The sequence below is a fragment of the Limosilactobacillus gastricus DSM 16045 genome (assembly GCF_001434365.1).
Lineage (GTDB): Bacteria > Bacillota > Bacilli > Lactobacillales > Lactobacillaceae > Limosilactobacillus > Limosilactobacillus gastricus.
The window spans coordinates 57,672-115,342 of record NZ_AZFN01000001.1 but is presented as its reverse complement, the minus strand read 5'-3'; the positions used below and the strand labels follow the sequence as shown (position 1 = coordinate 115,342).

The window sequence follows — 57,671 nt, the reverse complement described above, 5'->3', positions numbered from 1 at the left end:
TGATATGGCTAACTCAATCGTTGCCCAACTACTCTTCTTAGATGCCCAAGATTCTACCAAGGATATTTATTTATACATTAATTCACCTGGTGGGGTTGTGACTTCAGGAATGGCCATTTACGATACGATGAATTTCATCAAATCGGATGTTCAAACGATCGTAATCGGAATGGCTGCCTCAATGGCTAGCGTCTTGGTATCATCGGGTGCCAAGGGCAAACGATTTGGATTACCACACTCTCAAGTCATGATTCACCAACCTTCTGGTGGAGCACAAGGACAACAAACGGAAATCCAAATTGCTGCAGAAGAAATCTTGAAGACTCGGAAGATGATTAACGAGATTTTAGCTAAGAATTCTGGACAACCATTCGATAAAGTGGAACAAGATACTGAACGTGACCACTACTTAACGGCCCAAGAAGCTGTGGAATATGGCTTACTTGATGGTATTATGGACAGTAACGAATTAAAATAATTGGATCCAAAAAACTGAGGCTGGTGAAGAAATTCTTCACCAGCCTCAGTTTTTTTATGCTTCCGCCCGCAATTGATCAGCATAGTCATTAATTTTTCGCAAGCGATGGTTAACGCCTGATTTTGAGATTGGCCCGCCTGGCACCAATTCACCAAGTTCTTTTAAGCTCACTTCTTGATGCTGTAATCGCGTTTCAGCAATTGCCCGTAACTTCTCAGGTAGGTTCCCCAGACCCACTCGAGCATCAATATATTTAATGTTTTCAATTTGCTTATTGGACGCATTGGCAATTTTATCCAGATTTGCATTTTCACAATTAACCAAGCGATTCACCGAATTGCGCATATCCCTTACAATTCGGATATTTTCAAATTTCAACATGCTGGTTGTGGCCCCAATTAATTGTAGAAAATCAGCAATCTTTTCAGCCTCTTTCAAATATACAATGTAACCACTCCGACGATTCGTCATCCGAGCATTTAAGCCATATTGATTAATCATTTCAGCAATCATTTCATTATGCTCTTCATATAATGAATAGATTTCTAGATGATAACGCGAAGTTTCGGGATTATTAACTGACCCCCCGGCTAGAAATGCGCCACGCAGATATGAGCGAATCATTAAATCATCCGCTAATAATTCAACGGGCACCCGTTCCTTAATCTGAAAATCTTCCAAGATCCCTAGATCGCCTAAGATGTCTTGGGCATGGTAATTTAAGCGGACCACATAGGTATTATTCTTTTTCAATTTCATCTTGCGTCGCACTGAAATATCGCACTCCACCTGATAAAGCTGGCGAATTAAAGAATAAATACGGCGGGCGATCGCCGGACTTTCCGTTTGGATATTAAGCGTCATTTCATGATTAGCAATCCCCAGGGTGCCATTCATCCGAATTAATGCCATTAACTCGGCCCGCGCGTTTTGATCCCGTACCTCAATTCCGGTTAATTCTTTTTTTACTTCACTGGCGTATGACATTTGTCCACCGTCCTTTGACTGCCTATTTGTTATTAATGAACATCATGAAGTCGATTAATCAATTCGTCCACAATTAAATTCTGGTTATGAAAAGCCCCATTGTCACGTAACCGTAAGAAATTCGATGAAATAACCCGGCAGTCTTGATCTCGCAATCCTTGGAAATCGTGACCAACTGGGGAAGAAATCTCATTCCATTCTTGGAAATTAATGTAATCCTCGGGAACTCGTTCACTATTGACTAAGATGGTATCAATAAAATGATATCCTAAATGATAATTTAAAACTCGAACGTGATCGGCATCCGTAAAGCCGTCAGTTTCCCCTTTTTGCGTCATAATATTACAGATGTAGATAATTTCCGCCTTCGTAGCTTTCAAAGCAGCTTGAACGTTTTTTATCATGAGGTTGGGTAAAATGCTGGTGAACAGGCTTCCTGGCCCGATTACCACTTGTTCAGCTTCTAAGATCGCATCAATCACCGCTGGTACGGCCTGCGGTTCATGGTCGTCTCCATCCGTCGTCACCCAAACTCGCTTAATGTTCTTATGGGCGCGAGTAATTTCAGATTCTCCTGCCATTTGCGTGCCATCAGTAAATTCAGCATTTAATACTAAAGGCTCATTAGCAACTGGATAAATCCGTCCATTAACCTTCATCAGATCAGTCAATTCTTGAACCGCTTCAAAAATCCCGCCCTTCATTTCCGAAAGGGCCGAAATAATTAAATTTCCAATCGCATGTCCGGCAAAAAAACGGTCCGAACTCTTAAAACGGTATTGAAAAATATCTAATTCTAAATTTGATAACTCAGACAGGGCGGCCATTGCGTTTCGGATATCACCAGGTGGGACCACGTTGATATAATCACGAATAATTCCTGACGAACCCCCATCATCGGCGACGGTCACCACAGCCGTAATATCCACATTATGATCACGCAGGCCACTTAAAACTACTGGCAATCCAGTCCCCCCGCCAATCACCACAACTTTTGGTTTATGAAACATGACAAATCCTTCCTACTGTGCTTTTTCTACATCACGGTGATGGACGCTAGCTTGATAGCCGGCTTCACTTAAGGCCGTTGATAAACGATTCGCCATGGTAACTGAACGGTGTTGTCCACCAGTACAGCCAATAGCGATGGTCAAACTACTTTTACCTTCTTTAATATAACCTGGAAGAGTAGTCATCAACAGCGCTAGAAAATGACGATAAAAAGCTTGGGCTTCGCTAGTTTGCATAACGTAATCTTGAACTGCTTGATCATTACCGGTCAAGTGTTTTAATTCTGGTAAATAAAAGGGGTTGGGCAAAAAACGAACATCCATCACGATATCTGCGTCTAAAGGAAGCCCATATTTAAAGCCAAAGGACATCACATTGATATAAAATTGGTCAGTTTCCCCATCGCCAAAATAATCCTGGAGCCGCAGTCTTAGTTGACGCGGAGTAAGGGTGGTCGTATCTACCACTAGGTCAGCTTCACTTTTCATGGTAGCCAATAATTGCCGTTCCCGTTGAATTCCTGACATCACCCCATCATTTTCGCTAAGCGGGTGCTCACGCCGGGTTTCTTTATAGCGAGCCACTAACTTGACGTCATCAGCATCCAAAAAGAGTAAGTGCATGGTAATGTCTTCGCGAGCACGGAGTCGATGAATCAAAGGCAAAATACTATCATAAAAAGATTGTGAACGAGCATCCATCACCATAGCAATTTTTGAAAATTGATGAGATTCTTCAATCACATCAATAAAGCGTGGTGCCAGACTAGGTACCATATTATCAATCACAAAATAACCGCTATCTTCAAAGCTCTGTACCGCGACGGTTTTGCCGGCACCACTCATCCCAGTGATAACTACCACTTCTAATTGCTGGTCCATCTTTCTTCCCCCTCACAATTCTTTTATTAGTTTAACATACCGGGTGTGTCATTAATAGTTAGGCATCCTTGCTTTCTAAAAATGAGGCTGGGAAGAACCAACCTCATTAATTTTTTATCGATTAAAGAACCGATATCCACTTAGCAGCAGTTCGTCCAAGGGATTTCGTTGTAACTTAACTTGTGACGACAAGGTCGCTTTCACAACTTCTTTCGTAAAATCAGGTACCTGCATCGTATCCATCTCAGCTAGAGAATAAAAACCATAGGCATCATTTTCTGAATTCAGTCTAATTTTCCCACTTAGATATTCAACTTGAAAAGTTACATAAACATTATGAGCATTTTCGCGCGGTTGATCACCGACCATCACAACCTGGTTAGCTCTAACCTGAATTCCCAATTCTTCAGCAAATTCGCGAGTCACCGCTTCGTCTAAGTGATCAGTTTGCTCCACAAAACCGCCGGGATTAATCCAATTCCCTTTGCCAGGATTTTGGGTCCGCCGGACTAACAAAGCTCGATCGTCCTTAAGCAAAACACCTCCGGCGCTAATGGTACAGTCATTCCAATGGGTATAATCTCCTTGTGGACACACATCTCGTTGAACGTTATCAATTGTCACTTGTTCTAATGGATGACCACATTTCGGGCAAAAATTATATTGCATTTATTTCCCCTTCTCTATGCGTGCTTGATCGCGATCAAGCATTTCTTTGAGATATTGACCAGTGTAACTATTGGTAACTTGGGCAACTGCTTCCGGCGTCCCAGTGGCCACCACTTGACCACCGCCAGCGCCACCTTCTGGGCCAAGATCAATTAACCAATCTGCGGATTTAATCACATCCAAATCATGTTCAATCACGAGGACGGTATTACCAGCATCAACTAGCCTTTGTAAGACCGCTAACAGACGTTTAACATCATCCATGTGCAACCCAGTGGTTGGTTCGTCTAAAATATAGAAACTCTTACCATTTGATTGACGATGTAATTCAGAGGCTAATTTCATCCGTTGGGCTTCCCCTCCTGACAAAGTCGTTGCCGGTTGACCTAACGAAACATATCCTAAGCCAACATCTTCAATCGTTTGTAACTTCCGTTTAATTTTTGGAATGGCACTAAAGAATTCTAAAGCTTCCGAAACCGTCATATCGAGAATCTGGGCAATATTCTTATCCTTATATTGAACCTCGAGGGTTTCTGAATTATAACGGGTCCCATGACAAACTTCACACGGCACATAGACATCGGGCAAGAAATTCATTTCAATCTTAATAATCCCGTCACCCTTGCAGGCTTCGCACCGTCCTCCTTTAACGTTAAAACTAAAGCGTCCTTTATTATAGCCTCGTAATTTAGCTTCATTCGTCTGTGCAAATAGTCCCCGGATGTCATCAAAGACCCCGGTATAAGTAGCGGGGTTACTCCGGGGAGTGCGTCCAATTGGTGATTGATCAATATCAATCACCTTTTCGACATTTTTTACTCCGGCTACGGATCGGTAAGCTCCTGGTTTATCAGATGACCGATTTAATTGTTGGGATAAGATCCGCTTTAAAATCGTGTTGACTAAGGTGGATTTCCCGGAACCAGAAACACCAGTCACTACTACAAATTTACCCAATGGAAAATCAACGGTAATATCTTTGAGGTTGTTTTCATGGGCCCCCTTAATGGTGATCTTTTTCCCATTGCCGGACCGACGAGTCGTTGGAACCGGAATGGTCAGCTTCCCAGCTAAATATTTCCCCGTTAGCGATTTACTAGAACGCATTAATTGCTTAGGCGTTCCCGTTGCCATCACTTGACCGCCCTTTTCTCCGGCTCCTGGACCAATATCTACAATATAATCTGCCGCCAACATGGTATCTTCGTCATGTTCTACCACAATTAGGGTATTGCCGAGATCGCGCATCTTCTTTAATGAAGCAATTAAACGATCGTTATCACGTTGATGGAGCCCAATCGAAGGTTCATCAAGTACATACATCACTCCTGATAAGTTAGAGCCAATTTGAGTTGCTAACCGAATCCGTTGAGCTTCCCCACCTGAAAGAGTCCGTGCCGCCCGACTTAAGGTCAGGTATTCAACACCAACATTTTGCATGAAAGTAAGCCGATCAACGATCTCTTTTAAAATTGGTCTAGCAATTGCCATTTTCTGTTCACTTAATTCCATATCAGCAAAAAATGGTAATTCTTCACTAATTGGCAATTCCGAGATCTCACCGATATTATGATCAGCCACTTGGACACATAAGGCTTTCTCGTTTAAACGATAGCCATGGCAGTCAGGGCAAGGTAATTCGGCCATATACTTACGCATCACTTCACGGGTAAAGTCCGAATTTGTTTCCCGATAACGTCGGTCAACATTGTTCATCACCCCTTCGAATTCGACATCAACATCCCGTACCCCACCAAAATCATTTTCGAAATAGAAATGAAATTGCTTATCGCCGTTACCATATAATAATTGCTGTTGTTGATGTTTGGAAAGTTGTTTAAAAGGCGTATCTAAATCGATTCCTTCACTCTCACAAAATTGTTCTAACAAACTAGGATAGTATTTTGACGAAATCGGGTTCCATGGTTCAAGTGCCCCTTCTCGCAAGGTTTTTGTCCGATCTGGAATCACTAAATCAATATCAACTACTAATTTAGAACCCAGGCCTTCACAAGTTGGGCAGGCTCCTAACGGCGCATTAAAAGAAAATAAACGTGGTTCTAGCTCGCCCACGGTAAAACCACAAATTGGACAAGCATATTGTTCGGAGAAGGGAATGGCTTCGCCTCCGATCACATCAGCAACTGCAAAGCCATCACTCAAACGTAGCGCAGCTTCAAAAGAATCAAAAAGGCGGGATCGAACTCCTTCTTTGACCACGATCCGATCAACCACTACGTTAATATCGTGTTGCTTGTTTTTGTCGAGTTCAGGAACTTCTTCCAAATCATAGGTTTGACCATCAACTTGCACTCGTACAAAACCATCTTTTTTGATTTTTTCAAAGATCTTTTGCTGGGTTCCTCGTTTCCCACGGACTACTGGTGCCAAGATTTGCAATCGAGTTCTTTCTGGCAACGCAAGCACCCGATCAACCATTTGTTCAGGGGATTGACTAGTAATTGGAATGTGATCATTGGGACAAATCGGGGTCCCCACCCGAGCCCATAATAAGCGCAGGAAGTCATTAATTTCCGTCACCGTTCCGACCGTTGAACGCGGGTTATGCGAGGTCGTCTTTTGGTCAATGGAAATTGCTGGTGAAAGACCTTCAATAGAATCTACATCCGGCTTATCCATTTGACCTAAAAACTGACGAGCATAAGCTGATAAACTTTCCACATAGCGTCGTTGGCCTTCGGCATATAAGGTATCAAAAGCGAGTGAACTTTTCCCCGAGCCTGATAATCCGGTAACCACAACTAATTTATTTTTAGGAATATCAACATCAATATTCTTCAAATTATGAGAACGTGCTCCCCGAATCTTGATTTTATCGTTTGTCGCCATTTTGTCTCCTACTTTTTCATCTTCGCGGTTAATTCCATCACGGTATCCCGTAAAATCGCCGCCTGTTCAAAGTCTAATCGTTTAGCTGCTGAACGCATTTGCTCATTTAAATCATCCAGCATCTTTTGCTGATCAGCCTTACTTAGTTGCATAAAGTCTTTTTCCGTAAATTCTGCCGATTGATCTTCTTTTGTATCTTCAACCGGTTTAACCGCACTAATCGCTTCTCGGATTGGTTTAATGATCGTTTGTGGCGTAATCCCATGTGTTTGGTTATAGGCCTCTTGAATCGTTCGCCGCCGTTTGGTTTCAGTAATGGCAGCTTGCATCGAATCAGTAACTGTATCAGCATACATAATTACTGCTCCGTTAGCATTTCGTGCTGCCCGACCAATGGTTTGAATTAATGATCGCTCATTCCGTAAAAAGCCTTCCTTATCAGCATCTAAAATTGCCACTAAAGAAACTTCTGGAATATCTAGCCCTTCCCGCAACAAGTTAATCCCGACTAAAACATCAAATTTACCTAGTCGTAAATCCCGAATAATTTCAGTCCGTTCCAAGGTTTTAATATCACTATGTAAATACTTGACCTTTAAACCAGCATCTTTCAAATAATCGGTTAAATCTTCTGACATTTTCTTAGTTAAGGTCGTTACCAAAACTCGCTCATTTTTCTCCACGCGAGTATTAATCTCACCAATTAAATCATCAATTTGCCCCATTACCGGTCGAACTTCGATAGTTGGATCCAGCAACCCCGTTGGCCGAATGATTTGTTGCACCACGTCTTGGGTTTGTTCTTCTTCATAAGGGCCGGGTGTGGCTGACATGTAAATGACTTGATGAACATGTTGTTCAAATTCGGCCAGTTTTAAGGGCCGATTATCCAAAGCACTTGGTAAACGGAAACCATAATCAATTAACATTTCCTTTCGCGCTTTATCACCATTGTACATCCCGCGAACTTGAGGCATTGTTTGATGAGATTCATCGACAATTAACAGAAAATCCTTTGGGAAGAAGTCTAACAATGTGTAAGGTGGTTCGCCGGGCTTTCGCCGATCCATATAGCGCGAATAGTTTTCGATCCCATTGGTATAGCCCATTTCGCGCATCATCTCAATATCATAAGTGGTTCGTTGCTGAATCCGCTGGGCTTCAAGCAATTTACCTTCTTTGGTGAATTTGGCAACCTGTTTTTGCATATCGGCTTCGATTTCTGGCAGGGCAACCTCCATCGTTTCTTCACTGGTCATAAAGTGGGTAGCCGGGAAAATTGAAGCATGTTCCCGGTCACCTAAAACTTCACCAGTTAAAGCATCCACCTCGCGAATCCGGTCAATTTCATCACCAAAAAACTCAATCCGTAGGGCCCGCTCTTCTCGTGAAGCAGGAAAGATTTCAACCACATCGCCCCGGACCCGAAACCGTCCCCGTTGAAAATCAATATCATTGCGGTCGTATTGAATTAAGACTAGTTCTCGTAGTAAGCGATTGCGGGAAATTTCTTGACCAACCCGTAAGGAAACTACGTGATTTTGGTATTCTGCTGGCGATCCTAAACCAAAGATACTAGATACCGAAGCCACCACAATGACATCATTACGTTCAATCAGAGAACTCGTCGCCGAGTGCCGCAATTGATCAATTTCATCATTTACTGAGGCATCTTTTTCAATATAAGTATCACTCGATGGGACATAGGCTTCTGGTTGGTAGTAATCATAGTAACTAACAAAATATTCTACCGCATTGTTCGGAAAGAATTCTTTCATTTCCCCATATAATTGGCCAGCTAAAGTCTTATTGTGTGACAAAATTAAAGTTGGCTTATTAACATTGGCGATCACATTAGAGATGGTAAAGGTTTTTCCAGTCCCTGTAGCTCCCAACAAGATCTGAGCTTTCTCACCAGCTTGAATACCATCTGTTAGCTGTTGAATGGCTTCCGGTTGATCACCGGTCGGCTGAAACTTCGAAACTAGTTCAAATGGTCGGTCGGCTTGTCGATAAATCATGTCCATCCTCCGTACTATAAAAGGCTAGGATCATCCTAGCCTTTTATTCAATAATTATTCTAATTTTAACACACGAACATGCATTCCCCTAATCAGGTAAACCTATTTATTTTCTGATTGTTCCTCTTGGCGCATTTGCATCCGTGTTATCCATGCAAATTGATAGCTAGCCGCTACTACATAAAGTAGCAAACAAATAATCATCGGAATAAATAAGCGCATCACTAAGAGCATCCCCGCCACAAACATGGCTAAATTACTCAAAATTGGAATTAAGGTTGGTAAAGATCGTTTCATTGATTTAGGCTTCCGCAAATTCAGTTAAATCCTGGACAAATTGGTCTAGCTTTGCCACTGCTGCAGCTTGTGATTTATCACTGGTCCCAACATAATATTTTAATTTCGGTTCGGTTCCAGATGGTCGAATCGCAATCCAAGTCTCATCATCAAAGACATAACGTAAGACATTGGAATTTGGCATTTGTAATTCTTCGACCGTTCCATTAGCTAACCGCTTCGTGTTATTAGAAAAATCATCGGCTTCCACAATTTGGTGGCCAGCTAATGAAGTTGGAGCCCCCTCACGGAACTTCGTCATGATCGCAGCAATCTTCTTAGGTCCCTCGATTCCCGCATAGGTCTTAGAAATGGTCTTTTCTTCAAAGTAACCATATTCTTCAAAGAGTTCCTGTAACCCATCGTACAGGTTCATCTCACGACTCCGATAGTAAGCAGCAATTTCGGCTAAGAGCACTAAGACTTGAATAGCATCCTTATCCCGGACAAAGGGCTTAATTAGGTAACCAAAACTTTCCTCAAAGCCAAACATAAAGGTATGGTTATGTTGTGTTTCGTATTGGTGAATTTGATCGGCAATCCACTTGAAACCAGTTAAGACATTGACCATGCCAACCCCGTATGATTCAGCCACCTTCGTTGCGAAATTGGTGGAAACAATTGACTTAACGGCCGTTGCATTAGCAGGTAAATCACCGGCTTGCTTATGGGCTTCCAAAATGTAATGAAACAAAATTGTTCCGATTTGGTTACCTGTCAAAAGTTGATATTCACCATTTGGTTGACGAACGGCACAACCTAAACGGTCGGCATCAGGATCGGTTGCAATTAACAAATCGGCATCGATTTGTTTACCTAAAGCCGTCGCTCTCACAAAAGCTTCTGGAAATTCGGGATTAGGATGTTCCAAACCTGGGAAATCACCGTTAGGGCTGGCTTCTTCTGCCACTAATTCATAATTCGTAAAACCGGCTTGTTGTAAGGCTCGTTCACCAAGCATTCGCCCTGTCCCACAGAGGGGAGTGAAAACAAACTTCAGATCCTTACCATATTCTTTAGCCAAATCTTGATTAACAGTCACGGTTTTCGCATTGTCTAAGTAGGCTTGGTCAACAGCTTCGCCAATAACTTCTTCAATCCCATCAGCTAGTAATTGACTTTCGTCAGCTAACTTCACGGCAAAAAGATCTTCAATTTGACGAATATAAGTCGTCATCTGATCAGACTCTTTTGGTGGCATTTGTCCCCCATCTTCACCGTAAATTTTGTAACCGTTGTATTCTTTAGGATTATGGCTGGCGGTAATCATAATTCCAGCATAGGTATGTAAATGACGAACGGCAAATGATAATTCTGGAGTTGGTCGTAAATCATCAAAGATGTATGACTTAATCTGATGAGCTCCTAACACCCGAGCTGCCTCATGGGCAAACTCCCGGGAATTATTCCGTGAATCATATGAAATAGCAACCCCCCGTTGCTTCACTTCATCACCTAAGCTGTCCATCAACGTAGCTAACCCTTCTGTCGCTTGACGAACCGTATAAATGTTCATGCGGTTAATCCCAGGGCCCATCAACCCCCGCATCCCGGCTGTTCCAAATGACATTGGTTGATAAAAAGCATCTTCAAGTTCTTCATCATCGGTTACTGCAGTTAATTGATTCTTTAAGTTTTCATCTAAATCTGCATAATTTAACCATTCTTGATAAGTGTCTCTCCAAGTCATGCTTGATCGTCTCCTTTGCATAATCTGTGGATATTATAACTTATTTTCAATCAAATGAATACTTGTTCTAACCGAAAGTCACTTTATTAGAGTAAGCGCTCCATTATCCTAGCTACCCCATCGTTATCATTCGTGTCGCCTACGATATCTGCCTGCATTCTAACCGATGGGGCAGCATTAGCAACGGCCACAGATATCCCCGCTCGTTTAAACATTGGAAGGTCATTTTCGTCATCACCAAAGGCTACAATTTCTTTGGGTGCAGCCAAATGATGCTCTAATAAGTATTGGGGAGCGAGTCCTTTATTAACACCTTGTCCAGTAATAGTTAGATAGCCATCTCCTGAATTAACCACCTGAATTTCAGGAATAGCTGTTTGTTGTAGGCATGTAAAGACCGCTTTAAATTGGTCCGCATCTGGAATAACTATCAATAGTAATAACGGGTCATTTAGTGGCTGATTCATCCCGATTATATAGTCATCTGCTTGGCAATATTGTAATTCCGGAGTCAAATCGACCGTTAAGCGTGGGAGATACCATTTCTCTTCATCCATCCAAGTTACCGGATAGTCTGGAAACTTTTTCCTCATCAGCTCCTTAATTTGCTGATAAATGGATAGCGAAATGGCATGTTTAGCTTGAATCCGACGATCTCCCCCGATCCCTTCAAAAACCAATGCTCCATTTAAGGCGACTTGGGGACCTGTTAAGCCTAATTGCTGAATAAAGGGATCCATTTGTCTTGGCAATCGTGCCGAGCATAGCATTAATGGTAATTGATTGGACTTGATTACTCTAATCGTCTCTAGACTTAACTTGGCCTGCTCATTTAATAAGGTGTGATCTAAATCACTAATGAAATATTTCATCCGGATGCCTACTTTCCCTTGGGGATCGAGATGAAATAAACTATCCCGATACTAATGGATAAGATCATTAACACAATTAAAGCATGTTGGGTCCCGATCGCCGTAGTCCGTGCCATTTGACTAGCGGTATCGATCTGACTAGCAGCCACAATCATCGAAACTAAATTGGTCCCTAAGGCCCCCGCAAACTGTTGTAAGGTGGTCATAATGGCGTTGCCTTGCGTTTGTTCGCCATGGCCTAGCTGACCTAAAGCACTAGTCATCACGCAGCCCATTCCAGCACCCATCCCGGCCATGTAGCCGATATAGATAAATAAGATTAGTCCATTGGATAAGGACTGGCCAAACCAACTAAAGGCGATCAAAGATAAGATACTAAAGCTAATCCCCGTTAAAATTGGGGTTCGTGGTCCAACATGATCTAACCAAGAGCCAGCTAATGGAGCGCAGATCGCCCCCGCAAAGCCTGCTGGTAATACGATCAAGCCGGCCAACATAGCGGAATTCCCGTTGACTAACTGGATATAGTTAGGGAGTAAAAAGGCGAGCCCTAACGAAAGTATTTGCATCATAAAGAAGCCATACAGGTGCCCACTAAAGCGTTTGTTTTTCAATAAACCGAGCCGTAAAATTGGATCAGCAATACGTAACGACCGCACCACGAGGATGACTAAAGCAATTAGGCCGATGGTTAAACTACCGGCTACTGGCATCGACCAAAAAGCCGTTGCACTCATCTGATTAATTCCAATCATTAAGGCCGTGAAGAAAACAATAATTAAAGCAAAAGACGCTCCATCGAAGCGATGAGCTTGCAAGCTTGATCCTTGGCGAATCCCCCAAACGCCAAGGACTAAGGAGACTAGCAATAATGGTAATAATAAATAAAAGACCCATCGCCAGCCCAATTGGTCGACCACCACGCCCCCAAAGGTCGGTCCAAGTGCTGGAGCAATCCCCGTAATTAAATTGCCTAGGCCCATCATCATCCCAATCTTACTTTGTGGAACTTGCTCTAAAATAATGTTAAACATTAACGGCAAGGAAATCCCGGTCCCAATCCCTTGAATTGCCCGACCGATCAATAACCAGACAAAATTACCAGCTAAGGCATCAATGATAATCCCTCCGATAAAAAGGCTAATCGCCGTCAAAAAGAGGGTCTTCGTCTTAATGGTGGCCTTAAAGTATGCTGAAAGGGGCACAATAATCGCCACTAAAAGCAGGTAAATTGAGGTCATCCATTGGACTGTTCCAGTATCAACCTTAAAATCATTCATCAAGGTCGGAAAAGTAATATTCATCGCAGTTTCGACGATCACCCCACAAAAGGACAGGAGACCCGTCGCGATGACTGCTGCAATCACATGTCGATCAATTTTTTGTTGCATAACACACTCCTAAATTTCAGAATATACGAGTATAAAATGAAAAAAGAAGCCCTGTCAAGGACCTCTTCATTGAGAATTAAGACTGTTCTAAATAATGATATACTTGTTGCCCAGCAATCGCCCCATCTCCAACGGCGGTGGCAATTTGGCGTAGGACTGTTTCACGAACATCCCCAATAGCAAAAATCCCCTCAACCGGAGTTGCCATCTTTTCATCAGTCTTGACCCAACCTTGTTCATCTATGATTCCTAGATCTGCAAATGGTTGTGTCATCGGCGTATTACCAACATAGATAAAGACCCCATCCACGGCAAGGTCACGATCAGTATTGGTCAGGTTGTCGTGGAGCTTAATGCCAGTCACTTTATTATCATCCCCGATAATTTCTGTGGGACTAGTATTAAAAACAAACTCCATCTTGTCATTTGCCTTCGCCCGGTCTTGTAACATTGGTTGTGCCCGTAATTTATCCCGCCGAACAATTACCGTCACTTGATCTGCGAATTGAGTCAGGTACATTCCCTCCTCAACTGCTGAATCGCCACCACCAATCACGGCTAAATGCTTCCCCTTAAAAAAAGCACCGTCACAAACCGCGCAATAGGAAACTCCCCGGCCTCCATATTCTTCTTCGCCAGGAATTCCTAAATGTTTTTGTTGCGTCCCTGTCGCAATTACTAAGGCACGGGCCGTAAAGGTTTCATCCATATCAGTCGTCACGTGTTTTAAGCCATTCTCATCCACCGTGACTTTGGTTACTGAACCATAGGCATAATTAGCCCCAAATTGGGTGGCCCCTTGATACATTTGTTCAGCTAATTCCGGTCCCTGAACAGTTTTGAAACCAGTATAATTCTCAATCGTCCCTGTATTGTTAAGGTTTCCCCCGTAAATCCCCCGATCCAACATTAAGACATCTAAATCTGCTCGGGAGGCATACATTGCCGTCGTCATTCCACCAGGGCCAGCCCCGATCACGATGACATCATAATTGGTTTTTGTTGCTTCTACCATCTTTTTGCTCCTCGTTTTTTGATAATGATATCTTAATGTTTTTTACTGAACTTGTCGAGCAAACCGACTTATCCCACCCTAAAACAAATCCCGAAGGCTGATTTTAACCTTCGGGATAGTTTTTAGGTTTATTTTTTGCTGGCTTTGCTGTCTTCTTTAACAAACTTAGCCCCTAATTCTTTAATGTATTCGCGTAATTCAGTTTTCGTTTCTGGGTGATTCAAACCATATTCAATGTTCGTTTCAATCCAGCCAAACTTATTACCCACGTCATAACGCTTTCCCTTGTATTCATGGGCAAAGACACGTTGGGTCTTATTTAAAGTATTAATGGCATCCGTTAATTGAATTTCGTCCCCTTTGCCCGGCTTCGTGTTTGCTAACACGTCAAAAATTTCGGGGGTAAAGACATAGCGTCCAATGATTGCTAAATCACTAGGAGCATCTTTAGGAGCCGGTTTTTCAACAAAGCTCGTGACATTGAACAAGCCTGGTTTAACTTCAGCACTTGGATTGATAACCCCGTATTTGGCTGTGTCTTCATGTGGCACCCGCATTACTGCTAAGGTGGAAGCGCCCGTTTCTTCGTAAGAATCAATTAATTCTTGCGTTAATGGCTTACCATCGTTATTAATGTTGTTTAAATCGTCCCCTAACATTACAACAAATGGTTCATCCCCGATAAAAGCTCGCGCCGTCAAAACCGCATCACCTAAGCCCCGTGGATGCGATTGACGAATAAAGTAAATGTTAATATCAGTCGTTTCTTCTACCAATTTAAGCATTTCATCTTTATGCTTTTCGCGTAGATTGTCTTCCAATTCAGGGTTGGAATCAAAGTGATCTTCAATGGAGCGCTTGTTCTTCCCATCAACAACGACAATGTCTTCAATCCCTGACTTCCGCGCTTCTTCAACAATAAATTGAATGGTTGGCTTGTCGACAATTGGTAACATTTCCTTGGCTAAGGCTTTCGTCGCAGGTAAGAATCGCGTCCCCAACCCTGCAGCTGGAATAATCGCTTTGCGTACTTTTTTCATATTAGTCCTCCGTACGGTACGTACTTTGTTATTGCATTTTGAATGCGTTATCATTTTAACACATTTTATTCAACTTCTGAAGTTCCTTCTCGCGTCATTAAATCAGCTAAGACTTGTTGAATGTCTTGCCCATTATAAACGACCTCATAAATCGCTTCGGTAATTGGCATCTTCACCTGCCGTTTTTGGGCCAGCTCATGGGCCACCTTAACTGTCGAGAGTCCTTCAATCACCATTCCCATCTCGGCAACAACTCGGTCTAAAGGCTTACCTTGACCTAACTGATAGCCAGCTCGCCAGTTTCGCGAATTTTTGCTGGTAGCCGTAACTACTAAATCACCGACCCCCGATAGGCCAATAAAAGTCATTGGATTAGCACCAAATGATACCCCTAACCGACGAATTTCCGCTAGTCCGCGGGTAATCAAAGCTGCCCGGGCATTATCATGATAACCAAGCCCGGTCAAGGCGCCCGAACCGATCGCGATCACATTTTTAAGTGCCGCACCAAATTCGGCGCCAATCACGTCATCATTAGTATAAACTCGGAAATAATGATTCATGAATAGGCCTTGCACAAATTTTGCCGCTTGTTCATCGCTGGAAGCTGCCGTCACAGCGGTCATATCGTGGATTGAAACATCTTCAGCATGACTCGGTCCTGAAAGAACCACGATCCCTTGACGATTTGTGGGAGCGATTTCTTCTTGAATCATTTCCGATGGTCGCTTATATGAGCCCTGTTCCAATCCCTTGGTCGCATGAGCAATCACTGGACCAGCTCCACTGGCGCTTAGCACCTGGGCTAAATGATGGGCCACTTCCCGTAAGCCCTTCGTTGGAATCACGATTAAAACTAAACTAGCATCTTTAACTGCTGCGGCCATATCAGTAGTTGCTTCCAGCCCTGCTTGGTAAGTCAAATTGGGTAAATAGCGATGATTTGTATGATCTTGATTCATCTCTTGAACCTGATCAGCATTCCGCGACCATAGTTTAACCTGGTGGCCATTCTCGACTAAAACATTTGCTAAAATGCTCCCCCACGAACCAGCACCTAAAACTGCTACTTTTTCTGTCATAATTTTTTCTCCTTGATTATTAAATCCGAATACCATGGCAGGTTAAAATGACGCCGCCGATAGATAACAATTATCACTACCGCAATCAATATCACGACTGACAGCCACTGAGAAACCCTTAACTGCCCCAACATCAAGCTGTCCGTCCGCATCCCTTCAACTATCATCCGCACCACTGCATACCAACCTAAATAACCACAAAGAATCTCTCCTTGTTTAAGCCAATGATGGTGATGCCGAATAATAATAAGAATAACAAAACCAAGTAAATCACCAACCGATTCGTATAGATAAGTCGGCACCCGGTAGGCCCCGCCGATATACATTTGATTAATGATCCAGGTTGGCAAATGTAGAGCCATCAGATGGGCTTTCGTCGTCACCAGCCCATAAGCTTCCTGGTTCATAAAGTTCCCCCAGCGTCCGATTGCCTGCGCCAAAATAACACTCGGAGCTAACACATCTAAAAAGCGCCAGGCATCCAAATGACGATAGTGGCAAAAGCAAAGAATGGTGATTAAGCCACCAATCAAGGCCCCATAAATTGCAATTCCGCCATCCCAAATGGCGATAATCTCGCTAAGATTATGCGAATAATATGACCATTGAAAAGCCACATAATAAGTGCGGGCACAAATCACCGCAATCGGTAGTGACCACAATAAGACATCATAGAAATCATCTTCGGGGATTCCTAAACGGCGCCCCTCTCGAATTGATAACCACAAGGCTAGGATAACCGCACTCGCAATAATAATCCCATACCAGTGGACCTTAAAAGGCCCCCATTGCAGGGCAATCGGATTAATAGCCCCATTAATTAATTCAATTTTCATGCGATCTAGTTACCTTTTGAGTTTTGCTTAATTAATTGGTGAAGGTTATTATCAAAGGTCGTCGTCGCATCATAACCCATATTTTGAGCCCGGAAATTCATCGCTGCCGATTCAATAATGATCGCCAGGTTTCGTCCACTTTTCACGGGAAGGGAAATTTGTGGCACCGCGATGTCTTGAATCGTTCGGGTATCTCCACGATGCCCTAAGCGATCAAACTTTTTATCAGGCGACCACGATTCTAGATGAATGATCAAATCAACTTCGTCTTCATCCAATACAGCGCCAGTCCCGAAGAGAGTCATCACATCAATGATCCCAATTCCTCGAATTTCCATCATGTGTTTTAGGATAGCTGGGGCTGATCCAACTAAATCCCGTTCATCACGTGCGTACACTTCTACTCGATCATCGGCTACCAACCGATGCCCCCGGCGAATTAATTCCAAAGCGGTTTCACTCTTTCCAACTCCCGAATCACCTGTCAACATGACCCCAGTGCCGTTAATATCAACCAATACCCCATGCACTGATTCCCGTGGTGTTAATTGACTCCAGAGATAAGCTGACATATTGCCAATGGCCCGCGATGAGGTCAAATGCGTCCCTAAAATTGGAATATTAGCCTTGGCCGCGGCAACCTTTAGTTCTGGTAAGATCGGCAAATCGGAAGTAATCACAAAGCAAGGGGTCTCCTCACAGCACATCCGCTCGCAATACTCAGCCAATTTCTCGTGGTCGACCTCATCGGCAAAGGCATTTTCGGTAATCCCTAATAATTGAATCCGTTCGGCCGGATAATGGGTGAAATAACCAGCAAATGGTAATGCCGGCCGACAAATATTTCCCGTTACAATAGGACGATCAATATATTCAGCCCCCTGTAAAATTTTCAACCGAGCATTATTAATGAGCTCTTCGACGGTCACAGAAGTCTTACTATCAGTCATGATTTACTCCTTTTTATCTTCATCATTGGCATCTTTGACGTCTTTTTCCTCCACGTCATGCAATTCTTTCCGCTTAAAATTTAAGCTATTGAAATCAAATTCACGGATCTTTGGAATTTGATCGCGTAAATAGGACCACATATCTTGTTGCTGGGGATCAGCTGGCATGGTGACGTATAAGACAATATAGATCACAATTCCCGGTAGGAAAGAAGTCAGTGCCGTCACGATTAAATATAAAACCCGTAAAACATTGGCGTTCCAACCTAGATAATTAGCAAAACCTCCTAGGACGCCCCCCAAGACTCGATTATCAGCCGAACGCGTTAATTGTTTTTGCTTTCGTCGCTTTTTCATAGTGTCCTCCTTTAACCAAGTTTATTGGGGATTTTTCTGACTTAATTGCCATTTCAAAAAAGCATTAATAAAAGGATCCAAATCACCATCTAAAACCCCTTGGGTATCATGAGTTTCATAACCGGTCCGGGTATCCTTAACTAAAGAATATGGGTGCAAAACGTAAGAGCGAATCTGGGACCCCCAACCATTCTCCAGTTGTTCTCCTGCAATTTTAGCCCGCTCCTCAGCCTGCTTTTCTTGCTCTAATTCATATAATTTAGACTTTAACATCCGCATTGCCGTTTCCCGGTTCTGGAGTTGCGACCGCTCCGCTTGTGATGAAGTCACAATCCCTGTTGGCAAGTGGGTGATCCGGATTGCTGAATCAGTCTTGTTGATATGCTGTCCCCCAGCCCCGCTAGACCGGAAAGTATCCACCCGTAAATCAGCCGGGTTAATATCAATCTCGATGCTATCATCCATCTCGGGCATGACATCAATCGAAGCAAAAGAGGTATGCCGTCGATTGGCTGAATCAAACGGAGAAATCCGCACTAGCCGATGAACCCCTTTTTCTGGATGTAAGAATCCATATGCATTATGGCCCTTAATAATTAACGTGACACTCTTGATACCCGCTTCTTCACCGGCTTCATAATTCGCGATTTCAACTTGATATTGATGTTGTTCCGCCCATCGAGTGTACATTCGCAACAGCATTTCACCCCAATCTTGGGCTTCCGTCCCCCCAGCGCCTGGATGAATTTCTAAGATCGCATTATTCGCATCATAAGGACCATCTAAAAGTTGATTTAATTGGTACTTTTCCACCTCAGACGTGGTTCGCCTCAAATTGTTTTCCAACTCGTTTTCTAGGTCCGCATCCGCTTCTAGGCTTAATAAATCTCTCAAATCAATCAGGTCATTCACTGCAGTTTGCAAGGATAAAAAGGTATCCCGACGACCTTTCAATTGGTTAGTCTCATCAATCAATTTCTGGGCCTGCTGATTGTCATCCCAAAAACCTGGTACCGTCATCTGATTTTCGTGTTCTGCAATCGTTTCGTTTAAGGCATCTAAGTCAAAGAGACCTCCCGAAGCTAGCTACCTCGTTTTGGAGCGCTTCTATTTGTTTATTAATATCACTGATTTCCATAAAGACCTCATTTAAAGAATAAAAGGGGAGCTGAATCCCTCCAGCCCCCACAAAGTGTGTTTATCTTGTTACGTTTTGCCGAATTTCCGACTTCATGAATAAGCGCGTTGCTTCATATTCAATATCCGTGATCATTTGTTCAAACATTTGGTAACCCGCCATTTGATATTCAACCAAAGGATTACGTTGTCCATATCCCCGTAATCCAACGGATTGGCGGAATTGATCCATCATATCAATATGATCAGTCCAATGGGAGTCGACTACCCGTAAGATGACGACTTTCTCAAATTCAAGCATTTGAGCAGCATCATAAAGTTGGTCCTTCTTTTCGTCGTATACTTCATTAGCTAAGGTCATAAGTTTTTCCACAATCTCCGTCGTGGATAGTCCTTCGAGATCAGCTACCTGAAGTTTCTCTGGCTTGGTGATCACTTCGCTAGCAAAATCAACAATCCGATTCAGATCCCAATCCTTTTGATCACCCAAGGTATGTTGGTCCACTGCTCGTTGGACGGTCCGTTCAACCATTGGCATTAAGACATTATCAAGGGATTCGCTTTCGGTAATCACTTTTTGACGTTCTTTGTAGATAATTTCCCGTTGTTCCCGCATGACGTCATCGTATTGTAAGACGTTCTTCCGAGAATCATAGTTATTACCTTCAACCCGTTTTTGGGCCGATTCAACTTGCCGCGTCAAGAACCGACTCTTAATTACAACATCTTCATCATCATCATCAACTTGAAGCCGTTGTAAAAAGGCTTTGATCCGGTCGCCACCGAACCGCTTCATAAGGTCATCTTCCAATGATAAGTAAAATTGTGATAAGCCCGGATCACCTTGCCGACCCGACCGGCCTCGTAATTGATTATCAATTCGCCGTGATTCATGTCGTTCGGTCCCAATCACCGCTAAACCACCAAGTTCACGGACGCCAGGTCCTAATTTAATATCAGTTCCCCGACCGGCCATATTGGTGGCGATGGTCACAGCCCCAACTTGACCTGCGTTCTTAACGATTTCCGCTTCCTTAGCATGGTTTTTTGCATTCAAGACCACGTGCGGAATTTTCTTTTCATCCAACAGATGTGAAAGATATTCAGAGGTTTCCACCGCAACCGTCCCAACCAGAATTGGTTGACCCTTGGTATGTAATTCATCAATTTTACGGACGACCGCATGGAATTTACTGGTTAAGGTTGGATAAAGTAAGTCCGGTTCATCAACCCGGGCAACAGGCATGTTCGTCGGAATCGAGATCGTATCCATATTATAAATTTCACGGAACTCTTCCATTTCTGTCCGCGCCGTCCCCGTCATTCCGGAAAGCTTACTGTACATCCGAAATAGGTTCTGGTAAGTGATGTTAGCCATCGTCTTGTTTTCTTCTTGAATTTCGACATGTTCCTTGGCTTCAATCGCTTGGTGCAACCCATCGGAGAATCGGCGACCTTCCATCACCCGTCCGGTAAAGGAATCAACGATCAAGACTTCACCGTCACGGACCACATAATCCTTATCTAACATCATGATGTAATTGGCCCGTAAAGCTTGGTCCAAGTGATGCGTTAAGGCTGTATTATCGGTGTCGTATAGGTTGTCCAGATTAAAATATTGTTCTGCCTTTTTAATTCCATCATCAGTTAAGGAAACGGTTTTGGACTCCAGATCAATTTTGTAGTCATCTTCTTCCGTCAACTTTTTCACAAATCGATCGGCTTGTTGATACAGCTTGGAAGTGCCCGTTCCTGGTCCAGAAATAATTAATGGGGTCCGTGCCTCATCAATAAGGATCGAATCCACCTCATCGACAATCGCAAAATTCAGCCCGCGTTGTACTTGATCTTCTTGGTAAACAGCCATGTTGTCCCGCAAATAATCAAACCCGATTTCGCTATTAGTTGAATAGAGAATATCAGCCGCATAGGCAGCCCGCTTTTCATCTGCCGTTCGTTCAGCCCCATTGACCCCAACAGATAGGCCTAGCCAATGATAGAGTTGCCCCATTTCTTCAGCATCCCGTTCCGAAAGATACTCATTAACGGTAATAACGTGCACACCCTTGCCGGCAAGAGCATTTAAATAAACTGGCATGGTGGCGGTTAAGGTCTTCCCTTCCCCCGTCTTCATTTCGGCGATATTCCCACCATGCAAGACAATTCCTCCCATGATTTGAACGTGGAATGGATATAAACCTAAAACCCGTTTTGCTCCTTCCCGAGCAACCGCAAAAGCTTCCGGTAAAATATCATCTAAAGTTTCCCCATTGGCCAAGCGTTCTTTAAATTCTGGAGTTTTGGCTTGTAATTCTTCGTCTTTTAGTGATGCCATTTGATCAGCATACTCTTCAACCTTCCGAGCTTGCCGAGCAATTCGCCGGAGTTCCCGTCGATCACTTTCGACCCATTTTCTTAAAATGTTAGCCATCTAAATCTTTTCCTCCAATTTAAATTGACCACCTATTGGGATTTTTACTAATAGCTGGTCTAATTGTTAAACATAATCTTTGTTATTCTACCATGATAGCGCCGTTAATGCGAATTATGACAACCTTTCACCTAAAATTTATTGACTTACCAACAATTAGAAAAACCCCGGAGCAGATTACTACTCACGAGGTTCAATTCTGAATTTACTTTTGCGTACTTTCAATAAAGTAAATCAAAGTTTGTAATTCGTTAGTTAAATCAATATTTTGGACTTGTACTTCCTTAGGGACTGACAGCCGAACTGGCGTAAAGTTCAGAATCCCTCGCACTCCGGTTTCTACTAGTTCATCCGTCACCTTTTGAGCCTGATCTCCCGGCACCGTCAAAATCACAGCGTCAATTTGTTGCTCGCGCAATTGCTTTTGCATTTCAGTGACTGGATAAACCGGAATCCCACTTTGAATGGTATTAGCTAATTCTGGTTTGGGATCAAAAGCACACGAGATCCGCAGATTAGTATTTTGATGGAAATTATAGTTCATCAAAGCCCGTCCAATATTCCCAACCCCCACTAAGGCGATACTGGTCAATTGGTCTTGATTTAGGACCCGCTTAAAAAAATTAAGTAATTTTTCAACATCATATCCGTAACCACGTTTCCCTAGTTCCCCAAAATAAGAAAAATCACGCCGGATCGTAGCTGAATCGACTTGCACCGCTTCAGATAATTCGGTCGATGATACCCGCTTTTTGTTGGCATTTAATAAGATGTTTAAGTAGCGGTAGTATACTGGCAAGCGCTTGGCCGTAGCCCGAGGTATCTTACGATTTGGCATCTTTCTGTATTACTCCTAATTAATCATTTTTCTTTACCTGCTAATCATAACAAGTTTTCCAATGTTTGTGAAATGTTTTTCATTATTTTGCCAATATTTTACTAAATTTTGCGAGATATGCTACAATCAAATAGCTTATAAACCTTTCTATATCACAAAGGAACAATTATGTTATTATTACAAACCAATAATGTTGAGCGACGCTTTGGAGCCGACACATTATTTCACAAGATCAATCTACAAATCAATGACCATGCCCGAATTGCCTTGGTTGGGCGAAACGGTGCCGGCAAAACCACCCTACTTCGAATAATTGCCGGAATTACGACGCCCGATGAAGGTGAAGTTACTACCGTGCGGGACTTAACCATTGGTTATCTTGCCCAAGATCAAGGCCTAGATAGCCAAAATAGCATCTGGGCTGAAATGGATAGTGTTTTTGCCCCTCTCCATCAAATGGAAGCAACCATTCATGATTTGGAAAGCCAATTAGCCACGATTGATCCTACCAGTGACGATTTTGCTAGCATTACGGGCCAATATGATCAATTACAAACTAAATTTCAGAGTCAAGGTGGTTATGAAATTAATTCTAAAATCCGGGGAGTCTTGACCGGTTTTGGTTTTCCTGAACAAATGTATGATCAACCGGTAACTGATCTTTCAGGTGGGAAAAAAACCAAATTGGCTTTAGCAAAAATTCTGTTAGAACGCCCTCAATTATTAATCTTGGATGAACCAACCAATCATCTTGATATGAATGTACTAACCTGGTTAGAGAGTTATTTGAAGACTTATCATGGGGCCCTTCTCATTGTGTCTCATGACCGCTATTTCTTAGACCAGGTAGTTAATGAGGTTTACGATCTCGATCAAAAAACGCTTCGCCACTACACCGGAAACTATAGTCAATTTGTTGATCATAAAGCCGACTGGTTGCAAAGTGAAATGAAACATTATGACCAGCAACAAAAAGAAATTGCCAAATTAGAGGACTTTGTTAATCGTAATCTGGTACGGGCATCAACCACCAAGCGAGCGCAATCACGACGGAAACAATTGGAAAAAATGGAGCGCATGGAGCGGCCCACGACCGATGATCGATCCATTCATTTTCAATTTCATAGCGAACATGAGAGCGGCAATGAGGTCCTTGCGGTTGACCAACTTTCTATCGGTTACCATGATCAAAAAATCGCCGGCCCCCTCTCTTTTACCGAACGAAAAGGACAGCGGTTGGGGATTATTGGACCCAACGGAATCGGTAAATCGACCCTCTTAAAAACGATTTTAAATCTGCTCCCCCCCATTAGCGGAACGGTCAAACTTGGTGCCAACCTTGAAATTGGTTATTACGACCAAGAGCAACAACAGCTCCATCCCGAAAAAACTGTTTTAGATGAAGTTTGGGACGAGCATCCCGAAGTCGACGAAACCGAAATCCGGACCCTGCTGGGAAGCTTTTTATTTATCGGTGATGATGTCTATAAGCAGGTTAAGGACCTCAGCGGGGGACAAAAAGCCCGGTTAGAATTAACCAAACTTTCCTTCCAACCAATGAACTTCCTAGTGCTAGACGAACCGACGAACCACTTAGACATCGACAGTCGCGAAGTCTTAGAAGCCGCCATTAACGAATTTACCGGCACGGTGTTATTTGTTTCACATGATCGATACTTTATTAATCAAGTTGCGACCCAGCTAGTAGCCATCCACCCTGATCATGCCACTAGTTATGAAGGGGACTATGATGATTATTTAGCGACACTTGATCAAACTTCTGCTCAAGTAAGCGAAGAGACAACTAATGAGATGGCCAAACCAAAGCAAGGATCTTATCAAGCTACTAAAGAGATTCAACGGGAGCGGCGGAAACTTCAACGGAAAGTGGATGAATACGAAGAGGCGATGGAAAAACTTGATCAGCAAATTGCCAAGATTCAAGAAACCATGAATCAGCCGGAAGTCGCTTCAGATATCGCAAAGTTAACCGATCTCCAAAAGGAATTGGACCACTATCAAGCCCAAGCTGATGAAGCTGAATTAGCCTGGACTGAAGCCGCGGAAGCTTTAGAATCTTTTGATCTGGATAACTAAAAAATAAGCTGAGGATCATTCCTTCAGCTTATTTTTAGTTACCATTTAACTTTAGTTACTTCTCCACTATCAAAAGTTCGCAACTTTTGATCAGCAACCTTCAATACTAGGGCTCCTTGATCATCAATCCCGTCAACCAACCCGGTCACTTGTTCACTTCCACACACTAAAGTAACTTGGCGACCAATCAATAATTGACGCTGCCGATAAGCAGGTAAATAACATCCACTGCTATAAGTTGCATTTAAGTTACTAAAGCGATTCAAGAAGCTCGCTAAAAACTGATTTCGATCAAAATCGACTACCTGCAAAGATGCCACTTGGTCGTGGAGTTCTGCGGGAAATTTGGTAGTTGATAAATTAATTCCAATTCCTACAATAATTGATCCCCACTGGGGATTATCAACATCCAAAACTGCTTCCGTTAAAATCCCCGCAATCTTTTGTTGCCCCAAGTAAAGATCATTAACCCACTTCACTTGAAGCCTTAATCCAGGAATTAACCTTTCTAATTCCTCACTTATTACCACCGCAACACTCGTTGTTAGTAAACCAGCTTTGGTAATCTGTTCAATTGGCTGTTGGGGAATAACCACACTAAAATATAGGCCCGTTTGAGCTGGCGAATAGAATTTCCGTCCTAACCGTCCATGACCCGCGTTTGATGATTTGCGATTACCGCGATGAATCGATCGTCAGATTCATTTGCAATGATTTCTTTAGCCCGATCTTGGGTCGACGTAACTTCATCCCACACTTCCAACTTCCACAGAGTCGACGATTCCATTTGGCGTTGAATCAATTGCCGGCTTAAATGCTTGGTCCCCACAAACCGGTATCCCTTGGCATGATCAACCGCGATCTGATAACCACTGGCTTTTAATTGTTGAATGGCCTTAGATACGCCTGCTCGGGTTACCCCTAACTGACTTGCTAACTCGTTACCATTTAGCCAGCTTTGATGATCAATTAAAGCTGTTAAAATTTCATCCTTTAACATCGCGATCTCCTAATCAATTACCTTGGATTTTCGCAAACGCCGAGCAATTATGACCGACAGACAAACCTTAATCGTATCACCTGGTAAATAAATCATCATTGCCCCTAAGGTAAAGGATAAGGAAAAGTGCATCCACCATGACAATAAAAGGCCGCCCATCAAATCAACCAGCACAGCTCCCGTTAACCAGACAATGATTAATTCAGACCACCAATGCTGACGCAAAAAATTAATTCTCAGTAGCCATCCCATGATAAATGGGGCGATTATCCACATAATCAAATAACATCCTGAGGGTGATAATAAGACCTGCAAGCCACCATGACCACCCGAAAGGATAGGTAACCCAAGAGCTACCATGCCCAGAAAAGTGATCATAGTCCCGGTTCCCCACCAAGGTCCTAAAATTTCTCCTGCCAACATCATCCCTAAATTCTGGAGGACAATTGTGACGGGAATAATCGCTAAAGGAATCCCAGGAAAAAAACCAAAAATGATCGTTAAAGCTAAAATAACTGATGCCTGGGTCAAATGACGTAAATTCTGATGATTCAAATTCATAAACACTCCTCGTCAACTAGTTTTATATTTTAGTTGACCAAACTTGAAAATAAAATCTTCCATCAGTAACTTTCAGGAAGATTAGTAGTTATTAAATTAAATGGACACCCTTATCAACGTAAATCACGTCACCAACTACCCCAGTTGATAAATCACTCATTAAGAAAGCACAGGTTCCCCCTACTTCTTCTTGAGTGGCATCCTTCCCATCAACTGTTCGTTCTTGCGACATCCGCAATAAGTCTTTGTGTCCTTGAACCCCGGTAACCGCTAAAGTCTTGATTGCTCCTGCCGAGATCGCATTCACGCGTACACCATACTTACCCATATCACGAGCTAAGTACCGTACATTCGCTTCTAGAGCGGCTTTAGCAACTCCCATTACATTATAATTAGGAATTGCCCGTTCTGCGCCAAAGTAACTCATCGCCACAATACTAGCCGGATCATTTAGGATCTTACGACCATTTCGCGCGACCGCAATTAAAGAATATGCGGATACATCTTGAGCTAAATTATATCCTTCCTCCGTTACATCCATGATTTCACCACCCAAATCTTCTTGGTTAGCAAAAGCAATTGAATGGACGATCCCATCAACCTTACCAAACCGGTCTAAAATTGTATTAAAAGCTGCTTGAATACTAGCTTCATCGGATGCATCACATTGAATCAAACGGTTGTCATCATCAACTAGCTTTTTAATACTCTTTAAGGTCCGATCACGATTATAGGTATAGATAAGCTCCGCACCTTGTTCTGCCATCACTTTGGCACAACCCCAAGCGATTGAACGCTTGTTGGCGACTCCCATAATGACAATCTTTTTATTTTCTAAAATGCCTGACATTGCTTCTTCCTTTTAAAATTTTCGATAACGTTGGTGACGTTGACTAAGTAATTCTTCGGGGGTTAACTCTTGTAACTTCGGTAATTCCCGCTTGAGAACGGCTTCAATCTGTGCCGTCGTAACTTGATGATCAGTTGATTCTGGTATGACACCTTCAATAACCTGTTTTTTCAAAAGGGCTTCTGGAGTCATTTGCATCACTTCAGCTGCTTCATCCGCGCGACTGCTATCTTTCCATAAGATTGAAGCAAAACCTTCAGGAGATAAAATTGAGTAAGTACTATTAGCAAGCATCCAAACCTGGTCACCACAGGCCAATGCGAGCGCCCCGCCGCTACCCCCTTCACCATAAATGATGGTGATGATGGGCGTTGGAATTTGACTAATTGCTAAGAGATTTTCCGCAATTGCTTGGCCTTGACCATTTTCCTCAGCGGAACGTCCCGGATAGGCCCCGGCAGTGTTAACCAGCATCACTACGGGACGATGAAACTTACCCGCTTGTTCGGTTAATCGTAAGGCTTTGCGATAACCACCAGGTTCAGGACTGCCAAAATGTTTAGCCACTCGCTCAGCAATACTCTTCCCACGATCCGTCGTAATGACCGTAATTGGTTGACCATTAAAGGTCGCTAAACCACCAACAATCGCCGGATCATCACTTCCTCGCCGATCACCATGAAGTTCCATGAAATCCGGAAATAGTTGTTGAATAATTTCCACACCAGTGATTTTTGATTCACTGCGGGAGGCTTTGACAATTTCAGCTGCTGTTAACTGACTCATGCTAATGACCTCCATTCTGCAACAACCATTCTAAGGTCGCTTTTTCATCCTGACGTTTGACAATTTGGTCAATAAAACCGTGATCCAAAACATTTTCAGCCTCTTGTAAATTGGCTGGAATCTTTTCATGCATGGTCTGCTCAATCACCCGGCGGCCGGCAAAGCCAACCATCGCATGGGGTTCAGCTAAAATAATATCCCCTAGCATGGCAAAACTTGCGGTAACCCCACCAGTCGTCGGATCAGTCAAAACCACAATATATAACAAACCGGCTTCGCTGTGTCGAGCAATCGCACTGGAAACTTTCGCCATTTGCATTAAGGAGGTGATCCCTTCTTGCATTCGTGCTCCTCCCGATGCCGTGAACAGTACTACTGGCAATCGGTCTTGCGTTGCATCTTCAAACAAGCGGGTAATCTTTTCACCAGTTACCGAACCCAAAGATCCCATAATGAAGGTTGGATCCATAATACCAAGATTAAAACTGGTTTGATTGATTACCGCCCGCCCGGTCGCAACCGAGTCATTCAACCCGGTTTGCTGCTGGGCTCGCTGAATTTTATCTAAATAACCCGGAAAATCCAAAGGATCAGCTGTTTGTAAATCCGTATCCATGGGTTGAAAATCATCCACCAGCCACTTTAAACGATCCTGAGCCGAAATCCGAAAGCCATAATCACATTTCGGGCAGGTCACGTATTGATCTAATTGTTTCATAAAAAGGGCAGTCTGACATTTCGGACATTTCTGCCACAAACCATCAGGGACTTTTTGATTAGCAGCTGGGTCAGCTTTAATGTGGTGTTCGCTTAAAGTGTTACTTTTACGATACAGTTTCACTACGAACCTCTCCCTTCCAACGTGGTAAAAATTCTTGTTCAAGATAATTAGTTGTAAAGGTGCCGGCAATAAATTCCGGATCGTTCAGAATTGCAAGGTGAAATTTTTGATTAGTGGTAATTCCCATTATTACCATTTCATTAATTAATCTCTTTAACTTTTCAATGGCTTCCGTTCGATCGTTTCCTAAAGCAATGACCTTAGCAATCATGGAATCATAAAAAGGGGTTACGACAGAACCTGGATACAAGGCCGTATCAATCCGCATTCCTAGATTACCAACTGGTAAGTAAAGATAGGAAACCTCACCTGTCGATGGCATAAAATTCTTTTGCGGATCTTCAGCATTGATCCGACATTCGATCGCATGCCCATTCAATTGAATATCGGCTTGGCTAAATGGCAATGGTTCTCCTGCGGCAACCGTAACCTGAGCCTTCACAATATCAATTCCCGTTACCATTTCGGTGACTGTATGTTCAACCTGGATCCGAGTATTCATTTCCATAAAGTAAAAATGATGATTTTGATCCATCAAGAACTCTAAGGTTCCCGTATTCCGATAGTCAATCGTTTCAATCGCTCGCAGGGCAATTTCACCTAATTCTTGACGTTGTTCCTCAGTAATCAGCGGGCAAGGGCTTTCTTCAATTACCTTCTGCTTATTCCGTTGTAGCGAACAATCTCGTTCTGGAAAATAAACAGCATTATTGAAATCATCACGAAAAACTTGAACCTCAATATGTTTCACGTTTTCCATAATTTTTTCTAGATACATCCGGTCATCATTAAATGACACCCGTGCTTCACTTTGGGCTTCATTAAAGGAGCGCTCTAATTCTTGGGACGATTCAATCCGTCGAATCCCTTTTCCACCACCACCGGAAGCGGCTTTCAATAAAACAGGATAACCGATTTGACCCGCAACTTGTTTAGCCTCTTCCACGGTCTGGACATAACTATCACTCCCGGGAATTACTGGAACATGCCCCTTGATCATTTGTTCCCGAGCATGTTCCTTATTACCCATTTGATCAATGGTTTCTGGACGTGGCCCAATGAACTTGATCCCGAGGTCTTCACACATTTCCGCAAATTCAGCGTTTTCTGAAAGAAAGCCGAATCCAGGATGAATTGCTTCGGCACCTGTACCAATCGCAGCTGCCAAAATATTATTCATATTTAAATATGAATCCTGTGGACGTTGGGTGCCGACACAAACAGCTTGATCAGCTAATTGAACGTGTAAACTATCCCGATCAGCAGTTGAGTAAATCGCTACCGACTTAATACCTAATTCCCGTAAAGACCGAATAATTCGAACCGCAATCTCCCCACGATTAGCTACTAGTACCTTTGAAAACATTTTTGTCTCCTATCCAATGAAAAAGGTTAGTTCAGCCGTACATGCTTTTTTGCCATCAACCCAGGCAATTCCTTTCCCTGAACCAATGTTGCGTTTAACCTTATCTAAAGTTACTTCTAACTTCATCACATCACCCGGCCGGACAACCTTGCGGAATTGGGCAGACTTGATTCCACCAAAGTAAGCTGTTTTCCCCTTAAATTCCGGTTGTGAGAGTAAAGCAACCGCCCCAGTTTGAGCTAGTGATTCGACAATTAGAGCTCCTGGTAAGACTGGGTTTTGCGGAAAATGTCCATTAAAGACGTTTTCATTAATCGTGACATTCCGCGTTGCTACCGCGCGTTGACCAGGTTCTAATTCTTCCACCCGATCAATTAATAGCATTGGGTAACGGTGCGGCAAAATCTTTTGAATAGCTGTTGAATCTAATAATGGTTCTGACATTTTAGCCCTCCGTAACTGTAAAGAGTGGTTGCTCAACTTCCACTAAGTCGCCATTTTGAACATTAATTTCGCTAATGGTTCCCGCAACTTCACTCTTAATTTCAGTCATCATTTTCATGGCTTCCACAATACATACAACATCGCCAACTTTAACTTGACTACCAACTTCAACATAAGCTGGAGTATCTGGCTTTGGTTGTAGATAAACCGTTCCAACTAAAGGCGATTTAATCAATTGACCAGCTGATTTCACTGGTTCAGCTGGGGTTTCTTCAGCACCTTTTGTTGACGGGGCTGGAGCTGCTGAACTAGTTGTTGACGGTTCTACAGACCGAACCGACTGTTCATTTTTGCTTAGATAAAGATGAAAATCACCATCTGTTAAATCCATTTCTCGCGTGGTCGATTTTTCAAAAGCCGTCATTAATTTTTGAATATCTTTAAATTCCATCTTAATCACTCCACTTCCGGAAGGCTAAAACGGCATTATGGCCACCAAACCCTAAGGAATTGCTCAAGGCATATTCCGCCTTTGGTTGGTCTTGATTAGCTTTTGTTACCAAATTAACTTGGCATTCCGGATCTTGTTCAAAGCAACCAACATTGGCTGGTAACTTCCCTTGTAATAAACCAGCTACTGTTGCGACGGCTTCAACTGCTCCAGCCCCACCAAGTAAATGGCCGGTCATTCCCTTGGTACTACTTACCAGCACGTGATTATCTTCGCCAAATACCCGGTTGATGGACTTGGATTCACCACTATCATTAGCATGGGTCGCTGTACCGTGTGCATTAATATAATCAACTTGATCCGGCGTGATTCCCGCTTCTTTAATAGCTTGCTGCATGGCCCGAGCGGCACCTTTTCCAGACGGATCTGGTGAGGTGATATGGTAGGCATCACCGGTTGATCCATAACCAACCACTTCGCCAAGAATCTTGGCTCCTCGTGCTTGGGCATGTTCAAGACTTTCTAATACCAGAGCGGCCCCACCTTCACCTAAAACGAAACCATTCCGGTCTTTATCAAATGGTAATGAAGCGTGTTCTGGATCTTCATTTGTTGAAAGGGCGGTTAAAGCCGCAAAACCAGCAATTCCAATTTCATTAACTGCTGCTTCAGAACCACCAGCAATCATCACTTCTGCCCGACCTTCTTTAACTTGCCGATAAGCATCACCAATGGCGTTCGTAGCCGTTGCACAAGCTGTCACAACAGAACTAACCATATTTTGTGCATTAAAGCGAATCGAAATATTACCAGCAGCCATATTAGAAATCGCCATTGGTACAAAAAATGGCGAAACCCGCCGTGGGCCTTTTTCATGCATCTTAATAATTTGTTCTTCAATGGTTGTCAAACCACCGATCCCCGAACCAAAGATGACGCCCATGTCTTCAGGATTAGTGTTTTCTTCATTAATCCCGGCCATATCAATCGCTTCTTGAGATACTTGGATCGCATATTGAGAATATAAATCCATTCGCCGGGCTTCTTTTTTACCAACCACTTGTGCTGGATCAAAATCATCGATCTGACCAGCAACCGTAATGCCAGTTTCACTTGCATCAAACTTGGTAATCTTCTTAATTCCAACTTTACCAGCTAAAGTATTTTCGACAAAAGTTTGGTAGCCATTTCCGTTTGCGGCAATCGCTCCCATCCCTGTAATCACTACTCGAGTCATTTGGACCTCCTAAATAGTCATTCCACCATCAACCACGATCGCTTGTCCCGTGACATAATCATTTTGTGCCAAGAACAATGCTGCTTGGGCCACTTCTTCAGGGTCACCCAACCGTTTTAATGGAATCTGGTTTAATAGTTGTTCTTTAACCTTATCTGACAAAACTGCCGTCATATCACTTTCAATCATTCCCGGTGCAATCGCGTTACAACGGATCCCACGCATTGCCCCTTCTTGAGCCACGGTCTTCGTCAGGCCAATAATGCCACCTTTACTAGCAGCATAGTTAGCTTGACCGGCATTCCCATGTAGCCCAACAACACTAGCTAAATTAACGATACTCCCTGAACGTTGTTTGTTCATTTTCTTCAAAATAGCTTGCGTCAACATAAATGGTCCTCGCAAGTTGACGTTAATAACTTGATCAAAGTCATCTAACTTCATCCCAATCATTAACTTATCGCGAGTGATCCCGGCATTGTTAACTAATACGTCCACATGACCATAGGTATCCCAAGCAGTTTGAGCAAAATCCTTAATAGTATCTGGATCAGCAACATCCGCTTGTAAGAAAGTATATTCAGTATTTAACGCCGTTAGTTCATCCGTCAATTCACTCGGTAGCTCATGACGGGCGTTCAGAATTACTTTACTGCCAGCTTTAGCAAAAGCTAAGGCCGTAGCAGCACCAATTCCTCGCGAACTTCCGGTGATTAAGACTACTTTATCCTTGAGTTCCATTTTGGATCTCCTTTACAAATTCTTGATAATCAGCCAAAGTTTCAATATGATAACGAGTTAATCCTCGATCAACTTGCTTGGCAAATTGTGACAAGGTCTTACCTGGTCCGATTTCCAAAGTAGCATCGACTCCTTGGTGATCAATCATATATTGCAGATCTTCACCAAAATGAGTTGGAACCGCCAATTGACGCTCCATGACTGCTTTAATTTCATCAGCATGGAGAGGTTGAACCGTCGTATTACTAATCATCGGGACAACCGGTTCCTTAAAATCAACACTTTGTAACCGGTCATGCATTTTAGCCCGCGCCCCATTAAAGAGCGGCGTGTGAAAGGCCCCGTTGACCTTCAAAATTACTGCTTTTTTGGCGTAACCATTGGCCGTAATTTGATCCACCGCCACTTGTAAATTTGGTAGAGTCCCACCTAAAACCACTTGAGATGGTGAATTATAGTTAGCGACGTATACCGGTTGACCGTTCTTTTGGCTTGCTTCGCAAATCGCTAACACCTCTGGTAAATTAGGCTTTACAATCGCTGCCATTGTACTGGTGACTGCATCAGCATCAGCCTGCATGTACTTCGCCCGATCAGCTAATAAGCTAATGCCAGCTGTCAGGTCAATTGCCTGACTCGCGATCAAGGCGGCATATTCACCTAAAGATAGACCGGCCATGGCCGCAATAGGCAATTCGGGTACATCCCGTTGCAACATTCGATAGATTCCGTAGCTAAAGGTGACGAGTGCTGGTTGTACGTTAATCGTTTGGTCCAACTCACCATTTTCACCACGAAGAATCGTTTCAATATCAAGGCCACTAGCTTCACTAGCCGTTTTTACAGTTTTTAGAAAAAGAGGATCGGCCAAAAGGTCAATCCCCATTCCCGGCTTCTGTGAGCCCTGGCCACTAAACAGAATCCCTAAACGCATTTAATTAAGCCTGTTCATCCATTTGCTTCTTAACGAAGTCAACAACGTCACCAATCGTTTGTACGTTTTCATCAACATCAAGTTGAATATCAAACTTGTCTTCCAATTTGTTCATGATTTCAAAAACATCTAGACTATCAGCATCTAGGTCTTCTTTGATCTTTGCGTCTAAAGTAACTTGGTCTTCATCAAGATCTAATTCTTCAACAACAACTTCCTTAACACTGGCAAAAATTTCTTCTTTAGTCATTTTAATATCCTCACTTTTTATATTTTAATACTTAATAATCATGGTTCCAACGGTTAAGCCACCCCCGAAACCACTCAGGGCAATAATATCCCCGCGTTTTACAATCCCCTGATCAACACATTCAGATAAAAGGATTGGTTCACTGGCCGCTGAAGTATTTCCATATTCATTAATATTGATAGGAAATTTCTCTTGTGACACGTGGAGACGTTTAGCAACCGACCTTATAATTCTAGCATTAGCTTGATGTAAGATAAAGTGGTCAATTGCATCAACATCAATTGACGCTTGGTTAGCGGCCGTAATTATTGATTTGGGCACTTGATGAGTCGCAAAGCGATAGACGCCGTGCCCATCCATATAAAAGGGCTTTAAATCAGTGACTGGCCCTGGGAATTGGTTGGCAACCTTGGTATAACCAGCCGATAAGGCATCATGTTGATCGCCAAAGGTTTGCCAATTCTGACCTAATAATATAGATGTAGCGGACGCATCTTTTTCTAAAAGCACGCCACCTGCGCCATCACCAAACAAAACAGCCGTCGTCCGATCTTGCCAATCAATAATCTTAGACAAGACTTCAGCACCAATGACCATCGCCCGATTAACGGTCGGCATTTGTAAAAGTTGCTTAGCTACCATCATGGCGTACATAAAACCTGAACAAGCCGCTGATATATCAAAGGCAACGGCATGGCTGGCACCCAATTCTCCTTGTACGATGGCCGCTGTAGCAGGCGTATACGCGTCTGGAGACATGGTGGCAACAATAATCAAATCAACTTGATCAAGCTGGTATCCACTCTTGGCGAGCAGGCTTTGTCCAACTTTTATCGCTAGATCTGAAGTGTTCTCACCCTCACTAATGTGGCGCTGGCGAATTCCTGTCCGCTCCGTAATCCATTCATCAGAAGTGTCCATAATCTGTGATAAGTCGTCATTAGTAACTATTTTGGACGGAGCATATCGAGCCGTCTCAATAATTTTGATTGCTTCCACGAAGATGGGTTCCTCTTACTATCTTAGGTTTACATTTAAAAAATCTTCTAAGTTCGCCAAACTCTTCTTGATCACCCCTAATTGATCGTCGTCAACATCCTTTAAGAAACTATTGGCCAAACGATCATGAAAGGCCCGTTGCGTTCGATATATTAACCGACCCTTCTTCGTTAAAGTGATCCGAATTACCCGCCGATCATGCTGGTCAGGCAAACGCTGTGCATAACCTTTCCGACATAAGCGATCAATTGTTGCCGTAGCCGTCCCCGGCGCAACATGCAATCGTTCTGCGAGGACCGAGGCTGTTGGCTGATCATACATCGTAATTGCATCAATTGCATGTAACTCTTTTAAGGTCAAATCATTAAACCGACTTTTCCTTAATTCCTGCTCCTCGATCCAAGTAATCGCGGTATTAACTCGCGTCAAAGCTTGGGCGATTTCTCGATAATCATCATTCTTCATGTGCGTCCCTTTCCTTTGGAGCTAAATAACACTCTAGAATGATGGTCTCATTAAATCTTTTCTTCACGATCAGCCACGATAAAGGTTAATTCTGCACTGCAGACCTTCTTATCGTTAACTGTCGCCACTGCATCCACAATTCCCATCCGAGATCGGGTTTTTAGCATCTTAATGTGTAACTTCATCACATCGCCTGGCTTAACCATACCTCGGAACTTGGCGTTCTTGACGGCGCCTAAATAGGCCGTCTTTTTGTAAAATGATGGTGATTTTAATATTAAAATCGAGGCCGCTTGGGCTAAAGTTTCAATAATTAAAACTCCAGGCATTACTGGATTTCCGGGAAAGTGTCCACGAAAGAATGATTCATTAATGGTTACATTTTTCGTGGCCACAATATTTTGATCCGGCTCCATCTCATCAACATAATCGATATAACAGATTGGAAATCGGTTAGGAATTAAATCCATGATTTCCTGAGCTGTCATGATTGCCAATTGTGTCACCTACCTTGCATTTATTTCGAATATCAAAAGATTCGACTATCAAATTATATTTAATAACAACGTAAAAGTCAAACTAATTCTCACCACAGCAGAAATTAAAATTGGTTTGCGATAAACTTTACTTCCCGTTTCATTAATTCATAGAGTTCGTCAAGGCTTTCTTGGCAACCGTGTTCTACCCATTCTTTTAAAGTTGCATAGGCAATATAAGTGAGCAAGGTTGTTAAATATGACAAATCCTTATTCGAAAGTTGAATCTGAAGTAAGTCCATGATCAACTTTTCGTTCGATCGAGTGGCCGCAACTAACAGTTCACGCCGATCACTCTTGATAATCGCTGTAGTTAAGGTTGGATTTTCAGTTGCAATTTGTAGTAATAGTCTTGCAAAACTCACCGGTTCATATGAATTGTCAGCATAATTTCGAATTGATTGCTGGAATAATTGATCATATTGATACATTAAAACATCGTCTAAAGTATCGAAATGACGATAAAAAGTCGTGCGTGCAATGCCATTAATCTTGCATACTTCCGAGATGCTAATATCTGGATAATCTTTCTTTTTGAGAACCATCGCTAGCCCTTCTGAAATCAGCTGAGCCGATTGGATACTTCGTTGATCTTCTTTAATATGATACATCTTTAACCTCATTTGTATCTTTAGTTCCCTTGCCATTGTATCACGAGCTAATATACATTAAGATCAAAATACAAAATTCAGATATCATTTTAGGAGGTTATAATGTCAAAAATTAAAAATTGGTTGACGCTTGAAGATGATTATTTACCTTCAATGCGTACAGTGTCCTGGATTGCATTTAGTTTACTCATTGTCTCAACCCCATTTTTTGCTTTCACAAGTGGAATGGGGCAATACTTACGAGAATATCTTGGTTTAATCTGGCATTTATCGATGTTCTTCTTCATTAATAAATTACCAGTACCGGATTGGGGTAAAAAGGCTGGGACCTATTGGATTATCTTAGATGTTTTAAGTGGTCTCTTATATTTAAATAATTTTTATGGGATCAGCGGTAATCTTAGTCTAGGGATTGCCACAGTCAGTCTCACCATGCCTAATACCGTACGATACGCCGCTCATATTTTTGAAGGGATCTGGATGATTTCTTCATCCCTCACTACTAAAAACCGCGTTATTCAAGTTTGCGGAATTCTGACAGGTATCTTAATTGCTGGCTATAGCTTAGTATGTCCTTTCGCCCCCAGCTGGCTACTAGCACTTAATTCACCTTTTATGTATGTTTGGTTTATTTGGATTGTACGAGGAAAATATTAAATGAAATTAATAAGTTTAGAAGAGCATTGGTGCCCCCGCGAATTATATGAGGCACCCGCCAGTCCTGGATATCAAAGTATCCAAGCAGTGAAACGGATGCGATCCCCCCAAGAATTCCAAAAAATCACGGCAGCCATTTCTGATTTAGACCCCGACCGAATTGCCTTAATGGATCAAAATAACGTTGATATGCAAATAGTTTCTTTATGTGCAGCCAATATGGAATTATTAGACCAGCCTTTGGCTCAACATTATGCTCGATTAGCTAATGATCTACTATTAACACGTATTCAAAAATATCCTGAGCGCTTTCGAGGCTGGGCAGCGTTGCCAACCGTTAATCCGATTACCGCAGCAGAAGAACTAAAACGCTGTATGGAAACAGGCTATTTTGTTGGGGCGATGATTAATGGACACATCAACGGACATTACCTTGATGAACCTCAATTTGAACCTTTATTAACTATGGCCGAGAAATTAGATGCCCCCATTTATATCCATCCTGCTGTTCCACCTCAGAAGGTATTAGACGCCTATTATCAGGTTGCCGATCCATATGCGAAAAATGTGCTAATCTCTGGCGGATGGGGATGGCATATTGAGACTGGCACCCATCTGTTAAAAATGGTAGTGACCGGGGTTTTTGATCGCCATCCTCAATTAAAAATTATTGTTGGACACTTAGGCGAAGGGATCCCATTCTTTATGGAGCGATTAAAAAATGCGACCGGTGCAAATTTGAATCATTGCTACCCTTACTACTTACAAAACAATGTATATTACACAATATCCGGTTTCCATGATCCTGACTTATTTGATTTCGTCTACAAAAAAGTGGGGGTTAACCATTTGATGTTCTCTGCCGATTATCCCTTTAATCCATTAAAACAAGAGATTACCTACTTTAATTCACTTTCGCTACCAGAAAATGAACGAAGGATCGTAGCCGGGTTGAATGCTACCAAACTATTTAAACTTTAACCTCACACCCAAAAAACGGATCCCTAAATTAGGATCCGTTTTTTATTATCAAGAATTAGCATTTTTATAGCGATAAGCCAGGTTGAGCATTTAAAGACCAATCCGCCCGATCACCATATTGATAACCAACATGAGCAGCCGCTCCAATCATCGCCGCATTATCACCGCATAGTTTTAAAGGGGCCTTGAGTAAGTCAACTTCAGGATGAAATTTTTCTAGGTCCTCTTCCAAACGAGACCGCAATCCTCGATTAGCAGCAACTCCGCCGGCTAAAATCAATTGTTTAACCGGATATTGATCCAGCGCCTTGATAGTCTTTTCAACTAAAACATCCACCACGCTCGCCTGAAAAGAGGCTGCTAAATCATTAGCATCTAGTTGTTCTCCTCGTTGCTGAGCATTGTGCACCGTATTAATAAACGCACTTTTTAGTCCTGAAAAAGAAAAGTCTAAATTGTCTTCTTTTTCCATGGCTCGAGGAAAATGAAAGGTATCAGTTCCTTGTAAAGCCATTTCATCAACCTGTTTCCCAGCTGGATACGCAATCCCCATCACTCGCCCAATCTTATCATAGGCTTCGCCGGCGGCATCATCCCGGGTCTCACCAATAATTTGATATTCGTGTGGCGCCGCCATGTAAACTAGCTCCGTATGGCCGCCAGAAACCAATAGTCCCATTTGTGGATAGGAAAATTCGTGTTCAAACCGTGCCGCATATAAATGACCAGCCATATGATTTACTGGCACTAATGGCAAATGATGGGCCCAAGCCACCGCTTTAGCAGCGGTTACTCCAATCAATAATGATCCAACTAAGCCCGGCCCATAGGTAACTGCCACCGCCGTTAAATCGTCATAGGTTACTTGAGCCTCCAACAAGGCATCATTAATACATGCCGTAATTTGTTCGATATGATGACGGCTGGCCACTTCAGGTACCACGCCCCCAAAACGCTGATGACTAGCAATTTGCGTTGCAACGATGTTGCTTAAAATTTTATGCCCATTTTCCACTACGGCTACGCTGGTCTCATCGCAACTGGATTCGAAGGCTAAAATTAATTCTTGTTTTGCCATCCTTTTCCTCCCCTCATCGGCAAGCTAATTACCATTTCTAAGGCATCATCCCCATCATCTCGATAGTAGTGATGTCGTACACGCAACAATTCAAAATTTAATCGTTCATACAAACGTTGAGCTCCAGGATTATGCTGTTTCACTTCCAAAGAAACTGTTAACATTCCCTGTGTTTGAGCAACTTCCAATAAGTGTTGAATGACTTTGGTGCCAATTCCTTGCCCTTGGAAATTTGGCATGATCCCCAGGTTAGTAATATGAGCATCTAATTGACGGCGATTAAATGACATGCCTGCGTACCCAACCGTTTGTTGATTAACCATGATGGCTAAATATAAGCGTTCTCGATGATATAACTCATTTAAAAAGCCCACACGTCCCCACGGTGAAGCCTGATAAATTTGCCGCTCAATAATTTCGAAAGCATCGGCATCCTTAGCATATGCTTGGCGAAATACCACTTGATTCTGGATAACTTGCTCTTCAACCGTTCCAAAACTAATTGGTTCAGGAGCGTCAAATCGCTTGTGTAACCAGTCTTTAAACCCGTTGAACATAATCGTGATCCATTCCCTCTGGGTGGGTTTGCAACCAATTCATTTCCGCTTCGGTCCGCCGTAAATATCTTGGGACCACCGTATTGACATCCGCTACTGGTTTCTTTGCTTTCCCTAATAAAGCCAGTTGATAAGCTGACGGTAAGGCTCTAACGGCGGTCATTAACCGAATTCCTTGCGGCAAATCAGCTAACAGCGTGGTCAATTTAGCTGTCACTTCACCAACCAAGACAACTGAAGCGGAGCACTTTGATAATTGGCTGATTAAGTCGGCCATTTCAAGATGCTGATCAGCTTGTATATTTAGCAAGGAACCATTTTGCCATTGGTATTGACCAGCGAAAACCGTCCCCCGGCGCGCATCAAAAAAGGGAACAATAATTTCGTTCGTCAACGGCGGGATATTAGCTGCCAAGACTTGCAAACTCGAGACAGTAACCAAGTTAATCCCTAACGTGTCCGCTAAGACCTTGGCGGTGGTAACCGCGATTCGAATTCCAGTATAAGATCCTGGGCCACTGGCAACGACAATCTGATCCAAATCCTCAGGAGTCCACTTAACTATTTCCATCAATCGATCAATCGTCGGCAAAACATAAACACTATGATTTTTAACCATTTTTAATGTCGTCGTCGCCATTAAATTACGATTTTCAACTAAAGCGATTGCCATCGGCTGGTTAGAAGTATCAATAGCCAGTATTTTCATTGTTTCTATCCTTTCAATTAATAATCTGTACAATCTTAACATATTAGCCGGTAGTCTGTTAACTTCAAGGCAAGGATAAAAAAATCACACTATGGAATCCCATAATGCGATTTAAAAAATTAAATTTAATTCCGATCGTCGTAACCCTTAGGATGAGTTGAGTGCCATTGCCAAGCCGTTGCAATGATATCGTGCACATCATCATATTTGGGTTGCCAGTTTAATACTTCCCGAGCCTTATCACTAGCGGCTACTAATGAATCTGGATCGCCGGGACGACGAGGCGCAATCTTTGCCGGAATTTCTTTACCAGTAACTTCACGGGCTGCTTCAAGCATTTCCTTATTGGAGAAACCAGTTGATGACCCTAGGTTAAAGGCATTGCTTGGATTACCAGCTTCCAGATACTTCAAGGCTAAGATATGAGCATCCGCCAAATCCATCACATGAACATAATCGCGGACGTTGGTACCATCTGGGGTGTTGTAATCATCACCAAAGATACTCAACTCAGCTCGTTTTCCTTGTGCCACTTGCATAATAATTGGTACTAAGTGAGTTTCTGGACCATGATCTTCACCAATCGTACCATCCGCAGCTGCTCCCGCCACGTTAAAGTAGCGAAGGGCAACAAACTTAATGCCATATGCTTCATCAGCCCAAGCCATCATTTTTTCCATCATTAATTTTGATAAACCATATGGATTGATTGGTTGTTGTGGATCGGTTTCCTTAATCGGCATCGTTTCTGGAATCCCATAAGTTGCTGCCGTTGATGAAAAGACAATGTATTTAACTTTAAAATCTCGCATGGCTTCCAATAAAGTGATCATCCCACCTGTATTGTTATCAAAATACTTTAAGGGCTCTTGCATCGATTCAGGAACAATCGAAAAAGCTGCGAAATGAACCACGGCCGTGATATCTTCGTTCACAAAAATCCGATCTAAGAAGGCCCGGTCGCGAATGTCACCATAATAAAACTTAGCCTTAGGATTAATAGCCTTTTTATGACCAGTCGAAAGGTTATCGGCCACCACGACCTCTTCGCCTGATTCAACTAATTGTTTCACCATGTGGGACCCGATATATCCGGCTCCCCCAGCAACTAAAATGGACATCTGTTCATCCTCCAATACATAATTGATTCATCTACGAGTTTATCACAAAACCGCTTTCATGCTCTTAAAATTTCATTTTTCAAGCGGAATCCAATAATTTTCGCCCTTCGCACTAATTTCCCCATCTACTTCAATTAAATGTTGCGTCATTAAGCGCCCATCTTCCAATGGGGTAGGGATACTAACGGAACTGGTGATAATCTCATCCATCCGAACCTCTTTAGCAAAAGTAATTCGCATGGCAACTAAATGGTGATGACTTAAAAATTCTCCGCCTAATGGATCTAACATCCAATCAAAATAATGGGCGTTATTAACATGACCATTCATGTCAATGTCAAAATACCGGACCCGGTAGGTCTGTTGATCCCACTCCGGTGACCGTTCAAAATCACCTGGTTGAGGAAGGCGTGGTAAGCGACGGACTGGATCCATATCAAAAAGATCAATTACAGCTTGAGGAATAGTCATTATCTTACGCTTAACCAAGTCCATGAAGACAAAGGTGCCCTTAAATTCAGCATAAATTTGATCATCAGGCCCCTTAACATAGAAATCTCGAATAATAAAAAATTTATTATAAGACTCAACCCGTGTGCCGATCTTTAATTCTTCTTCTTTGCGAGCGGTATGGACGCTTAAATTACCGGCATAATTGATAATAACCCAACCACCACCAAATTGATTAACGGTGGCTAGGCCCACCCCATTTACTTGATTGTCGGCTTCAGCGGCTAATACAGCCAAATTAATCAGAGTACTTAAGGTGGGATGACCAGCGGGATCACATTCATAATAATTTAATTGATGTTTAATTTCATAAAATTCCACAATATCAGCTCCTAAAGGTTATGAAATTCTCGATAAAGCGCTTGTCGATTGAGGCCGCGTTTTTTAGCTACTAATTTAATAGCGGTGTTCACTTTCTCGCCTTGATCAATTAAGTGCTTAATCTGCTCAATTGGATCCTCAGTCATCTCTGAACTCTTATCATCCCCAGAATTCCCTGCTAATAAAATTACAAATTCACCGCGTACCTGGTCGGTTTGGGCCCAGGCTAAAACCTCTGCGAGACTACCTCGAATAAATTCTTCGTATCGTTTAGTAAGTTCTCGCGCTAATACCACTGAACGCTCGGGGCCAATAACCGCTACCATATTTTGTAAAGTTTTAGCTAGCCGATGTGGCGCCTCATAAAAAATGATCGTTTCCTGACGCTCTTTCAGCGCTGTTAACGTCTCTTGTTGAAGCGAAGTTTTCCGTTCTAAAAAACCATAAAAATAAAATGGTTGCGGAACTAATCCCGAAGCAATTAATGCTGTTAAGCCTGCATTGGCTCCCGGTAAAGGGATTACCGGAATATTCGCTTGAACACACGCCGCCACCAGTTCTTTCCCTGGATCAGAAATTGATGGCATCCCTGCATCACTACATTGAGCAATTGATTCACCATGATTTAGACGTTCTAACAACTGCGGGATCCGTTGTTCAGTATTATGTTCATGAAAACTAATCATGGGTGTATCAATTTCAAAGTGATTTAATAATTGTCGGGTATGGCGAGTATCTTCAGCAGCAATCAAATCCACCTCACGAAGGACTTTAATCGCACGAAAAGTCATATCATCCAAATTGCCAATTGGGGTTGGGACTAAATATAATCGTCCATTTATTGATTCTTGAAAGCTTGAAATTGCTTGCATGATTATCACTTGCCTCGCTGATCATTAAAGATGACATCTAAACAAAAAGTACATGACTCATCATCTTCTAGTCGCTTTCCATAATATTCGTTACAAACATGGAAGCCTTCTTGATATAGCTTTTGCAAATTTTTCCGTGAATCCGATAGTCCTTCATCAGCTTTTACATTTTGTTGGGCCAACATTTCACGTAAATGATTATTTTCAATTGTAAGTTCCGCATTTTCTTTTAAAACGGAATTCATTTGCTCTTGGAGAATTTCCATATTTTCTACCAGAGCTTTTGTTTGTTGGGTGATCATATTTAATCGATCATATAAATTCCCTTTATCCACCCGTTCTGTCATCTTAAGCTCCTCTATGGTATCCGCCTAATCGTGTAAAGCATTGTAACACAAACTGTTCTAAGATATTTTGAAAATTGATATTTTGATCTAGTTGGTGCCGCAGTCCTAGGGTTCGTTCACTAATGAATAAAATTTGCTCTGAACTCAAGCGATTAACCACCTCACTTAATGGTTGATACCATTGTTGGAAGTGAATTAAGTTAGTTGCCACCCCTTGTTTAATAAAGAGCAGATCACGAACCACCAGCATGATCAGATCAAAAATTACTTGTTGATGTGCTCGATCAATTGCCAGAGGTATCCACTTGGTTTGCACTTCAACAAAAGCTAGCCAATCACCACCGGCCAACTTCTGCACCCAAGGGACCAATAATTTAACAACTTGGCTTAACCAATCATTCTCCAGTAGTTCCTGGGCTTGATCGACTGACTTAGTTAAGCCCCAAATAACTGGTTGCAAATAGTCTGGAATCTGAGCTTGAGTCATCAACTCCCGACCGACTTCATCACTGACCGGTTGAAGCTCGATTACCTGGGTCCGTGATTGAATAGTGGGTAAAATCGCATTTTTATTCGTTGTTAATAAAAAGATATAGATATCTGTACCCGGTTCTTCAATAAACTTCAACAGACTATTCGCGGCATTAACGGTCATTTTCTCAGCATCCTCAATGATGAATACCTTCTGCCGGCCTTCGACTGAACTTTTTGAAAACTCATCTTTTAAGTGCCGAATCTGGTCAACTTTAATTTGTCTACCATCTGGCTCAGCTACCACTAAATCAGGATGATTATTAGACAAAATCCGCTGGCATTCATCACAGGTTAAATCTGGTTGCGAATTGACTGGCGATAAACAAAAAAGCCGCAAAGCGACCCATTGTGCCAACAATTTCTTTCCGGATCCACTTGGTCCCACCAATAGGTAGGCATGTGCTAACTCATTATGATCAATTAAGCCTTGCAGACGCTTTACTAGCTGGGGTTGCCGATCATTAGCTGTCAACAAACTTTCCGTCATTTTGGCTCCTACTTAAAATTGTTCAAATTGTTCCACTGGGAGTACAAACACCGTCGCTCCACCAACCTGGACATTCACCGGCATGGTCGAGCGGCCTAAATCGGTGGCAGCTGGCGATGAAACAAATTGGTCACGGGATTGTGCATGCTCCCGAATTATTTCCATCACCATTGGAATCTGGGGATCAACTACCCCAATTAAAAAGGTCACATTTCCTTCACTCAAAAAACCTCCGACACTGGCAAGTCGGGTTGAACGAAATCCCGCTTCAATCAAAGCTGATTGTAAATGATTACTGTCCTTTTTTTGCACAATTGCAATTACCATTTTCATGATTAAGCATCCTCATTTTTTAGTTCTGGCCATCGTTCTGCCATTTGGTGCCAAACATTCTTAACGACTGCTGTTAGCTCTTGACTTGCATTAACAACGACGATCCGTTGGGGATCACGCTGGGCTTGCTTTAAAAAGCCTTGGCGAACTCGCTGATAAAAAGTTAAGGTTTCTTCATCTAGCCGGTTAATTTGGTCTGTGCGGTGTTGCGCAATCCGTTGAAGTCCTTCTTCAATTGGCAAATCAAGGACAAACGTTAAATCAGGCAAGCAATCACCAACCGCCGCTTGATTTAGCTCCCAAATCTGATCGAAACCAAGTTGACGGCCTTGTCCCTGATAGGCAACCGAACTATCTACAAAACGATCGCATATAACAATTTGATTGGACTTTAGCGCTGGCTTGATCTTTTCAACAACATGCTGACGTCGTGATGCGGCGAATAAATATGCTTCCGTCCAACCGTCCATATCCACCGATTTAGATGATAATAAAAGGTCACGAATTGCTTCCCCAATGGGAGTTCCCCCAGGCTCTCGGGTTAAAACCACTTGATTAGCCAACTTTACGTCAGCTAACCGGTCAACTATCGCTTTAATGACACTCGTTTTTCCGGCCCCATCAGGTCCCTCAAAAGAGATAAACTTCCCTGTCATGGATTGCTCCTCTTACATTTCAATCCGTCCTTGGACGGCTCTAAATAGCGTTAATTCATCAGTATAATCAATATCAGCCCCGGCTGATAAACCATGAGCCAGCCGCGTGACTTTGATTCCTGCTGGCTTTAATAACTTAGCTAAATATTGGGCCGTCGTTTCCCCATCCATGGAAGCATTCGTCGCAATGATCACCTCTTGTACTTCAGGATGTTGCTTTAAACGGTCAATCAAACTAGGAATATTAATATCCATTGGTCCCGTGCCTTCACTAGGCGAAATGGTCCCGTTTAAAACATGGTACAATCCATGATATTCATTCATCCGTTCCATTGCCATAATGTCTCGGGCGCGTTCCACCACTATAATTTGGCTTTGATCACGAGTTGGATCTTTGCAAATGGGACAGGGATCATCTTCCGTGATATTGCCACAAATGGTACAAAAATGTAGATCTTGTTTCACTGCTTGTAAAGCGAGCGAAAAATCTTTCACATCATCATCGGCCATCCCCAATGTATAAAAAGCTAAGCGAGTTGCGGACTTTTCACCAATTCCTGGTAGTTTCATATAACTGTCGATTAACTTAGCAATTGGTTCTGGATACTGCATCCGCCTTAACTCCTACATTCCTAACCCACGCGTGTACTTGCCCATCTTACTTTGGGTCGCTTGATCTACTTTTTCCAACCCATCATTAATGGCCGTCAAAACCATGTCCTGAAGCATATCGACATCATCGGGATCCACCACGGCTGGTTTAATTTGTAAATCTGTTAACTTCTTATCACCCGTAAAGGTCGCCACGACCATTTCATCAGGGGCCTTGCCCACAAAGGTTTGTTCGGCTAATTCTTGTTGTTCAGCCATCATTTGTTTTTGCATTTTTTGTGCTTGCTTCATCATCTGTTGCATATTCATTCCACGCATCATTGTTGTTTACCTTCTTTTCTTGTTAATCATCTTGTACAGTAATATTTTCTTGACCAAATAATTGTGCCGCTTGCTCAACCACTGGATCGGTCGCCGGTTTGTCTGCTGACTCAGCTGACTTTTGATAAAAGCCATGGTTAGCCAAATAATCATGACGAATTTCAGGCCACTTGGCTTTAGGAACAAAGGCCACTTTTCGTTCATTCCCCGTTAACCGCTGTAAACTGGCTTCCATATTTGCCCCCAAAGTACTCTCGGAGGCTTGTTGGAACAAAAATTGGTTATCAAAAGCCACGACCACACCAGAAGGACTAGCCGCTACAGGTTCGGAAATATGGATTAAGGACCGTTGAGCCGGTTCTAACATATTCAACATATCTCCCCAAAGTTCTTGGAGACTGTCTAAATCTTTCCGAGTGGCTTGACCCAGGATCTCATGAATAGGCGCTAAATTAAATCGTTTCGCTGATTTTTTTGGTTTTGGTCGATGCGATTCTTTGGCTAGTGCAGGATTAGTTGATACTCGTTGCAACTGCATTTCCAGTTGTTCAACTTGCTTTTGTAACTGTGCAAGCCGCGGATCTTCTTTGGCTGGCTGCGGATTAGTTTCCACTAGTTTAGTCTGACTTAAACGAACCGTTAAAACCTCTAAATAGACATCGGGATGTGTCGTAAATCGCATTTCATCTTGAATTTGATTAATGACATCAATCATTTGGTAAAGCTGATCAGCCGAAGCATTTTGACTCATCTGATCAAAGTCATCAGCCTCCAGCCCCGTTGTTGCTGGATCGATCAAATCTGGTGATTCTTGATAGAGTAGCACATCTCGTAATAGAGAAATTAAATCCTCTGTAAACCTTTGCCCATCCTTACCAGCAGCTAAAATCTCGGTCATGGTGGTTAGAGATTGCGCACTTTCGTGATTCGTTACTTGCAAGTAATATTGCATCAGTAACTTACGTGTAATGCTGCCCGTCACTAACAAGGCATTATCCACATCAACATGGTTATCCCCATAAGAGATCACTTGATCTAAAATACTCAGGGCATCCCGCATTCCACCTTCAGCAGCATTAGCAATCACCCAGAGTGCTTGTTCATCATAAGTGATCCCTTTTTGTTCCAGGATATATTGCATTCGTTTAAAGGCATCTTGCGAAGAAATCCGCCGGAAATCAAACCGTTGTACCCGCGAAATAATCGTCAGCGGGATTTTATGCGGTTCCGTTGTAGCTAAGATAAAAATGACGTTAGCTGGTGGTTCTTCCAATGTTTTTAATAAGGCATTAAAGGCCCCAGTTGAAAGCATATGCACTTCATCAATGATGTAAACTTTATAATCCGCTTCCGTTGGTGCATATTTAGCCTTATCTCGAATATCACGGATTTCCTCAACCCCATTGTTAGAAGCCGCATCAATTTCAATGACATCGTTTAATTGATTCTTCGTGATTGCTCGGCAGGTCTCACATTCGTTACATGGTTCCCCATCAACTTTATGATGGCAGTTAACTGCTTTGGCGAAAATTTTAGCGGCCGAAGTCTTTCCCGTCCCCCGCGGCCCAGCGAACAAGTAGGCATGGCTAATCTGATTCGTAATAATTGAATTTTTTAAGGTTTTCGTGACCACTTCTTGACCCACAACGTCCATGAATCGTTGCGGCCGCCAAACCCGATACAAAGCCTGATAGCTCACAGTTTGTTCTCCCTCATTTTCAATTTACTAATCTCCATTATACCGACCTTTAATTAAATAAGAAAGGAGATCGAAAAATTCCGATCTCCTATTATTAACTATCTAACATAAAGCACAAGAAACATCAAACTTAGTGCTGCTTCCTTCCAGACCTGACACGATTCGTAAGCGTCTCCTTGCTTTATGACCTTTCGGCATTAACTATCTTACACTATCCTCATTAAAAAAACTAGTTATCTATTCGGCTTTTGTTTCAATATTTTTTTACGACGACGAATTGCTCGAAAAAAATCTTTCAGTAATTGTTGACAGGGCGCCTCCATAATTCCTGCATGAACTTCAACCTGGTGATTTAATCGTTGATCATTCATCAGTTGGTATAAGCTATGAACTGCTCCCGCTTTCGGATCAGCCGCTCCGTAATAAACGCGAGGAATTCGGGCATTAATAATGGCTCCACTGCACATGATACATGGCTCTAGGGTCACGTATAATTCGCAATTTTCTAACCGCCAACTTCGTAAAGCTTGATTAGCTTCATTAATGGCCAAAATCTCTGCATGATAGGTTACATCTTGGTAACGTTCTCGCATATTATGACCTCGTCCAATAATTTGACCGTCATGAACAATCACGGCCCCGATTGGCACTTCATTCATTAACGCTGCATCTCGAGCCTCTTTAAGGGCTTCTTTCATATAAAAAGTAATCTCACGTTCCGTTGCCAAAATAACACTCCGTTAATTTTTACCTCATTCATTTTTGAGGCTAACTTCACTTAGTTTTATCATTTTAACATAAGCCCAAAGTCATTTCTTGTTGGTCAAATCTCGTAGCCGGCAAAGAATGAAAGCCTTCTCTCTAACCCTATATCTAGTAACTAAAAATACAAAAACACAAGATATTGTGTTTTTCTACTTGATTTATACTTAAAAACGACTATACTAATATCATCAATTAAACGGAGAACGACTCGAGGGGGTATTACCAATGGTAACTGTATTTTCAAAAAACAATTGTATTCAATGCAAAATGACAAAGAAATTTTTAGAACAACATAACGTGGCTTTTGTTGAACACAATATTGACGAACAACCTGAATTCGTTGATGAATTAAAGGCCAACGGATTCATGGCAACACCAGTTGTTCAATTACCTGACGGAAATGCCTTTTCTGGTTTCCGTCCTGACATGTTACGTGGTTTAGCATAATCACTTCAATTAATTCGGTTATTGCTTAATCGAAAATCGCATACACCGTTGAACGAATGATTACCTATATTTCATTTAAACTTCAACGGTCCTTGCGGGGGCGAGAGGACGAACTAAATTCCATAAAATTTAGTTCTATCTCGCTCCTTTATTTTGCCCAATTTACGCAGAAAGAGGTATTTCACATGGCATTATCTGACCTAGATATGACACAAGTTAAGTATTTTGATCTTAATAATGAGATCAATATCCCTAAAAATGGTCAAATTCAATTAGAAAAAGATCACGAAGCATTAGTGGACTTTATTGAAACTAACGTTAAACCAAACACCAAACAATTTGCTTCAGTCGCCGAACGCTTGGATTGGCTAATTGATAATGACTATATTGAAGCGGGCTTTATTCGGCAATATCCAATCGAATTCATTGAAAAGCTATATGATTACTTGAAAGCACAAGATTTCCATTTCAAGTCTTTTATGGCCGCTTATAAGTTCTATGCCCAATATGCTTTACGGACCAATGATAAAGAATACTACTTAGAGAACTATATCGATCGGGTCGCCATGAATGCCCTCTTTTTAGCAAATGGTAATCAAGCGTTAGCTCAAGACCTCGCCGATGAATTAATTCATCAACGCTACCAACCTGCCACCCCAACCTTTTTAAATGCTGGTCGGAAGCGACGGGGAGAATTTGTATCTTGTTTTGAAATCCAAGCAACAGATGATATGAATTCTATTGGGCGGACAGTTAACTCCGCTCTGCAATTATCCAAAATCGGTGGAGGGGTTGGAATTAGTTTGAACAACCTTCGTGAAGCAGGGGCGCCAATCAAGAAGATTAAAGGCGCTGCTAGTGGAGTAGTTCCAGTGATGAAATTATTAGAAGATAGTTTCACCTACTCCAACCAACTTGGCCAACGCCAAGGTGCTGGTGTTGTTTACTTAAGCGTCTTCCATCCTGACATTATCTCCTTCTTAGCGGCTAAAAAAGAAAACGCCGATGAAAAAATTCGAATCAAGACTCTCTCACTCGGTATTACAGTTCCTGACAAATTTTACGAACTAGTCGAAAATGATGAGGAAATGTTCTTATTCAGCCCTTATGATGTTGAACGCGTCTACGGCGTCCCATTCTCTTATGTCGATATTACCGCTGAATACGATAACATGGTCGCTAATGACGAAATCACTAAATATAAGATCAACGCACGGGATCTGGAGGACGAAATTAGTAAACTCCAACAAGAATCTGGTTATCCCTATATCGTCAATATTGATATGGAAAACCGGGAGAACCCCATTGATGGCAAGATCATTATGAGTAATCTTTGTTCCGAAATTGCCCAAGTTCAGTCTCCTTCAATCATCAATAACGATCAATCCTTTGCTAAACTCGGAACTGATGTGAGCTGTAACCTAGGTTCCACCAATGTGGCCAACTTAATGGAAACTCCAGATTTTGGTCGTTCTGTCCGGGCAATGACTTATGGACTTACCCGGATTAGTGATTCTGAATCCCTTGATATTGTCCCATCAATCCAAAAAGGGAATGATGAATTACACGCCATCGGCCTTGGTGCCATGGGGTTACACGGTTACCTTGCTAAAAACCATATTCAATACGGCAGTCCCGTGGCCATTGAATTCACCAGCGTTTACTTTATGCTCTTGAATTACTGGACTTTGGTAGCCTCTCACGAGATCGCTAAAGAACGGCAAACGGCCTTTTATAATTTTGAAAAGAGCACCTATGCAGACGGCTCATACTTCGACAAATATGTTACCAAGGACTGGGGCCCTCAATCAGAAGCGGTTAAGAACCTCTTCAACGGGATTTTTATTCCTGGAATTGAAGATTGGCAAGCTTTAAAAGCTGACATTATGAAAGACGGCATCTACAATGCCTACCGGTTGGCAGTCGCTCCTAACGGCTCGACTTCTTACATTGGTGATTCAACCTCAAGTTTACATCCGATTATTAACCGGATTGAAGAACGTCAAGAAAAAATGATTGGGAAGATCTATTACCCAGCCCCATACTTAAACAATGACACCATCAAATACTACAAGTCAGCTTATGACACTGATATGCGTTCGGTCATTGATACTTACGCGGCGGCGCAACAACATGTTGATCAAGCCTTATCAATGACCCTCTTCATGCGCTCCTCCATTCCTGAAGGTCTCTATGAATGGAAGAATGGTCGAACTGATAAAATGACGACACGGGATCTAAACATCCTACGTCACTATGCTTACCAAAGTGGCATTAAGTCCATTTACTACATTCGGACCTTCACCGATGATGAGGATGAAATTGGAGCAAACCAATGCGAAAGCTGTGTCATTTAGTGTATACTATTCCTAATCTAATCAATAATTGAAGGAGAATTATCATGAGTTTAACTCACTACGATGCAATCAATTGGAACCAGGTTTCCGACATGATTGATAAAGCAACTTGGGAGAAACTAACCGAACAATTCTGGTTAGATACCCGGATCCCAGTTTCCAATGACTTGGACGATTGGCGCCAATTAGACGATGATCACAAATGGGTGGTCGGTCACGTCTTTGGTGGGTTGACCCTGTTGGATACCTTACAATCCGAAGAAGGTTTGAAGGCTTTAAAAGAAAACGTTCAAACTCAGCATGAAACTGCCGTTTTAAATAACATCCAATTCATGGAATCAGTTCATGCAAAAAGTTATTCCACCATCTTTTCTACGTTAAACACTCCGGATGAGATTGATGAAATCTTTGAATGGTCCGATAGTCAAGAATTCTTGCAAAATAAGGCCATTAAGATCGGGAATCTATATCTAGATGCTAATACGGACCCTCTGAAGAAAAAAGTCGCCAACGTCTTCTTAGAAACTTTCTTATTCTACTCTGGTTTCTACACCCCACTTTACTATTTGGGACACAACCAATTAAATAACGTTGCCGAAATCATCAAGTTAATCTTACGGGATGAATCAGTTCACGGAACATACATTGGTTATAAATTCCAAGTTGGCATGCGCCAATTAAGCGAAAAGCAACAACAAGACATGAAAGACTGGCTCTACAACTTCTTATATGACCTGTATGATAACGAAGAAAAATACACCCATATGTTGTACGACCAAGTTGGCTGGACTGAAGAAGTTTTAACCTTCATCCGCTACAACGCTAATAAAGCCTTGATGAATTTGGGCCAAGATCCGCTCTTCCCTGATACTTCATCTGATGTTAACCCAATCGTAATGAACGGGATCTCAACAACCACTTCTAACCATGACTTCTTTAGTCAAGTCGGGAATGGTTATCGTTTAGGTGAAGTCGAAGCCATGAATGATGATGATTATCATGTGGCACGACCAAACAGCGACAAAGATCTAAATGATAAAGAATAAAGTAAAGCACCTGCCAAAATTTGGCGGGTGCTTTTTACTTTACTTGTAATTGATAAGAATTAGACCCTAAATCAAAATCACCAATGATCTGCTGGTGGTCATTAAAACGCACCACCTGAATTCGATCAGGATCAACGACAACAAATTTGATTTTACCAGCGGTTAATAAGGCTCCATATCGATGCCGAAATGCAATCAATTTCTTAATCTGTTGCGCTAAATTCCTTCCCTTCGCGTCTGGTTGCCAATTCATTGGCTTTCGACAATCGGGATCATTATTACCAGCCATCCCAATTTCGGTTCCATAATAAAGTGATGGCATTCCTGGCTGCAGGATCAAAAAGGCTATCGCTAATTCAACCAGGCGATAATTACCAGCAGCCATGGTCATTAAACGCGCAGTGTCATGTGAATCTAACGTATTGAACATCAACATATTGGTTTGGTCGCGATACAGCATTAATTGGCGACTTAATCCAGCGCTTAACTGGTTTAAGCTTAGCTGGCGTTTAATAATCCCATCAATAATCAAACCAGCATATGGATAGTTCATCACCCCAGAGAATTGATCACCATTTAACCAGGCTTGAGCTCGATGCCAAATCTCTCCTAATATGTAGAAATCAGGTTTGAGATCCAGCATACGCTGGTGAAAAGCTTGCCAAAAATGGTGATCAATCTCATTTGCTACGTCAAGACGCCAGGCATCAATATCGTATTCTTTGACCCAATAGGTGGCAATGGATAACAAATAAGCTTGCACCTCAGGGTTAGCCGTATTTAGCTTTGTCATCTGTGGGTTGTTGGCAAAGGTTTCATAAGAAATCGCCGGTGAATACTCAGGGTTGCTAGTTGACTTATAAGTGACCGGAAACTGATGAATATGAAACCAATCTGCATAGACCGATTCCTGACCATGCCGGATGACGTCTTGCCACTGAGGAGAATTGATTCCCAGATGGTTAAAAACGGCATCTAGCATCACCCGCATCCCACGTTGATGGGCAGCCTGCACTAGTTCCCCGAATAATTGATTCGTCCCAAAATGAGGATCAATTTGGAAAAAATCGATCGTGTCATATTTATGATTAGATGGCGCTAAAAAGAGCGGGTTAAAGTACAAACCAGTTACCCCTAAATTTTCTAGATCATCCAGATGGTCGATAATTCCTTGCAGATCACCACCATAATAAGCCGTGCGGGACGGATGATCCTGAGGATTCCAAGATTTTGTTCCCGCTGGATCATTGGTTGGATCACCATTAGCAAACCGTTCTGGGAAGATCTGATACCAAACGGTCCCAGCTACCCAGCTTGGGACATGAATCGCATCAATTTCATGTCCGTAAGGCAAACGGAAATAACTATTCGCATTATTCAACGAAGCGTCGTGATCGACGGGCCAAAAGCCTTGGTCATTGTAATAATATGCCTCGTCGTCACTATCAACCAAAACAAAGGCATAGGCCAAGCGTTTGGTCGCCAACCGAACTTCTAGCTCCCAGTAATCATAATATTGATCTTGTAAGATCTTATCCATTGGCTGCGGATGCTGATAAAAAGGATCTAAATTTTCAGAAATCAACGAATATGGATCACCATAAATTAAGGCTACTTTTTTTAGATCATCTCGCTTGGTCTTAAGCCGAATTTGAAAAACATCATTTTTAAAATAGGCCATTTCACTATCTGGACGATGGATAACGGCGGCAAATTCCATTTAGTTTTACCTACCTTATGCTTGTGCTAGTGGCGTTAAATGCCAGATGTCTTGAGCATATAATTGGACCGTATGATCAGCATCAAAGCGCTCGACATGGGCAATATTGATTAGACTCCGTTTAGCCCAGGCCTCTTGATCCTGCCAAGCCGTTTCCACGCGGGCTTGGGCCTGCAAATAGCTTTCTAGGTCAGCTAACACAAAGAAGGGTTCATTAGCTTGAACAAAAGAATCATAGAGAGCTTTCCCTTCAGCCTGACAAGCTGGAATAGTTCCATCAATTAACATATCAACCACTGACTTAACCACTGGTGATTGATTATATACCTGTTGTGGATCATAAGAATGATCCGCATAGGCCTGATTAACCTGATCCTTATTCAGGCCAAAAATGAAGATATTATCATCACCCACTGCTTCGGCAATTTCAACATTGGCCCCATCCATCGTTGCGATGGTCAAAGCTCCGTTAGCCATTAATTTCATGTTGCTGGTCCCACTAGCTTCCTTGGTAGTGGTCGAGATTTGTTCTGACAGATCAGCTGCCGGAATGATTTGTTCAGCTAAGGTTACCCCATAGTTTTCTAGAAAAACTACTTTCAACCGATCATTAATAGCTGGATCATGATTGATTAACTTAGCCACTTCATTAATAACCTTAATGACTTGTTTAGCGTACACATAACTAGGGGCCGCCTTGGCACCAAAGATTACCACCCGTTTAGGATGATCAATCCCATTCTTCAAATCTCGATATAATGCCAGCACATGTAAAAGCTTCAAGGTTTGGCGTTTATAAGCATGGAGCCGCTTCACCTGAACATCAAAAATGGCCTGAGGATCAACTTCCAAACCAGTTTGCTGTTTGATGAGTTGGGCCAATTTTTGCTTATTAGCTAACTTAATCTTGGCCAACTGATTTAAGACCTTCGGATCATCCGCCGCCTTAGTCAGTTTTAGTAATTGTGCCGAATCATTACGCCACTGGCTCCCTAATTGTTCATCAAGTAAATGACTTAATTGCGGGTTTGCTAGTTGCAACCAGCGCCGTAAAGTAATCCCGTTGGTCTTATTATTAAAGCGGTCCGGATACAAGTTATAAAAGTCATTCAAGACCGTAGTTTCCAACAATTGCGTATGTAATTCAGCCACCCCATTAATCGAATGCGAACCAATAATTGCTAAGTGGGCCATATGAACTTGGTTCCCACTAATAATTCGTGTCCGATCAATTATCTGGCCATCTACTCGTCCTTGCAGACTTTCGGCATACCGCCGGTCAATTTCCGTGATAATGTCCATCAACCGAGGTAGTAATTGCCGAAACATATTGACATCCCATTTTTCCAAGGCTTCAGCCATGATGGTATGATTGGTGTAACTCATCACTTGTTGGGTAATCTGCCAAGCCCGTTCCCAATCAACCCGATAGTCGTCCACCAAAAGCCGCATTAATTCCGCCACACACATTGCTGGATGCGTATCGTTGATATGAATCGCCACTTCATCTGGTAGCTGGTCCCAAGCATTAGTGCCGTTATTCTTGACAAAATAACGAAGGATGCTTTGAATTCCCGCCGAAACGAAGAAATATTCTTGCTTTAAACGCAACAAACGCCCGTCATAAGTCGAATCATTGGGATACAGGACTGAGGTCAAATCTTCAATCGTCCGCCGGTCTTGAATCGTTCGATAGTCAATCTCATCTTCTGAAGGGATCTCGGCATTCCATAAACGCATTGTATTCGTTACGTGATTATGATATCCCACCACGGCAATGTCATATGGTACCGCCAGAACCACTTGATCGCCTTCATATTCGGGTGTCAACCAACCATCCTGTTCAATCATGGTATAGTGGCCACCAAAATGAACCAATGCTGCTTTCCCCTTTCGGCGCACTAACCAGGGACTATCGGACTTAGTCCAGTCATTTGGCATCTCCACTTGGTAGCCATCCACAAACTTTTGTTTAAATAGACCGTATTTGTAGTAAATACCGTTCCCGTTAGCAGCGTAACCTTCCGAAGCTAAGGAGTCCATGAAACAAGAGGCTAATCGACCTAAGCCCCCATTACCAAGTGCTAAATCTGGTTCGGCTAAGGCCACTTGATCTAAATCAAGCTTTAAATCGTGTAAAGCTTCCCGAGCCTGATCAAGCCAGCCCAGATTTAATAAGTTACTTCTTAAAAGGGTCCCTGGAAGGAACTCAATGGAAAAATAATAAACCTGCTTTGTCTGTTGGCGATTATCTTCGGTCCGGGTCCGTCGCCAATTTTCGGAATAACCGTGACGGACTACTGCCGACAAGGCTTCGAACAGTTCGTAATCGGTCGCTTCATCAATTGCCACGGAAAAATGTGTATCTAGCTCATCTAAAAATGCCTGTTTAAACTCATCTTTTGTCATCATCAGACCCCTAACCTATTAACTCACCATACATCCATTGATACTTACTTGCGGAATCTTTCCACGAGAAGTCACTCTTCATGGCCGT

At 42.4% G+C, this 57,671-nt stretch carries 60 protein-coding genes and 1 other RNA gene (2 of these 61 cut by a window edge); 7 read left to right on the top strand and 54 right to left on the bottom strand.

What is annotated here, in order from left to right; translation table 11 throughout:
- Window positions 1–478 carry the 3' portion of an ATP-dependent Clp endopeptidase proteolytic subunit ClpP gene (clpP, locus tag FC60_RS00575; protein WP_007121721.1) on the top strand. It extends 113 nt beyond the left edge of the window, so the window shows 478 of its 591 coding nt (coding positions 114–591); its start codon lies beyond the left edge, outside the window; the stop codon is at window positions 476–478.
- A gap of 54 nt (window positions 479–532) precedes the next feature.
- On the opposite strand, the gene whiA is transcribed toward clpP, so the two are convergent.
- The 19 genes from whiA to FC60_RS00480 all read right to left on the bottom strand — a co-directional run bounded on the left by whiA (window position 533) and on the right by FC60_RS00480 (window position 22,875).
- The gene (whiA, locus tag FC60_RS00570; RefSeq protein WP_056936591.1) at window positions 533–1,465 is read right to left on the bottom strand and encodes a DNA-binding protein WhiA; all 933 of its coding nucleotides are present in this window, start codon (window positions 1,463–1,465) and stop codon (window positions 533–535) included.
- A 32-nt stretch (window positions 1,466–1,497) separates the two neighbouring features.
- Entirely contained in the window at window positions 1,498–2,475 is a 978-nt protein-coding gene (locus tag FC60_RS00565) for a gluconeogenesis factor YvcK family protein (protein WP_056936590.1), read from the bottom strand.
- A gap of 12 nt (window positions 2,476–2,487) precedes the next feature.
- Complete coding sequence (gene rapZ / locus FC60_RS00560; RefSeq protein ID WP_056936589.1) at window positions 2,488–3,357, bottom strand: RNase adapter RapZ; 870 nt, start codon at window positions 3,355–3,357, stop codon at window positions 2,488–2,490.
- A 114-nt stretch (window positions 3,358–3,471) separates the two neighbouring features.
- Window positions 3,472–4,026 (bottom strand): NUDIX hydrolase, encoded by a 555-nt coding sequence (locus FC60_RS00555; protein ID WP_056936588.1) that lies wholly within the window; start codon window positions 4,024–4,026, stop codon window positions 3,472–3,474.
- A complete protein-coding gene (uvrA, locus tag FC60_RS00550) occupies window positions 4,027–6,879 on the bottom strand; it encodes an excinuclease ABC subunit UvrA (RefSeq protein WP_056936587.1) in 2,853 nt (950 codons plus the stop codon).
- Window positions 6,880–6,887: 8 nt separating this feature from the next.
- Window positions 6,888–8,900 (bottom strand): excinuclease ABC subunit UvrB, encoded by a 2,013-nt coding sequence (uvrB, locus tag FC60_RS00545; RefSeq protein ID WP_056936586.1) that lies wholly within the window; start codon window positions 8,898–8,900, stop codon window positions 6,888–6,890.
- A gap of 102 nt (window positions 8,901–9,002) precedes the next feature.
- Window positions 9,003–9,197, bottom strand: a complete 195-nt coding sequence (locus FC60_RS00540) for a hypothetical protein (RefSeq protein WP_056936585.1) — start codon at window positions 9,195–9,197, stop codon at window positions 9,003–9,005.
- Window positions 9,198–9,201: 4 nt separating this feature from the next.
- The gene (locus FC60_RS00535; protein WP_056936584.1) at window positions 9,202–10,926 is read right to left on the bottom strand and encodes a phospho-sugar mutase; all 1,725 of its coding nucleotides are present in this window, start codon (window positions 10,924–10,926) and stop codon (window positions 9,202–9,204) included.
- 86 nt (window positions 10,927–11,012) lie between these two features.
- Window positions 11,013–11,798, bottom strand: coding sequence for a Cof-type HAD-IIB family hydrolase (locus FC60_RS00530; RefSeq protein ID WP_056936583.1), 786 nt, complete (start codon window positions 11,796–11,798; stop codon window positions 11,013–11,015).
- An 8-nt stretch (window positions 11,799–11,806) separates the two neighbouring features.
- The gene (locus FC60_RS00525) at window positions 11,807–13,189 is read right to left on the bottom strand and encodes an MFS transporter (RefSeq protein WP_056936582.1); all 1,383 of its coding nucleotides are present in this window, start codon (window positions 13,187–13,189) and stop codon (window positions 11,807–11,809) included.
- A gap of 76 nt (window positions 13,190–13,265) precedes the next feature.
- Window positions 13,266–14,204, bottom strand: a complete 939-nt coding sequence (gene trxB / locus FC60_RS00520) for a thioredoxin-disulfide reductase (protein WP_056936581.1) — start codon at window positions 14,202–14,204, stop codon at window positions 13,266–13,268.
- Between the two features lie 128 nt (window positions 14,205–14,332).
- On the bottom strand, window positions 14,333–15,244 hold the full coding sequence (galU, locus tag FC60_RS00515) for a UTP--glucose-1-phosphate uridylyltransferase GalU (RefSeq protein WP_007121882.1): 912 nt from the start codon (window positions 15,242–15,244) through the stop codon (window positions 14,333–14,335).
- 65 nt (window positions 15,245–15,309) lie between these two features.
- A complete protein-coding gene (locus FC60_RS00510; protein ID WP_056936580.1) occupies window positions 15,310–16,326 on the bottom strand; it encodes an NAD(P)H-dependent glycerol-3-phosphate dehydrogenase in 1,017 nt (338 codons plus the stop codon).
- Window positions 16,323–17,162 carry a prolipoprotein diacylglyceryl transferase gene (gene lgt / locus FC60_RS00505; RefSeq protein WP_056936579.1) on the bottom strand — a complete coding sequence of 280 codons (840 nt, stop codon included), beginning with the start codon at window positions 17,160–17,162 and terminating at the stop codon, window positions 16,323–16,325. Before lgt ends, FC60_RS00510 begins: the two co-directional genes overlap by 4 nt.
- 5 nt (window positions 17,163–17,167) lie before the next feature.
- Window positions 17,168–18,112, bottom strand: coding sequence for an HPr(Ser) kinase/phosphatase (gene hprK, locus FC60_RS00500; protein ID WP_056936578.1), 945 nt, complete (start codon window positions 18,110–18,112; stop codon window positions 17,168–17,170).
- A gap of 3 nt (window positions 18,113–18,115) precedes the next feature.
- A complete protein-coding gene (locus tag FC60_RS09230) occupies window positions 18,116–18,469 on the bottom strand; it encodes a PspC domain-containing protein (protein ID WP_082601309.1) in 354 nt (117 codons plus the stop codon).
- Between the two features lie 21 nt (window positions 18,470–18,490).
- Window positions 18,491–19,607 (bottom strand): peptide chain release factor 2 gene (gene prfB / locus FC60_RS00490; RefSeq protein ID WP_191978586.1). Its coding sequence is split into 2 segments (ribosomal slippage): window positions 18,491–19,534 and window positions 19,536–19,607, totalling 1,116 coding nucleotides; the frame shifts between segments, so codons are not numbered across the junction.
- A gap of 60 nt (window positions 19,608–19,667) precedes the next feature.
- Window positions 19,668–22,037 (bottom strand): preprotein translocase subunit SecA, encoded by a 2,370-nt coding sequence (gene secA / locus FC60_RS00485; RefSeq protein WP_056936576.1) that lies wholly within the window; start codon window positions 22,035–22,037, stop codon window positions 19,668–19,670.
- A gap of 205 nt (window positions 22,038–22,242) precedes the next feature.
- Window positions 22,243–22,875, bottom strand: coding sequence for a redox-sensing transcriptional repressor Rex (locus FC60_RS00480; RefSeq protein WP_007121888.1), 633 nt, complete (start codon window positions 22,873–22,875; stop codon window positions 22,243–22,245).
- Between the two features lie 168 nt (window positions 22,876–23,043).
- On the opposite strand from FC60_RS00480, the gene FC60_RS00475 reads away from it, so the two are divergent.
- Window positions 23,044–24,972 carry an ABC-F family ATP-binding cassette domain-containing protein gene (locus FC60_RS00475; RefSeq protein WP_056936575.1) on the top strand — a complete coding sequence of 643 codons (1,929 nt, stop codon included), beginning with the start codon at window positions 23,044–23,046 and terminating at the stop codon, window positions 24,970–24,972.
- A 38-nt stretch (window positions 24,973–25,010) separates the two neighbouring features.
- Here the strand turns inward: FC60_RS00475 and FC60_RS00470 are convergent, their stop codons facing one another.
- The 17 genes from FC60_RS00470 to FC60_RS00390 form a co-directional block, all read right to left on the bottom strand.
- Window positions 25,011–25,661 (bottom strand): biotin--[acetyl-CoA-carboxylase] ligase, encoded by a 651-nt coding sequence (locus FC60_RS00470; RefSeq protein ID WP_082601307.1) that lies wholly within the window; start codon window positions 25,659–25,661, stop codon window positions 25,011–25,013.
- A complete protein-coding gene (locus FC60_RS00465; protein WP_056936573.1) occupies window positions 25,613–25,972 on the bottom strand; it encodes an HTH domain-containing protein in 360 nt (119 codons plus the stop codon). Before FC60_RS00465 ends, FC60_RS00470 begins: the two co-directional genes overlap by 49 nt.
- 9 nt (window positions 25,973–25,981) lie before the next feature.
- On the bottom strand, window positions 25,982–26,533 hold the full coding sequence (locus FC60_RS00460) for a biotin transporter BioY (protein ID WP_056936572.1): 552 nt from the start codon (window positions 26,531–26,533) through the stop codon (window positions 25,982–25,984).
- A gap of 91 nt (window positions 26,534–26,624) precedes the next feature.
- On the bottom strand, window positions 26,625–27,383 hold the full coding sequence (gene fabI, locus FC60_RS00455; protein WP_056936571.1) for an enoyl-ACP reductase FabI: 759 nt from the start codon (window positions 27,381–27,383) through the stop codon (window positions 26,625–26,627).
- A 12-nt stretch (window positions 27,384–27,395) separates the two neighbouring features.
- Window positions 27,396–28,169: an acetyl-CoA carboxylase carboxyltransferase subunit alpha gene (gene accA, locus FC60_RS00450; protein WP_082601306.1), complete on the bottom strand. Its 774-nt coding sequence runs from the start codon at window positions 28,167–28,169 to the stop codon at window positions 27,396–27,398.
- A gap of 1 nt (window position 28,170) precedes the next feature.
- Window positions 28,171–29,010, bottom strand: coding sequence for an acetyl-CoA carboxylase, carboxyltransferase subunit beta (gene accD / locus FC60_RS00445; protein ID WP_056936569.1), 840 nt, complete (start codon window positions 29,008–29,010; stop codon window positions 28,171–28,173).
- Window positions 28,994–30,376: an acetyl-CoA carboxylase biotin carboxylase subunit gene (gene accC / locus FC60_RS00440; protein ID WP_056936568.1), complete on the bottom strand. Its 1,383-nt coding sequence runs from the start codon at window positions 30,374–30,376 to the stop codon at window positions 28,994–28,996. Before accC ends, accD begins: the two co-directional genes overlap by 17 nt.
- A gap of 9 nt (window positions 30,377–30,385) precedes the next feature.
- Window positions 30,386–30,820: a 3-hydroxyacyl-ACP dehydratase FabZ gene (gene fabZ / locus FC60_RS00435; RefSeq protein WP_007121895.1), complete on the bottom strand. Its 435-nt coding sequence runs from the start codon at window positions 30,818–30,820 to the stop codon at window positions 30,386–30,388.
- A gap of 1 nt (window position 30,821) precedes the next feature.
- A complete protein-coding gene (gene accB / locus FC60_RS00430) occupies window positions 30,822–31,271 on the bottom strand; it encodes an acetyl-CoA carboxylase biotin carboxyl carrier protein (RefSeq protein WP_056936567.1) in 450 nt (149 codons plus the stop codon).
- Between the two features lies 1 nt (window position 31,272).
- Window positions 31,273–32,508 (bottom strand): beta-ketoacyl-ACP synthase II, encoded by a 1,236-nt coding sequence (fabF, locus tag FC60_RS00425; RefSeq protein WP_056936566.1) that lies wholly within the window; start codon window positions 32,506–32,508, stop codon window positions 31,273–31,275.
- 9 nt (window positions 32,509–32,517) lie between these two features.
- Complete coding sequence (gene fabG / locus FC60_RS00420; RefSeq protein WP_056936565.1) at window positions 32,518–33,249, bottom strand: 3-oxoacyl-[acyl-carrier-protein] reductase; 732 nt, start codon at window positions 33,247–33,249, stop codon at window positions 32,518–32,520.
- Window positions 33,233–34,183 carry an ACP S-malonyltransferase gene (locus FC60_RS00415; RefSeq protein ID WP_056936564.1) on the bottom strand — a complete coding sequence of 317 codons (951 nt, stop codon included), beginning with the start codon at window positions 34,181–34,183 and terminating at the stop codon, window positions 33,233–33,235. Before FC60_RS00415 ends, fabG begins: the two co-directional genes overlap by 17 nt.
- A gap of 4 nt (window positions 34,184–34,187) precedes the next feature.
- Window positions 34,188–34,433, bottom strand: coding sequence for an acyl carrier protein (locus tag FC60_RS00410; protein WP_056936563.1), 246 nt, complete (start codon window positions 34,431–34,433; stop codon window positions 34,188–34,190).
- A gap of 24 nt (window positions 34,434–34,457) precedes the next feature.
- A complete protein-coding gene (locus FC60_RS00405) occupies window positions 34,458–35,432 on the bottom strand; it encodes a beta-ketoacyl-ACP synthase III (protein WP_056936562.1) in 975 nt (324 codons plus the stop codon).
- Window positions 35,433–35,450: 18 nt separating this feature from the next.
- The gene (locus tag FC60_RS00400; RefSeq protein WP_056936561.1) at window positions 35,451–35,897 is read right to left on the bottom strand and encodes a MarR family winged helix-turn-helix transcriptional regulator; all 447 of its coding nucleotides are present in this window, start codon (window positions 35,895–35,897) and stop codon (window positions 35,451–35,453) included.
- Between the two features lie 50 nt (window positions 35,898–35,947).
- Entirely contained in the window at window positions 35,948–36,394 is a 447-nt protein-coding gene (fabZ, locus tag FC60_RS00395) for a 3-hydroxyacyl-ACP dehydratase FabZ (RefSeq protein ID WP_040467929.1), read from the bottom strand.
- Window positions 36,395–36,498: 104 nt separating this feature from the next.
- Window positions 36,499–37,044, bottom strand: coding sequence for a TetR/AcrR family transcriptional regulator (locus tag FC60_RS00390; protein WP_056936560.1), 546 nt, complete (start codon window positions 37,042–37,044; stop codon window positions 36,499–36,501).
- Between the two features lie 102 nt (window positions 37,045–37,146).
- Here FC60_RS00390 and FC60_RS00385 point away from each other — a divergent pair, with 102 nt between their 5' ends.
- On the top strand, window positions 37,147–37,701 hold the full coding sequence (locus tag FC60_RS00385; RefSeq protein ID WP_056936559.1) for a hypothetical protein: 555 nt from the start codon (window positions 37,147–37,149) through the stop codon (window positions 37,699–37,701).
- Complete coding sequence (locus tag FC60_RS00380) at window positions 37,702–38,682, top strand: amidohydrolase family protein (protein WP_056936558.1); 981 nt, start codon at window positions 37,702–37,704, stop codon at window positions 38,680–38,682.
- Between the two features lie 64 nt (window positions 38,683–38,746).
- Here the strand turns inward: FC60_RS00380 and tsaD are convergent, their stop codons facing one another.
- The 15 genes from tsaD to tadA form a co-directional block, all read right to left on the bottom strand.
- A complete protein-coding gene (gene tsaD / locus FC60_RS00375) occupies window positions 38,747–39,760 on the bottom strand; it encodes a tRNA (adenosine(37)-N6)-threonylcarbamoyltransferase complex transferase subunit TsaD (protein WP_056936557.1) in 1,014 nt (337 codons plus the stop codon).
- Window positions 39,742–40,317 carry a ribosomal protein S18-alanine N-acetyltransferase gene (gene rimI, locus FC60_RS00370; protein WP_056936556.1) on the bottom strand — a complete coding sequence of 192 codons (576 nt, stop codon included), beginning with the start codon at window positions 40,315–40,317 and terminating at the stop codon, window positions 39,742–39,744. Before rimI ends, tsaD begins: the two co-directional genes overlap by 19 nt.
- Entirely contained in the window at window positions 40,301–41,026 is a 726-nt protein-coding gene (tsaB, locus tag FC60_RS00365) for a tRNA (adenosine(37)-N6)-threonylcarbamoyltransferase complex dimerization subunit type 1 TsaB (RefSeq protein ID WP_056936555.1), read from the bottom strand. The genes rimI and tsaB overlap by 17 nt, the downstream gene beginning before the upstream one ends.
- 125 nt (window positions 41,027–41,151) lie before the next feature.
- Complete coding sequence (galE, locus tag FC60_RS00360) at window positions 41,152–42,147, bottom strand: UDP-glucose 4-epimerase GalE (RefSeq protein ID WP_056936554.1); 996 nt, start codon at window positions 42,145–42,147, stop codon at window positions 41,152–41,154.
- Window positions 42,148–42,219: 72 nt separating this feature from the next.
- Entirely contained in the window at window positions 42,220–42,978 is a 759-nt protein-coding gene (locus tag FC60_RS00355) for an acyl-[acyl-carrier-protein] thioesterase (RefSeq protein ID WP_056936553.1), read from the bottom strand.
- Between the two features lie 11 nt (window positions 42,979–42,989).
- Window positions 42,990–43,850, bottom strand: coding sequence for a 16S rRNA (cytidine(1402)-2'-O)-methyltransferase (rsmI, locus tag FC60_RS00350; RefSeq protein ID WP_056936552.1), 861 nt, complete (start codon window positions 43,848–43,850; stop codon window positions 42,990–42,992).
- 5 nt (window positions 43,851–43,855) lie between these two features.
- Window positions 43,856–44,197: a DNA replication initiation control protein YabA gene (locus tag FC60_RS00345; protein ID WP_056936551.1), complete on the bottom strand. Its 342-nt coding sequence runs from the start codon at window positions 44,195–44,197 to the stop codon at window positions 43,856–43,858.
- Window position 44,198: 1 nt separating this feature from the next.
- Window positions 44,199–45,218 (bottom strand): DNA polymerase III subunit delta', encoded by a 1,020-nt coding sequence (gene holB / locus FC60_RS00340; protein ID WP_056936550.1) that lies wholly within the window; start codon window positions 45,216–45,218, stop codon window positions 44,199–44,201.
- A gap of 12 nt (window positions 45,219–45,230) precedes the next feature.
- The gene (locus FC60_RS00335; RefSeq protein ID WP_007121911.1) at window positions 45,231–45,551 is read right to left on the bottom strand and encodes a cyclic-di-AMP receptor; all 321 of its coding nucleotides are present in this window, start codon (window positions 45,549–45,551) and stop codon (window positions 45,231–45,233) included.
- 2 nt (window positions 45,552–45,553) lie between these two features.
- Window positions 45,554–46,207, bottom strand: a complete 654-nt coding sequence (tmk, locus tag FC60_RS00330) for a dTMP kinase (protein ID WP_056936549.1) — start codon at window positions 46,205–46,207, stop codon at window positions 45,554–45,556.
- A 12-nt stretch (window positions 46,208–46,219) separates the two neighbouring features.
- On the bottom strand, window positions 46,220–46,819 hold the full coding sequence (recR, locus tag FC60_RS00325; RefSeq protein WP_056936548.1) for a recombination mediator RecR: 600 nt from the start codon (window positions 46,817–46,819) through the stop codon (window positions 46,220–46,222).
- Between the two features lie 12 nt (window positions 46,820–46,831).
- Window positions 46,832–47,140 carry a YbaB/EbfC family nucleoid-associated protein gene (locus tag FC60_RS00320; protein ID WP_007121914.1) on the bottom strand — a complete coding sequence of 103 codons (309 nt, stop codon included), beginning with the start codon at window positions 47,138–47,140 and terminating at the stop codon, window positions 46,832–46,834.
- A 22-nt stretch (window positions 47,141–47,162) separates the two neighbouring features.
- Window positions 47,163–48,839: a DNA polymerase III subunit gamma/tau gene (gene dnaX, locus FC60_RS00315; RefSeq protein WP_056936547.1), complete on the bottom strand. Its 1,677-nt coding sequence runs from the start codon at window positions 48,837–48,839 to the stop codon at window positions 47,163–47,165.
- Between the two features lie 101 nt (window positions 48,840–48,940).
- An RNA gene (ffs, locus tag FC60_RS09225) (signal recognition particle sRNA small type) lies at window positions 48,941–49,027 on the bottom strand.
- A 45-nt stretch (window positions 49,028–49,072) separates the two neighbouring features.
- Window positions 49,073–49,537, bottom strand: coding sequence for a tRNA adenosine(34) deaminase TadA (tadA, locus tag FC60_RS00310; RefSeq protein WP_050950798.1), 465 nt, complete (start codon window positions 49,535–49,537; stop codon window positions 49,073–49,075).
- A 292-nt stretch (window positions 49,538–49,829) separates the two neighbouring features.
- On the opposite strand from tadA, the gene nrdH reads away from it, so the two are divergent.
- The 3 genes from nrdH (at window position 49,830) to nrdF (ending at window position 53,454) form a co-directional block, all read left to right on the top strand.
- Window positions 49,830–50,051 (top strand): glutaredoxin-like protein NrdH, encoded by a 222-nt coding sequence (nrdH, locus tag FC60_RS00305; RefSeq protein ID WP_007121917.1) that lies wholly within the window; start codon window positions 49,830–49,832, stop codon window positions 50,049–50,051.
- A gap of 185 nt (window positions 50,052–50,236) precedes the next feature.
- Window positions 50,237–52,408 carry a class 1b ribonucleoside-diphosphate reductase subunit alpha gene (gene nrdE, locus FC60_RS00300; RefSeq protein WP_056936546.1) on the top strand — a complete coding sequence of 724 codons (2,172 nt, stop codon included), beginning with the start codon at window positions 50,237–50,239 and terminating at the stop codon, window positions 52,406–52,408.
- A 44-nt stretch (window positions 52,409–52,452) separates the two neighbouring features.
- Window positions 52,453–53,454: a class 1b ribonucleoside-diphosphate reductase subunit beta gene (nrdF, locus tag FC60_RS00295; protein WP_007121919.1), complete on the top strand. Its 1,002-nt coding sequence runs from the start codon at window positions 52,453–52,455 to the stop codon at window positions 53,452–53,454.
- A gap of 34 nt (window positions 53,455–53,488) precedes the next feature.
- Here the strand turns inward: nrdF and FC60_RS00290 are convergent, their stop codons facing one another.
- The 3 genes in view from FC60_RS00290 to glgA are tightly spaced (at most 15 nt apart) and all read right to left on the bottom strand, a layout consistent with a single transcriptional unit that may run on beyond the window.
- Entirely contained in the window at window positions 53,489–55,174 is a 1,686-nt protein-coding gene (locus tag FC60_RS00290; RefSeq protein WP_056936545.1) for a glycoside hydrolase family 13 protein, read from the bottom strand.
- A gap of 15 nt (window positions 55,175–55,189) precedes the next feature.
- On the bottom strand, window positions 55,190–57,583 hold the full coding sequence (locus FC60_RS00285; RefSeq protein WP_235806050.1) for a glycogen/starch/alpha-glucan phosphorylase: 2,394 nt from the start codon (window positions 57,581–57,583) through the stop codon (window positions 55,190–55,192).
- Between the two features lie 10 nt (window positions 57,584–57,593).
- Window positions 57,594–57,671: the 3' portion of a glycogen synthase GlgA gene (glgA, locus tag FC60_RS00280; RefSeq protein WP_056936543.1), read on the bottom strand. The gene runs 1,353 nt beyond the window's last position; 78 of the gene's 1,431 nt are visible here — the last part of the coding sequence; the start codon falls outside the window, past its right edge — the gene reads right to left on this strand; the stop codon is at window positions 57,594–57,596.

Coding starts and splice junctions, on each gene's coding strand:
- whiA (WP_056936591.1), bottom strand. CDS start 1,465: ATGTCATACGCCAGTGAAGTAAAAAAAGAATTAACCGGAATTGAGGTA.
- FC60_RS00565 (WP_056936590.1), bottom strand. CDS start 2,475: ATGTTTCATAAACCAAAAGTTGTGGTGATTGGCGGGGGGACTGGATTG.
- rapZ (WP_056936589.1), bottom strand. CDS start 3,357: ATGGACCAGCAATTAGAAGTGGTAGTTATCACTGGGATGAGTGGTGCC.
- FC60_RS00555 (WP_056936588.1), bottom strand. CDS start 4,026: ATGCAATATAATTTTTGCCCGAAATGTGGTCATCCATTAGAACAAGTG.
- uvrA (WP_056936587.1), bottom strand. CDS start 6,879: ATGGCGACAAACGATAAAATCAAGATTCGGGGAGCACGTTCTCATAAT.
- uvrB (WP_056936586.1), bottom strand. CDS start 8,900: ATGATTTATCGACAAGCCGACCGACCATTTGAACTAGTTTCGAAGTTT.
- FC60_RS00540 (WP_056936585.1), bottom strand. CDS start 9,197: ATGAAACGATCTTTACCAACCTTAATTCCAATTTTGAGTAATTTAGCC.
- FC60_RS00535 (WP_056936584.1), bottom strand. CDS start 10,926: ATGACTTGGAGAGACACTTATCAAGAATGGTTAAATTATGCAGATTTA.
- FC60_RS00530 (WP_056936583.1), bottom strand. CDS start 11,798: ATGAAATATTTCATTAGTGATTTAGATCACACCTTATTAAATGAGCAG.
- FC60_RS00525 (WP_056936582.1), bottom strand. CDS start 13,189: ATGCAACAAAAAATTGATCGACATGTGATTGCAGCAGTCATCGCGACG.
- trxB (WP_056936581.1), bottom strand. CDS start 14,204: ATGGTAGAAGCAACAAAAACCAATTATGATGTCATCGTGATCGGGGCT.
- galU (WP_007121882.1), bottom strand. CDS start 15,244: ATGAAAAAAGTACGCAAAGCGATTATTCCAGCTGCAGGGTTGGGGACG.
- FC60_RS00510 (WP_056936580.1), bottom strand. CDS start 16,326: ATGACAGAAAAAGTAGCAGTTTTAGGTGCTGGTTCGTGGGGGAGCATT.
- lgt (WP_056936579.1), bottom strand. CDS start 17,162: ATGAAAATTGAATTAATTAATGGGGCTATTAATCCGATTGCCCTGCAA.
- hprK (WP_056936578.1), bottom strand. CDS start 18,112: ATGACTGATAGTAAGACTTCTGTGACCGTCGAAGAGCTCATTAATAAT.
- FC60_RS09230 (WP_082601309.1), bottom strand. CDS start 18,469: ATGAAAAAGCGACGAAAGCAAAAACAATTAACGCGTTCGGCTGATAAT.
- secA (WP_056936576.1), bottom strand. CDS start 22,037: ATGGCTAACATTTTAAGAAAATGGGTCGAAAGTGATCGACGGGAACTC.
- FC60_RS00480 (WP_007121888.1), bottom strand. CDS start 22,875: ATGCCAAATCGTAAGATACCTCGGGCTACGGCCAAGCGCTTGCCAGTA.
- FC60_RS00475 (WP_056936575.1), top strand. CDS start 23,044: ATGTTATTATTACAAACCAATAATGTTGAGCGACGCTTTGGAGCCGAC.
- FC60_RS00465 (WP_056936573.1), bottom strand. CDS start 25,972: ATGTTAAAGGATGAAATTTTAACAGCTTTAATTGATCATCAAAGCTGG.
- FC60_RS00460 (WP_056936572.1), bottom strand. CDS start 26,533: ATGAATTTGAATCATCAGAATTTACGTCATTTGACCCAGGCATCAGTT.
- fabI (WP_056936571.1), bottom strand. CDS start 27,383: ATGTCAGGCATTTTAGAAAATAAAAAGATTGTCATTATGGGAGTCGCC.
- accA (WP_082601306.1), bottom strand. CDS start 28,169: ATGAGTCAGTTAACAGCAGCTGAAATTGTCAAAGCCTCCCGCAGTGAA.
- accC (WP_056936568.1), bottom strand. CDS start 30,376: ATGTTTTCAAAGGTACTAGTAGCTAATCGTGGGGAGATTGCGGTTCGA.
- fabZ (WP_007121895.1), bottom strand. CDS start 30,820: ATGTCAGAACCATTATTAGATTCAACAGCTATTCAAAAGATTTTGCCG.
- accB (WP_056936567.1), bottom strand. CDS start 31,271: ATGGAATTTAAAGATATTCAAAAATTAATGACGGCTTTTGAAAAATCG.
- fabF (WP_056936566.1), bottom strand. CDS start 32,508: ATGACTCGAGTAGTGATTACAGGGATGGGAGCGATTGCCGCAAACGGA.
- fabG (WP_056936565.1), bottom strand. CDS start 33,249: ATGGAACTCAAGGATAAAGTAGTCTTAATCACCGGAAGTTCGCGAGGA.
- FC60_RS00415 (WP_056936564.1), bottom strand. CDS start 34,183: ATGCGTTTAGGGATTCTGTTTAGTGGCCAGGGCTCACAGAAGCCGGGA.
- FC60_RS00410 (WP_056936563.1), bottom strand. CDS start 34,433: ATGACTAAAGAAGAAATTTTTGCCAGTGTTAAGGAAGTTGTTGTTGAA.
- FC60_RS00400 (WP_056936561.1), bottom strand. CDS start 35,897: ATGAAGAATGATGATTATCGAGAAATCGCCCAAGCTTTGACGCGAGTT.
- FC60_RS00390 (WP_056936560.1), bottom strand. CDS start 37,044: ATGTATCATATTAAAGAAGATCAACGAAGTATCCAATCGGCTCAGCTG.
- FC60_RS00385 (WP_056936559.1), top strand. CDS start 37,147: ATGTCAAAAATTAAAAATTGGTTGACGCTTGAAGATGATTATTTACCT.
- FC60_RS00380 (WP_056936558.1), top strand. CDS start 37,702: ATGAAATTAATAAGTTTAGAAGAGCATTGGTGCCCCCGCGAATTATAT.
- tsaD (WP_056936557.1), bottom strand. CDS start 39,760: ATGGCAAAACAAGAATTAATTTTAGCCTTCGAATCCAGTTGCGATGAG.
- rimI (WP_056936556.1), bottom strand. CDS start 40,317: ATGTTCAACGGGTTTAAAGACTGGTTACACAAGCGATTTGACGCTCCT.
- tsaB (WP_056936555.1), bottom strand. CDS start 41,026: ATGAAAATACTGGCTATTGATACTTCTAACCAGCCGATGGCAATCGCT.
- galE (WP_056936554.1), bottom strand. CDS start 42,147: ATGTCCATTTTAGTTGCTGGGGGAGCCGGATATATCGGGTCCCACATG.
- rsmI (WP_056936552.1), bottom strand. CDS start 43,850: ATGCAAGCAATTTCAAGCTTTCAAGAATCAATAAATGGACGATTATAT.
- FC60_RS00345 (WP_056936551.1), bottom strand. CDS start 44,197: ATGACAGAACGGGTGGATAAAGGGAATTTATATGATCGATTAAATATG.
- holB (WP_056936550.1), bottom strand. CDS start 45,218: ATGACGGAAAGTTTGTTGACAGCTAATGATCGGCAACCCCAGCTAGTA.
- FC60_RS00335 (WP_007121911.1), bottom strand. CDS start 45,551: ATGAAAATGGTAATTGCAATTGTGCAAAAAAAGGACAGTAATCATTTA.
- tmk (WP_056936549.1), bottom strand. CDS start 46,207: ATGACAGGGAAGTTTATCTCTTTTGAGGGACCTGATGGGGCCGGAAAA.
- recR (WP_056936548.1), bottom strand. CDS start 46,819: ATGCAGTATCCAGAACCAATTGCTAAGTTAATCGACAGTTATATGAAA.
- FC60_RS00320 (WP_007121914.1), bottom strand. CDS start 47,140: ATGATGCGTGGAATGAATATGCAACAGATGATGAAGCAAGCACAAAAA.
- tadA (WP_050950798.1), bottom strand. CDS start 49,537: ATGAAAGAAGCCCTTAAAGAGGCTCGAGATGCAGCGTTAATGAATGAA.
- nrdH (WP_007121917.1), top strand. CDS start 49,830: ATGGTAACTGTATTTTCAAAAAACAATTGTATTCAATGCAAAATGACA.
- nrdE (WP_056936546.1), top strand. CDS start 50,237: ATGGCATTATCTGACCTAGATATGACACAAGTTAAGTATTTTGATCTT.
- nrdF (WP_007121919.1), top strand. CDS start 52,453: ATGAGTTTAACTCACTACGATGCAATCAATTGGAACCAGGTTTCCGAC.
- FC60_RS00290 (WP_056936545.1), bottom strand. CDS start 55,174: ATGGAATTTGCCGCCGTTATCCATCGTCCAGATAGTGAAATGGCCTAT.
- FC60_RS00285 (WP_235806050.1), bottom strand. CDS start 57,583: ATGACAAAAGATGAGTTTAAACAGGCATTTTTAGATGAGCTAGATACA.